At 65.3% G+C, this 50,648-nt stretch carries 50 protein-coding genes; 41 read left to right on the top strand and 9 right to left on the bottom strand.

What is annotated here, in order from left to right; genetic code table 11:
• A partial coding sequence (locus ACTIIH_RS07550) for an oxidoreductase (RefSeq protein ID WP_441451313.1) occupies positions 1-1,492 on the top strand: 1,492 nt, incomplete at its 5' end.
• A complete protein-coding gene (locus tag ACTIIH_RS07545) occupies positions 1,489-2,181 on the top strand; it encodes a TetR/AcrR family transcriptional regulator (RefSeq protein WP_441451312.1) in 693 nt (230 codons plus the stop codon). The genes ACTIIH_RS07550 and ACTIIH_RS07545, both read left to right, overlap by 4 nt.
• Positions 2,182-2,192: 11 nt before the next feature.
• Here ACTIIH_RS07545 and ACTIIH_RS07540 read toward each other — a convergent pair whose 3' ends face one another.
• Complete coding sequence (locus ACTIIH_RS07540) at positions 2,193-3,506, bottom strand: ATP-binding protein (protein ID WP_441451316.1); 1,314 nt, start codon at positions 3,504-3,506, stop codon at positions 2,193-2,195.
• A 175-nt stretch (positions 3,507-3,681) separates the two neighbouring features.
• On the opposite strand from ACTIIH_RS07540, the gene dapA reads away from it, so the two are divergent.
• On the top strand, positions 3,682-4,605 hold the full coding sequence (dapA, locus tag ACTIIH_RS07535; protein WP_441451311.1) for a 4-hydroxy-tetrahydrodipicolinate synthase: 924 nt from the start codon (positions 3,682-3,684) through the stop codon (positions 4,603-4,605).
• Positions 4,606-4,639: 34 nt separating this feature from the next.
• Positions 4,640-6,286, top strand: a complete 1,647-nt coding sequence (locus ACTIIH_RS07530; RefSeq protein ID WP_441451315.1) for a ribonuclease J — start codon at positions 4,640-4,642, stop codon at positions 6,284-6,286.
• Between the two features lie 290 nt (positions 6,287-6,576).
• Here the strand turns inward: ACTIIH_RS07530 and ACTIIH_RS07525 are convergent, their stop codons facing one another.
• Complete coding sequence (locus tag ACTIIH_RS07525; protein WP_441451310.1) at positions 6,577-8,445, bottom strand: L-lactate permease; 1,869 nt, start codon at positions 8,443-8,445, stop codon at positions 6,577-6,579.
• A gap of 281 nt (positions 8,446-8,726) precedes the next feature.
• On the opposite strand from ACTIIH_RS07525, the gene aceB reads away from it, so the two are divergent.
• Positions 8,727-10,331: a malate synthase A gene (aceB, locus tag ACTIIH_RS07520; protein WP_441451309.1), complete on the top strand. Its 1,605-nt coding sequence runs from the start codon at positions 8,727-8,729 to the stop codon at positions 10,329-10,331.
• A gap of 216 nt (positions 10,332-10,547) precedes the next feature.
• Positions 10,548-11,702: an FAD-binding oxidoreductase gene (locus ACTIIH_RS07515; RefSeq protein WP_441451308.1), complete on the top strand. Its 1,155-nt coding sequence runs from the start codon at positions 10,548-10,550 to the stop codon at positions 11,700-11,702.
• Between the two features lie 62 nt (positions 11,703-11,764).
• Here the strand turns inward: ACTIIH_RS07515 and ACTIIH_RS07510 are convergent, their stop codons facing one another.
• Both ACTIIH_RS07510 and ACTIIH_RS07505 read right to left on the bottom strand, forming a co-directional pair.
• Positions 11,765-12,226, bottom strand: a complete 462-nt coding sequence (locus ACTIIH_RS07510) for a universal stress protein (RefSeq protein WP_441451307.1) — start codon at positions 12,224-12,226, stop codon at positions 11,765-11,767.
• Between the two features lie 13 nt (positions 12,227-12,239).
• Positions 12,240-13,745, bottom strand: coding sequence for a CitMHS family transporter (locus ACTIIH_RS07505; RefSeq protein ID WP_441451306.1), 1,506 nt, complete (start codon positions 13,743-13,745; stop codon positions 12,240-12,242).
• A gap of 143 nt (positions 13,746-13,888) precedes the next feature.
• On the opposite strand from ACTIIH_RS07505, the gene ACTIIH_RS07500 reads away from it, so the two are divergent.
• The 14 genes from ACTIIH_RS07500 to dapF all read left to right on the top strand — a co-directional run bounded on the left by ACTIIH_RS07500 (position 13,889) and on the right by dapF (position 28,808).
• A complete protein-coding gene (locus tag ACTIIH_RS07500) occupies positions 13,889-15,889 on the top strand; it encodes an ATP-binding protein (protein ID WP_441451305.1) in 2,001 nt (666 codons plus the stop codon).
• The gene (locus tag ACTIIH_RS07495; protein WP_441451304.1) at positions 15,886-16,545 is read left to right on the top strand and encodes a response regulator; all 660 of its coding nucleotides are present in this window, start codon (positions 15,886-15,888) and stop codon (positions 16,543-16,545) included. Before ACTIIH_RS07500 ends, ACTIIH_RS07495 begins: the two co-directional genes overlap by 4 nt.
• Before the next feature lie 460 nt (positions 16,546-17,005).
• Positions 17,006-19,795 carry a DNA translocase FtsK gene (locus ACTIIH_RS07490; protein WP_441451303.1) on the top strand — a complete coding sequence of 930 codons (2,790 nt, stop codon included), beginning with the start codon at positions 17,006-17,008 and terminating at the stop codon, positions 19,793-19,795.
• Between the two features lie 125 nt (positions 19,796-19,920).
• The gene (gene pgsA / locus ACTIIH_RS07485; protein WP_441451302.1) at positions 19,921-20,613 is read left to right on the top strand and encodes a CDP-diacylglycerol--glycerol-3-phosphate 3-phosphatidyltransferase; all 693 of its coding nucleotides are present in this window, start codon (positions 19,921-19,923) and stop codon (positions 20,611-20,613) included.
• Positions 20,606-21,148 (top strand): CinA family protein, encoded by a 543-nt coding sequence (locus ACTIIH_RS07480; RefSeq protein ID WP_441091599.1) that lies wholly within the window; start codon positions 20,606-20,608, stop codon positions 21,146-21,148. The genes pgsA and ACTIIH_RS07480 overlap by 8 nt, the downstream gene beginning before the upstream one ends.
• A gap of 177 nt (positions 21,149-21,325) precedes the next feature.
• Complete coding sequence (locus ACTIIH_RS07475; protein WP_441091598.1) at positions 21,326-21,655, top strand: helix-turn-helix domain-containing protein; 330 nt, start codon at positions 21,326-21,328, stop codon at positions 21,653-21,655.
• On the top strand, positions 21,655-21,882 hold the full coding sequence (locus ACTIIH_RS07470) for a DUF3046 domain-containing protein (RefSeq protein ID WP_025779743.1): 228 nt from the start codon (positions 21,655-21,657) through the stop codon (positions 21,880-21,882). Before ACTIIH_RS07475 ends, ACTIIH_RS07470 begins: the two co-directional genes overlap by 1 nt.
• Positions 21,883-21,945: 63 nt before the next feature.
• Positions 21,946-22,353 (top strand): VOC family protein, encoded by a 408-nt coding sequence (locus tag ACTIIH_RS07465; protein WP_441451301.1) that lies wholly within the window; start codon positions 21,946-21,948, stop codon positions 22,351-22,353.
• A 191-nt stretch (positions 22,354-22,544) separates the two neighbouring features.
• Positions 22,545-23,636 carry a recombinase RecA gene (recA, locus tag ACTIIH_RS07460; RefSeq protein ID WP_101546901.1) on the top strand — a complete coding sequence of 364 codons (1,092 nt, stop codon included), beginning with the start codon at positions 22,545-22,547 and terminating at the stop codon, positions 23,634-23,636.
• Positions 23,617-24,576, top strand: coding sequence for a regulatory protein RecX (locus tag ACTIIH_RS07455; RefSeq protein ID WP_441451300.1), 960 nt, complete (start codon positions 23,617-23,619; stop codon positions 24,574-24,576). The genes recA and ACTIIH_RS07455 overlap by 20 nt, the downstream gene beginning before the upstream one ends.
• 35 nt (positions 24,577-24,611) lie before the next feature.
• Entirely contained in the window at positions 24,612-26,108 is a 1,497-nt protein-coding gene (gene miaB, locus ACTIIH_RS07450; RefSeq protein ID WP_441451299.1) for a tRNA (N6-isopentenyl adenosine(37)-C2)-methylthiotransferase MiaB, read from the top strand.
• A 1-nt stretch (position 26,109) separates the two neighbouring features.
• Entirely contained in the window at positions 26,110-26,793 is a 684-nt protein-coding gene (locus tag ACTIIH_RS07445) for a hypothetical protein (protein WP_441451298.1), read from the top strand.
• Positions 26,790-27,725, top strand: coding sequence for a tRNA (adenosine(37)-N6)-dimethylallyltransferase MiaA (gene miaA, locus ACTIIH_RS07440; RefSeq protein ID WP_441451297.1), 936 nt, complete (start codon positions 26,790-26,792; stop codon positions 27,723-27,725). The genes ACTIIH_RS07445 and miaA overlap by 4 nt, the downstream gene beginning before the upstream one ends.
• A gap of 93 nt (positions 27,726-27,818) precedes the next feature.
• A complete protein-coding gene (gene dapF, locus ACTIIH_RS07435) occupies positions 27,819-28,808 on the top strand; it encodes a diaminopimelate epimerase (RefSeq protein WP_441451296.1) in 990 nt (329 codons plus the stop codon).
• A gap of 2 nt (positions 28,809-28,810) precedes the next feature.
• Here the strand turns inward: dapF and ACTIIH_RS07430 are convergent, their stop codons facing one another.
• A complete protein-coding gene (locus ACTIIH_RS07430) occupies positions 28,811-29,425 on the bottom strand; it encodes a class I SAM-dependent methyltransferase (RefSeq protein WP_441451295.1) in 615 nt (204 codons plus the stop codon).
• A gap of 129 nt (positions 29,426-29,554) precedes the next feature.
• Here ACTIIH_RS07430 and hflX point away from each other — a divergent pair, with 129 nt between their 5' ends.
• Positions 29,555-31,027, top strand: coding sequence for a GTPase HflX (hflX, locus tag ACTIIH_RS07425; protein WP_441451294.1), 1,473 nt, complete (start codon positions 29,555-29,557; stop codon positions 31,025-31,027).
• Positions 31,024-32,994, top strand: coding sequence for an ATP-dependent DNA helicase (locus ACTIIH_RS07420; RefSeq protein WP_441451293.1), 1,971 nt, complete (start codon positions 31,024-31,026; stop codon positions 32,992-32,994). The genes hflX and ACTIIH_RS07420 overlap by 4 nt, the downstream gene beginning before the upstream one ends.
• Positions 32,995-33,088: 94 nt before the next feature.
• Here ACTIIH_RS07420 and lexA read toward each other — a convergent pair whose 3' ends face one another.
• Positions 33,089-33,844: a transcriptional repressor LexA gene (gene lexA / locus ACTIIH_RS07415; RefSeq protein ID WP_025779759.1), complete on the bottom strand. Its 756-nt coding sequence runs from the start codon at positions 33,842-33,844 to the stop codon at positions 33,089-33,091.
• A 234-nt stretch (positions 33,845-34,078) separates the two neighbouring features.
• Between lexA and ACTIIH_RS07410 the strand changes: the two genes are divergently transcribed.
• From ACTIIH_RS07410 to ACTIIH_RS07365, 10 genes are all read left to right on the top strand, one after another.
• Entirely contained in the window at positions 34,079-34,417 is a 339-nt protein-coding gene (locus ACTIIH_RS07410) for a LysM peptidoglycan-binding domain-containing protein (RefSeq protein ID WP_025779760.1), read from the top strand.
• 138 nt (positions 34,418-34,555) lie between these two features.
• Complete coding sequence (locus ACTIIH_RS07405) at positions 34,556-35,734, top strand: histidinol-phosphate transaminase (protein WP_441451292.1); 1,179 nt, start codon at positions 34,556-34,558, stop codon at positions 35,732-35,734.
• Positions 35,731-36,327, top strand: a complete 597-nt coding sequence (gene hisB / locus ACTIIH_RS07400) for an imidazoleglycerol-phosphate dehydratase HisB (protein ID WP_101553729.1) — start codon at positions 35,731-35,733, stop codon at positions 36,325-36,327. The genes ACTIIH_RS07405 and hisB overlap by 4 nt, the downstream gene beginning before the upstream one ends.
• A complete protein-coding gene (locus ACTIIH_RS07395) occupies positions 36,324-36,926 on the top strand; it encodes a hypothetical protein (protein ID WP_441451291.1) in 603 nt (200 codons plus the stop codon). Before hisB ends, ACTIIH_RS07395 begins: the two co-directional genes overlap by 4 nt.
• Entirely contained in the window at positions 36,923-37,597 is a 675-nt protein-coding gene (gene hisH / locus ACTIIH_RS07390; protein WP_441451290.1) for an imidazole glycerol phosphate synthase subunit HisH, read from the top strand. Before ACTIIH_RS07395 ends, hisH begins: the two co-directional genes overlap by 4 nt.
• Positions 37,598-37,655: 58 nt before the next feature.
• Positions 37,656-38,393 carry a bifunctional 1-(5-phosphoribosyl)-5-((5-phosphoribosylamino)methylideneamino)imidazole-4-carboxamide isomerase/phosphoribosylanthranilate isomerase PriA gene (priA, locus tag ACTIIH_RS07385; protein ID WP_441451289.1) on the top strand — a complete coding sequence of 246 codons (738 nt, stop codon included), beginning with the start codon at positions 37,656-37,658 and terminating at the stop codon, positions 38,391-38,393.
• 4 nt (positions 38,394-38,397) lie between these two features.
• A complete protein-coding gene (locus ACTIIH_RS07380; protein WP_441451288.1) occupies positions 38,398-39,234 on the top strand; it encodes an SseB family protein in 837 nt (278 codons plus the stop codon).
• Positions 39,235-39,301: 67 nt separating this feature from the next.
• Positions 39,302-40,648 carry a M20 family metallopeptidase gene (locus ACTIIH_RS07375; RefSeq protein ID WP_441451287.1) on the top strand — a complete coding sequence of 449 codons (1,347 nt, stop codon included), beginning with the start codon at positions 39,302-39,304 and terminating at the stop codon, positions 40,646-40,648.
• A gap of 63 nt (positions 40,649-40,711) precedes the next feature.
• Positions 40,712-42,364: an AbgT family transporter gene (locus ACTIIH_RS07370; protein ID WP_441451286.1), complete on the top strand. Its 1,653-nt coding sequence runs from the start codon at positions 40,712-40,714 to the stop codon at positions 42,362-42,364.
• A 13-nt stretch (positions 42,365-42,377) separates the two neighbouring features.
• Positions 42,378-42,752, top strand: a complete 375-nt coding sequence (locus ACTIIH_RS07365) for a VOC family protein (RefSeq protein ID WP_441451314.1) — start codon at positions 42,378-42,380, stop codon at positions 42,750-42,752.
• 90 nt (positions 42,753-42,842) lie between these two features.
• Here ACTIIH_RS07365 and ACTIIH_RS07360 read toward each other — a convergent pair whose 3' ends face one another.
• On the bottom strand, positions 42,843-43,751 hold the full coding sequence (locus ACTIIH_RS07360; RefSeq protein WP_441451285.1) for an NAD-dependent epimerase/dehydratase family protein: 909 nt from the start codon (positions 43,749-43,751) through the stop codon (positions 42,843-42,845).
• Between the two features lie 136 nt (positions 43,752-43,887).
• Between ACTIIH_RS07360 and ACTIIH_RS07355 the strand changes: the two genes are divergently transcribed.
• The 3 genes from ACTIIH_RS07355 (at position 43,888) to ACTIIH_RS07345 (ending at position 45,542) form a co-directional block, all read left to right on the top strand.
• Positions 43,888-44,574: a TetR/AcrR family transcriptional regulator gene (locus ACTIIH_RS07355; protein ID WP_441451284.1), complete on the top strand. Its 687-nt coding sequence runs from the start codon at positions 43,888-43,890 to the stop codon at positions 44,572-44,574.
• Between the two features lie 135 nt (positions 44,575-44,709).
• Entirely contained in the window at positions 44,710-45,183 is a 474-nt protein-coding gene (locus tag ACTIIH_RS07350) for an SRPBCC domain-containing protein (RefSeq protein ID WP_441451283.1), read from the top strand.
• The gene (locus ACTIIH_RS07345) at positions 45,180-45,542 is read left to right on the top strand and encodes an ArsR/SmtB family transcription factor (protein WP_441451282.1); all 363 of its coding nucleotides are present in this window, start codon (positions 45,180-45,182) and stop codon (positions 45,540-45,542) included. The genes ACTIIH_RS07350 and ACTIIH_RS07345 overlap by 4 nt, the downstream gene beginning before the upstream one ends.
• 158 nt (positions 45,543-45,700) lie before the next feature.
• Here the strand turns inward: ACTIIH_RS07345 and ACTIIH_RS07340 are convergent, their stop codons facing one another.
• Positions 45,701-46,072, bottom strand: coding sequence for a DUF1844 domain-containing protein (locus tag ACTIIH_RS07340; protein WP_441451281.1), 372 nt, complete (start codon positions 46,070-46,072; stop codon positions 45,701-45,703).
• A gap of 278 nt (positions 46,073-46,350) precedes the next feature.
• Here ACTIIH_RS07340 and infC point away from each other — a divergent pair, with 278 nt between their 5' ends.
• The 4 genes from infC (at position 46,351) to ACTIIH_RS07320 (ending at position 48,839) form a co-directional block, all read left to right on the top strand.
• Positions 46,351-47,001, top strand: a complete 651-nt coding sequence (gene infC / locus ACTIIH_RS07335) for a translation initiation factor IF-3 (protein ID WP_228281253.1) — start codon at positions 46,351-46,353, stop codon at positions 46,999-47,001.
• Between the two features lie 100 nt (positions 47,002-47,101).
• Complete coding sequence (gene rpmI, locus ACTIIH_RS07330; protein WP_025779785.1) at positions 47,102-47,308, top strand: 50S ribosomal protein L35; 207 nt, start codon at positions 47,102-47,104, stop codon at positions 47,306-47,308.
• Positions 47,309-47,436: 128 nt separating this feature from the next.
• Entirely contained in the window at positions 47,437-47,826 is a 390-nt protein-coding gene (rplT, locus tag ACTIIH_RS07325; RefSeq protein ID WP_025779787.1) for a 50S ribosomal protein L20, read from the top strand.
• Positions 47,827-48,017: 191 nt separating this feature from the next.
• Positions 48,018-48,839 carry a TrmH family RNA methyltransferase gene (locus tag ACTIIH_RS07320; protein WP_441451280.1) on the top strand — a complete coding sequence of 274 codons (822 nt, stop codon included), beginning with the start codon at positions 48,018-48,020 and terminating at the stop codon, positions 48,837-48,839.
• 4 nt (positions 48,840-48,843) lie between these two features.
• On the opposite strand, the gene ACTIIH_RS07315 is transcribed toward ACTIIH_RS07320, so the two are convergent.
• Complete coding sequence (locus ACTIIH_RS07315) at positions 48,844-49,260, bottom strand: VOC family protein (RefSeq protein ID WP_025779791.1); 417 nt, start codon at positions 49,258-49,260, stop codon at positions 48,844-48,846.
• 74 nt (positions 49,261-49,334) lie between these two features.
• On the opposite strand from ACTIIH_RS07315, the gene ACTIIH_RS07310 reads away from it, so the two are divergent.
• Complete coding sequence (locus tag ACTIIH_RS07310) at positions 49,335-49,541, top strand: pentapeptide repeat-containing protein (protein WP_441451279.1); 207 nt, start codon at positions 49,335-49,337, stop codon at positions 49,539-49,541.
• Positions 49,519-50,403 (top strand): DUF1015 family protein, encoded by an 885-nt coding sequence (locus ACTIIH_RS07305; RefSeq protein ID WP_441451278.1) that lies wholly within the window; start codon positions 49,519-49,521, stop codon positions 50,401-50,403. Before ACTIIH_RS07310 ends, ACTIIH_RS07305 begins: the two co-directional genes overlap by 23 nt.
• The last annotated feature ends 245 nt before the right edge of the window (positions 50,404-50,648 follow it).

Genomic DNA, 50,648 nt, shown 5'->3' with positions numbered 1-50,648 from the left:
CGCCAGCCACGGCTACCTGCCCATCCAGTTCTTCAACCCCGCCGTCAACACCCGCGCCGACGAGTACGGCGGCAGCCTGGAGAATCGTCGCCGGTTCCTCGCCGAGGTGGCCCAGACCGTCCGAGCCGCCGTCGGGCCCGATGTCGTGGTGGGCGTGCGGATCTCCGGTGAAGAGAAGACCGAGGACGGCCTCGTCGCCACCGAGATCCTCGACCTCATCGAACACCTCGACTCCCTGACGGCCGAGGGCGTCGACTGCCTCGACTACTTCTCGATCACCGCCGGCGATTCCTCCACTCTGCAAGGTGCCGTCCACATCGTGCCCTCGATGCAGATCGACCCCGGCTACGCCGCGAACCTGTCCGAGCAGGTCAAAAAGATCACCGCCAAGACCGTCATGGTCGCCGGCCGCATCAACCAACCCCACGAAGCCGAAGTCGCGATCGCCGAGGGCCGCACCGATATGGCGATCATGACCCGCGCGATGATCTGCGACCCCGAGATCGCGAACAAATCCCAGACTGACAGGGTCGACGAGATCCGCGCCTGCATCGGCTGCAACCAGGCCTGCATCGGCCACTTCCAGCAGGGCGTGCCGATCTCGTGCATCCAATACCCCGAATCCGGCCGGGAGCTGACCTTCCTTCCCCGACCGACGGTGCGCACCCGACGCAAGATCCTCGTCATCGGCGGGGGACCGGCCGGACTCAAGGCCGCCGCCGTCGCCGCCGAACAGGGCGATGAGGTGGTGCTCCTTGAAAAGGAGTCCCACCTCGGCGGGGCGGTGCTGTTGGCTCAGGAGCTGCCGTACCGGTCCGAATTCGGGGGAGCGGCGACGAATCTGTCCGCCGAGGCGGCCCGCGCCGGCGTCGACATCCGCACCTCCGTACCGGCCACCCAGAACTTCATCACCGAGGTGGCCCCCGACCACGTCATCATCGCCACGGGAGCCGAACAGCGAATGCCCGCCCTCGAGATCGCCGACGGCGCATTCGTCATCGGGGCTCGCGACTATCTGCGGGAGTCCCCGGACCTGCCGCCAGGCCGCGTGCTCGTCACAGACTGGAAGGGCGACTGGATTGGTCTCGGCATCGCCCTCCGACTGGCCGAGGCCGGGCGACACGTGAGCGTGGCGACGGCGGCGAACTACGCCGGTGCCGGGATCCAGCAGTACACGCGCACCCTGCTCGTGTCCCAAGCGCTGCGGACCGGTCGGATGCAGTTCGTCAACGACGCTCGCCTCGTCGGCATCGATGCCGATACCGGTTACCTGCAGTCCACTCTCTGCGAGGTCGTTCATGAGGTCGACGGCGTCGCCGCGACGATCGTCTCCGAAGCACCGCGATCGGTGCCGGTCGACCTCGACTTCGGAGCCGCCTCGGTGACGGTGATCGGCGACGCCCTGGCCCCGCGCACGGTCGAAGAGGCCGTGTACGAAGGGCTGACAGCGGCCACCTCTCTGGCCGAACGAGACGAACCGGTCGCGTCGTGAGCCCGCGACCGGCCCAACCTGCCGCCGAAACCGAGACGAAGATGGCGGCGATCATCGCGGCCACCCTCGATCAGATCGTTGACCGCGGACCGACTGCTGTGCGCATGGCCGATGTAGCGAAGGCCGTCGGCATGTCGGTCGGGACGGTGCAGTACTACTTCGGGTCACGCGATGCCCTGCTCGCCGCAGCGTTCTCGGCCCACAGCGATGCGGTGCTCAAGGACATCGCGGACATGGCGAATCCTGATGGCAAGAACACGGTCGAAGGGACAGAAGCCGGGTCGCCTCGGTACCGTCTGCACGCGGCCTTCACCGCCGTCCACGAGGTCGGCAATCACGGCCAGAGGTCGCGGATCTGGATCGAACTCGTCACCGCGGCACGCACCCACTCGAGCTTGCAGGATTGCGTCGATTCCGTCTTCGAAGGGTGGCGCAGCCTGTTCTCACGCATCATCGGTGACGGCATCACGACCGGAGATTTCACACTTTACGGGCTCACCGTCACCGAGGTGGTCGACACGTTCATCGCCATCATCGACGGCTTCGACCTCGCGAACGTCGCCGGACAGGGACCCGAGCCGACGACGATGACGCGCATCCTCGGCGCGACTGCGGACGGCCAGTTGAGCGGTGGGAGTCCGGGCGCCGCTGCGACGCATTCGGGTCCGCACAATCCGGTCCGGTCATAGCCCGGCCCGCCTCAAAGCCTGGCGATCGTCTCCACGTCTTCGCCGAACTCCCGAGCTGTCTCCTCGGACACCGTCGCGCGTGTCGCCCGCAGCGCCTCGAGGTAGTCATCGGTCGACAGCACGTCAGACCGCGAAGCGATGTCGAGGTGCTGCCGCCGCAGCGACGACGCCAGAGCTTCCTGCGAAGCACGCCGGGCCGCATACTCGATATCGGCCGGGGTCAGACCGTCACTGGCATTGACGAGCACGTCGAGATCGACACCGCCGATCGTGTGCTCGGGAATGTAGCGCGACCAGATCGCTTCCCTGGCGGTGGCATCGGGCAGCCCGATCGGGATGACGTAGTCGAAGCGCCCGTGCCGCAGGAACGCCGCATCGAGGGCGCGGACGAAGTTCGTCGCACAGATGAGCAGCCGGCCCTCCCGATCTCGAAACTGACCGACCTGCTTGAGCAGCTCATTCGTCACACCCTGCGTCGGCGACGGCGGCTCACCCCCGCGCTTCGACGCGATCTCCTCGACCTCATCGATGAACACGACAGCATGCTCGAGCTCATTGATCTGCTCGAACGTTGTCCGCAGACCCGCGGCCACACCACCGGGCTCACCGGACAGACGCGACGGGAACACCTCGACGAACGGCCAGTCCAACCGCGACGCCACCGCCTTCGCAAATGTCGTCTTCCCCGTCCCCGGCGGACCGAAGAGCATCACCGCCCGAGGCGGGACCACCCCGAAATGATCGGCGAGATCCGGTTCGGCCAAGGGAACGACGAGGCGGTCCTCGAGCATGTCCTTCTCCTCCTGCATCCCGCTGACCCCGTCCCAGAGGTGGCGCGGCAGGATGCGTCCGCCCACCGTTTTGAGACGGTCGAGCTCACGACGTTGGACGGGCAGGTGCCGTTCGACGTACTTCAGCCCGGAACGGGTCTCGAAACCGTTGGCCACCAGACCATCGCAGGCCGACGTCCCCGCGGGAATGAGCATCGACAGCTTCCCCAAGCCCAGCGGCATGAGGCGTCGTTCGAGCGCGTCGAGCAGCCCCGCCTCGGCGCGGGTGCCCTGCTCCGGATCCGCACGGACCGCCTCGAGGACATGGAAGAACACGAGAACCCCCTGCCCGTGGGCGGCGCGGCCGACGGCGGCACCGACGATCTCCTCATCACGGACGGCCACGACGGCCTGATTGCGCTGGCAGGCGGCCAGCACCTCGGAGAGCGGATAGAGCGGGGGAGCGGCCGCAGATTCCGGGACGGCGGCTTCGAAGAGACGGATGATTCCGTCGAGGTCATCATCATGGAAATCGCGGATGCGGGTGCGGGTCATCGAAAACTCCTGAGTTTCGGTGGCAGGCAGGGCACAAGCGTAGACGATCAGACGGACGCGGGTGTGATCCATCTCTCACCGTGATCGCATGAGCGCCGCAGACGAGGCGAACGACACCCGCAACGCGGGTGGACCACTGCACTGATGAGACGACGTGGGCGGTATCCTTGGGTCTATGGCGATTCTCGGTGATCAGGCAGCAGCGACTGCCATGGACGCGTTCGGTTCCGTCGGCACGGCAATGGTGACTCCATTCAAGCGCGACGGCAGCATCGACTATGCGTCCGTGGAGAAGGTGGCGAACCACCTCGTCGAGCTCGGCAACGACATGCTCGTCGTCTCCGGCACCACCGGCGAATCTCCGACGACGACCGACGATGAGAAGGTCGAACTCATCCGCGTCGTCCGCGGAGTCATCGGCAAGCGGGCGAAGATCGTCGCCGGCACCGGCAACAACGTCACCGCACACACCATCGACCTCTCCCGCCGCTCGGCCGATGCCGGAGCCGACGGGATCCTGCTCGTCACGCCGTATTACTCGAAGCCGACCCAGCCGGCGATCGAAGCCCATATGCGCGCGGCCGCCGACTCCACCGACCTGCCGGTCATGCTCTATGACATTCCCGGCCGCGCCGGTGCCCCGATCATCACGGACACCCTGCTGCGACTCTCGGACCACCCGAACATCCTCGCGGTCAAGGACGCCAAGGGCGACCTCTTCGCCTCCTCGTTCGTCATGAACAACTCCTCGCTCGTGTACTACTCCGGCGAAGACGCGCTCAACCTTCCGCTGCTGTCCCTCGGCGCACTCGGACTCGTGTCCGTGGCCGGGCACGTCTGCTCGGACCGGTTCGCCGCCATGGTCTCCGCAGTGGCGAACAACGACCTGGGCACCGCACGCACCCTCTCCCGCGACACCGCGGACGTGGTGGATGCGCTCATGAACCACATGCCGGGAGTGATCTCGGCGAAGGCCGCTCTGCAGGCCCAAGGAATACTCGACAACCGCGACGTGCGTATGCCGCTGCTCCCAGCTGATGAGGATCAGATGGCGTTCGTCGCCGCCCAATTGACCAGGAGTGGTTACCTCAGTGAATAATGCATTGACCCAAGAACTGTCCCTCCCGCCGAAGATGGACAGAGAAGCCGTCCGCATCGTCGCGCTCGGCGGACTAGGCGAAGTCGGCCGCAACATGACCGTCTTCGAATACCACGGCAAACTTCTCATCGTCGACTGCGGTGTGCTCTTCCCTGAAGAGGACCAGCCCGGCGTCGACCTCATCCTCCCCGATTTCTCCTACCTCGATGACCGCCTCGATGACATCATCGGTCTCGTCCTGACCCACGGCCACGAAGACCACATCGGCGCCGTTCCCTACCTGCTGCGACGCAAGGGCGACATCCCGATCCTCGGCTCGCGGCTGACGATCGCGCTCATCGAAGCCAAACTCAAAGAGCACCGGATCAAGCCCATCACCCGTGTGGTGGCCGAAGACGACGTCGACCAGCTCGGTCCCTTCGACCTCGAATTCGTCGCCGTCAACCACTCGATCCCCGACGCCCTGGCCGTATTCATCCGCACCGGCGCCGGCAACATCCTGCACACCGGTGACTTCAAGATGGACCAGCTGCCGCTTGACGGCCGCATCACCGACCTCCGCGCCTTCGCCCGCCTCGGCGAAGAGGGAGTCGACCTGTTCATGACGGACTCGACGAACGCCGAGGTCCCCGGCTTCACTGCGCTGGAGAAGGACATCGGGCCCGTGCTCGAGAACCTCTTCGGCACCGCCGAGCGCCGCATCATCGTCGCCTCGTTCTCCTCCCACGTCCACCGCGTGCAGCAGGTGCTCAACGCCGCCACTGCTCACGGTCGCAAGGTGGCCCTCGTCGGCCGCTCCATGGTGCGCAACATGAAGATCGCCGAAGACCTCGGCTACCTCAACGTGCCGGCCGGAACGCTCATCGACATCAAGAAGGTCGACGACTACCCCGAGGACCAGATCGTCCTCATGTGCACCGGCTCCCAGGGTGAGCCGATGGCCGCCCTGTCGCGCATGGCCAACCGCAACCACCGCGTCGACGTCGGCGACGGCGACACCGTCATCCTCGCCTCCTCGCTCATCCCCGGCAACGAGAACTCCGTGTTCAAGGTCATCAACGGCCTGATGAAGCTCGGCGCTCGTGTCATCTCGAAGGCCGACGCGAAGATCCACGTGTCCGGCCACGCCTCCGGAGGCGAGCTGCTCTACTGCTACAACATCGTCAAACCCCGCGGCGTCATGCCCGTCCACGGCGAATGGCGTCACCTGCTGGCCAACGCCCGCCACGCCGAGGCGACCGGAGTCGACCCGAACAATATCGTCCTGGCCGATGACGGCTGGGTCGTCGACCTCAAGGACGGTCACGCCGAGGTCGTCGGCGCCGTCGACTGCAACTACGTCTTCGTCGACGGTTCGTCGGTCGGTGAGATCACCGAGGCGGACCTCAAGGATCGTCTCGTCCTGTCCGGTGAGGGCTTCGTGACGATCTTCATGGCCGTGAACTCGCAGACGAAGTCGCTCATCGCCGGACCCGAGATCCACGCCCGCGGTGTGGCCGAGTCCGATGACGTCTTCGACTCGATCGTCCCGAAGGTGCAGAAGGCCGTCGAGGATGCCCTGCGTGACGGCACCACTGATCAGTACCAGCTGCAGCAGGTGGTGCGCCGCACCGTCGGCCGCTGGGTGTCCTCGAAGCTGCGCCGCAAGCCGATGATCGTCCCCATGGTCGTCATCGTCTGAGACCCAGTCTTCGAGCGGCTGCGTCGGCGGTCGGCTCGACTGTCGGTCTGCTGCACAGACGAAACCGCGAACGCCCGCAGGTGCCTGAAGGTCCTGCGGGCGTTGTCGCGTTCTGGGCGAATCGCCTTCTGATCGGCACATCGCGTTTGAACCCGATGCCTGGATCAGAAGGCGATGACACCTGTGCCAAAAGGCGATGAGGCTCGCTGCGGGAATGATTCGCGCGGGCGGCTGCGTTCAGGTGCGGGAACGATCCGCGCGGACGGCACAGCCAAGCGCGAGCGGCTGCGTCAGGCGCGAGCGGTGGGCTCCGGATCGTCGTCGGCCGTGCCTTCGCTGCCACCGGCCGCCCTGACGCCGACCCCAGGCAGCGGCTTGCCCGGGGAGCGGCGGATCATCACCACGACCACGGCGAGGCCGATGATGATCGCGGTGAGGACGACGGTGCCCGCATTGAAGCCCAGACCGTTGAGGCCGATGAACGCCAGAGCGCCCGCGGTCAGCGAATAGACGAGCATCGGGATCGAGGTGCGACGAATGAGCTCACCCTCCCGACCGATGAGGCCCACCGTCGCCGAGGCGGCCACGACGTTGTGGACGGCCACCATATTTCCAGCGGCGCCACCGACCGCCTGAGCCGCGACCACGGTCTCAGGGCTGGCCGCGCCGATCGCGGTGCCGGTGGAGAACTGGAACTGCGAGAACATGACGTTCGAAACCGTGTTCGACCCTGCCACGAATGCACCCAGCGCACCGGCGAACGGGGCGAACAGCGGCCAGGCGTCGCCGACCGAGCTGGCGGCCGCCTCGGCGAGGGTGACCGGCATCGAATCCAGGCCGGCCCCGTTGTAGTCGGCACCGGAGTTGATGAACACGCGCACCAGCGGCAGGGAACACAGCAGAGCAACGGCCGCGCCGGCGATCTGCGAACCGGCGATCTGCCACGAGCCTGCCACCTGCTTCCTCGTCATCCGGTGGATGAAGTACGTCAGCCCGCAGGCGAGGACGAAGATCGCTCCCGGCGACCACAGCAGATCCATGTTCTGACTGATCGGGGTGCCGAAGATGTTATCGATCTTGATCACGGCCGGACCGGTGAGGAACTCCTTGATCGCGGGCACATTGCGCGTGATGAGCAGCAGAGCGACGACGATGAGATAGGGCGACCAGGCGCGGGCCAGCGACATCTTCTTCGTCAGCTGCGCCTTCTCCTTGTTCGGGTCGACCGTGCCCATCCAGAACGACGGCCACGTCTCACGCGGAGCGAAGTCCCAGGTCTTCTTCGGCATGAGGAAGCCCATCCGGGAGGTCGTCACGACGATGGCCAGACCGATGAGTCCGCCGAGCAGCGACGGGAACTCGGGCCCGAGCACATTGGCCACGATGAGGTAGGGCACGATCATCGCCACCGCCGCATAGATCGCGAACGGGGCGATGGCCAGACCGTCGGCGAATCGCCGATTGGCACCGAAGAACCCGGTCATCATGCACGAAAGCAGCAGCGGGATGAGAATGCCGCAGCAGGCGTGGATGAGCGCGACCTGGGCGGCGGTGTGAGCGACGAACTCGGCCTGGCCGAGGCCGAGCTGACCGGCGCGTTCGGCGACATCGGCCGACATCGAGCCGTCCTCCTGAGACAGTCCGGTGCCGATGCCCACGACCATCGGGGTGCCCACGGCGCCGAAGCTCACCGGAGTCGACTGAATGATGAGACCGGCGAGGACCGCGGCGATCGCGGGGAAGCCGAGGGCCAGCAAGAGCGGGGCGACCACGGCCGCCGGAGTGCCGAAGCCGGCGGCACCCTCGATGAAGGAGCCGAAGAGCCAGGCGATGATGATGACCTGCACGCGCCGGTCCGGGGAGATCGCGATGAACCCCGAGCGGATCGTCTCGATCGCTCCGGACCGGGTGACCGTGGCCAGCAGCAGAAGCGCGCCGAAGACGATCCACAGCAGTCCGATCGCGACGAGGAGGCCCTGGACGACCGATGCGCCGATCGTCACCCACTCGATCTGCCAGGCGAAGTTCGCCACGAGCGCGGCAGCGATCAGTCCGATCGGCATGGCGTATTTCGCAGGCCACCGGAATCCGATGAGAAGGATTCCGGCCAAGAGGATGGGGGAGAGGGCCAAGAGAGCTGCAACAGCGAGGTTGTCCACTTTTCAGTCCGATCCGCGGCGTCGTTGCCGCATCGGCGAATCCATGAGCGATGTCCCTCTCATCTTCTCCAGCAGCCTGGGCAGAGTCAATGACCACGCGGTCTCGAATGCAGGATAGGGTTTGACGAGACGTGCATCACCTCATATTCTTTCGTTGTGTGAACAAACATTTTCACAATGTGAAAGTTTCGCAGTCAAAACCCCGTTGACCAGCGAACAAATCGCATCACCAGATGTGGATAAGGACGCAGCACCGATGTGCTGACTAAGGAGAACCATCGATGACCGCTCATATCGAAAACCTGGACATCCCCGCCGGGATGGAGATCACCGGTGAGCTGCCGGACGGGGCTGAGAAGGTCCTCACGCCCAAGGCGCTTGAGCTCATCGTCGACCTGCACCGGAAGTTCAACGGCGGCCGCCTCGAGCGCCTCGAGGCTCGCAGGGAACGCCAGGCCGAGATCGCCGCAGGCAAGGACCTCGACTTCCTCGAAGAGACCGCTGAGATCCGCAACGATCCCTCCTGGCAGGTCGCACCCCCGGCACCCGGTCTCGAAGACCGCCGCGTCGAGGTCACCGGCCCCACCTACAAGAAGATGACGATCAACGCGCTCAACTCCGGCGCGAAGGTGTGGCTGGCCGACCAGGAAGACGCGAACACCCCGCAGTGGGACTCGGTCATCCAGGGCCAGATCAACCTGCTCGACTCGCTCAACCGCGAAATCGACTTCACCTCGCCTGAGGGCAAAGAATATAAGCTTGCCCCCGACGAGGAGCTGCCGACCATCGTCGTGCGCCCCCGCGGCTGGCACATGCCCGAGAAGCACATCCTCATCGACGGCGAGGAGACCTCCGGTTCGCTCGTCGACTTCGCGCTCTACTTCGCCACCGCCGGTCAGATCCAGATCGAGAAGGGCCGCGGCCCCTACTTCTACCTCGCGAAGATGGAGTCCCACCTCGAGGCCCGCCTGTGGAACCAGGTCTTCGAGCACGCTGAGGATGCCTTCGGCCTGTCCCGCGGCACCATCCGCGCCACCGTGCTCATCGAGACCTACCCCGCAGCCTTCGAGATGGAAGAGATCCTCTACGAACTGCGTGAGCACTCGGCCGGCCTCAACGCCGGACGCTGGGACTACATCTTCTCGGTCATCAAGTACTACCGCTCCCGCGGCTCCGACTACCTGCTGCCGGACCGTTCGGACGTGACGATGACGGTGCCGTTCATGCGCGCCTACACCGAACTGCTCGTGCGGACCTGCCACAAGCGCGGGGCACACGCCATCGGCGGAATGTCCGCGTTCGTCCCCTCGAAGGACGAAGCCGCGAACAGAGCCGCCTTCGACAAGGTGCGTGAAGACAAGTCGCGTGAGGCCTCCAAGGGCTTCGACGGCTCCTGGGTCGCTCACCCCGGAATGGTCGCACTCTGCAAGGAGGTCTTCACCGAGACCCTCGGCGACAAGCCCAACCAGATCGACAACAAGCGCGAAGACGTCAATGTCACCGCTGCCGATCTGCTCGACGTGAAGTCGACCCCGGGTGCGATGACCGAGGCGGGCTTGCGCACCAACGTGTCCGTCGGCATCCAGTACCTGCGTGCCTGGCTCGAAGGCAACGGCGCTGTCGCCATCAACGGACTCATGGAAGACGCCGCGACCGCCGAGATCTCCCGCTCCCAGGTGTGGCAGTGGTGTGATGCTGGTATCACCCTCGACTCCGGTGAGACGGTGACGAAGGAACTCGTCGAGCGCATCGTCGCCGAGGAGGTCGCCAAGCTGCCCGGTGACGACTCAGGTTGGAAGGACGCCACCGACACCTTCGTCTCGGTCGCCCTCGACCCCGAGTACGTCGACTTCCTCACTCTGCCGGCCTACGCCCGCATGCCGTGATCCGCAGGTCGTGATCGACTCCGGCCCTGCTGCGTGCCCCGACTCGGGCAAGCAGGTCCACGGCCGGTGACGACACCGAACGCCCCCGAAATCTGTGCAATGCGCACCGATTTCGGGGGCGTTCTTCGCTAAGCTCGACATACACACGCAAGCGACGGTTGCGGACCGACCCGCAGGCGGGAGGCGCCGATAACGGATGGATTGACGGAGGTGGGGATGAGCCTGAGCACAGACGCACTGCCCCGACTGGCCGGTCCCAGGGGCATCGCCGAACTCTCCGAACTCATGGCCCGCGCCCACGCCGAGAACCGTACCGTCGCCGTGTTCGGCGGCGGCACTGCCTTCGACGATCATCCGCCCGCGTCCACTCCGGGCCTGCTCATCGACCTGACCTCCATCGCCGAGGTGGCCGACCAGTCCGGCGACACCATCCGGGCCGGAGCCGGAACCCGGATCAGCGCCCTGACCGGGTTCGCCGCCCAATCAGGACAGGAGATCCTCGCTGATCTTCCCCGCGACCGCATCGACGCCGGCGCCACGCTGGGCGGAATGATCGCCACCGCGGCCACCGGGCCCCGCTGCCTGCGCCGTCCCCGCCTGGCCGAGACCGTGGAATCCGTGACGGTTATCGCCGCCGACGGGACCATCGCCCGCACCGCTGACGGCCTTCATCCGGATCTGGGCCGTCGCGCTCTGCCGCGCCTCATCACCGGATCCTGGGGGACCCGGGCGATCATCGCCGAAGCCGAGATCCGTCTGACCGAGCGACCCGAAACGCAGAGATTCGTGTGGATTCCCGGCACCGAGGCGGCCTGCGACCTTCTGACCGCCCGTCGCGTTCCCGACGCGGTCGTCATCGAACGCCCAGCCGGTTCGCCGGCGGCGACAGTTGTTCTCATCGAAGGGGAGACCGACGATGTCGAGGAGGAGGCGGGCCACCTCGTCGATCGTGTTCCCGGCGCGACTCCGTGCGCCGAGCCGGAATGGTGGGGTCGCAGAGCGCGGCTGGCCGCGACCATCGAGCTGTCGGTGGCACCGAGCTTCATTCCGACCCTCATCGATGCCGTCGACCGGCTGGAGACGACGATCGGCTATCCGCTGCAGCTGCGCGGCAGCGCGACAGGGTCCTTCGAACTGGGCGTCGGCGCCCCGGATTCCGAGCCCGGAGTGGCCACGCGCGTGGTCCTCGAACATCTGCGCAGCTTCGGACTGCACTTCATCGCCGCCCGGCTCATCCATGCGCCCGCATCGGTCTGGGATGAGGTCGACGCGTGGGGCCCGCAGCCGGGCCGGCAGGGTCTGGTAGAGCTCAAGTCGCTCGTCGATCCGCGCGGAATCCTCGCCCCGGGCCGCGGAATCGCCGGGGTCTAGCGCCGCGCGACTGACGCGGCACGACTGGTGCCGCGTACCGGGCCGCGACCTGTCCCGGACTGCTACTTCACCAACAGCACCGGGCACTCGGCTTCGAGGATGACCTGCTGCGCACTCGACCCGAGCAGCAGCTTCACGACGGGTGAGCGGCGCTTCGTGCTCATGACGATCACCGCGGCGTCGTGCTCCTCGGCCAGGCCGAGGATCTGCTCGGCCGGATCGGGACCGGCACGGTGGACGGCATACTCGAGTCCCGCCTCGGCGAGGGCCGTGCCCAACTTCGTGCATTCGGCCAGGGAGGACGTCGACGGGGCTGTCGTCGTATCCGTGCCGAACATGACCGCCTGCACCGCCGCGTTCTCACGGCGGGCCGCGGCGATTGCCTGCTCGAGCACATCGTCCGAAGCATCCGGACGCAGTGCCAAAACCACGGTCGCGGCAGCCGAACCGACGCCCGGTGAGGCGGTGACCTGCCGGGACGGGGCAGGGAAGCGGCGCTGTGGAGCCGAATAGAGATCAGTCATCGTAGGTCCCCGTTCAGCCGATTCCGATGACGCCGAGGGCGACACCCACGGCGAGCATGACGAGGGCGACGATGAGTGCGCGCCACAGCACCTTCTTGTGGTGATCGCCGAGTTCGACACCGGACAGGGACACGAGCAGCAGGATAGCGGGTACGAGCGGCGACTGCATGTGCACGGGCTGCCCGGTGATCGAGGCGCGGGCCATATCTGCCGCGGAGATGCCGAAGTGGGAAGCGGTCTCGGCGAGCACGGGGAGGATGCCGAAGTAGAAGGCGTCGTTGCTCATGAAGAACGTCATCGGAATCGACAGCAAGCCGGTGATGACGGCCATGTAGGGCCCCATCGAGTTCGGGATGACCGCGACGAGCCATTCGGCCATCGCATCGACCATTCCGGTGCCGGACATGATGCCGGTGAGCACGCCTGCGGCCATGACCATGGCCACGACGGAGATGATCGCGGTCGCGTGGGAGGCGAGCTCCTCCTGCTGGTCCTTCATCTTCGGGAAGTTGACCATGAGTGCGATGACGGTGCCGATCATGAACAGGTACGGCAGCGGGAGGATGTCGACGATGAGCAGGACCATCACGGCCACGGTCAGGGCCAGGTTGAACCAGAACAGCTTCGGACGCAGGGTCGCGCGGTTGGGATCGAGCGCGGTGTTCGACAGGCCCGAACCAGTTCCGGCGGATCCGTCTGTGTCGTTCGCGGAGGTGGGTCCGGCCTCGGGGGTGGTGTCATCATTCGCCGAGGCGGCCGACCCGAATCCGTGTCCGTGTCCAACCGTGGTCGCACCGTTCCCGCCGCCCGCGGACGAACCCGCGGTCGTGCTGGCTCCGGCCACGGCGCCGACGAGGTCCCTGCGACGGTTCGATCCGCGGTCGGAGACCCAGGCGACGCCGTTCTTGGCCAGGCGGCGGCGTTCGGAGATGCCGAGCACATAGGCGAAGATGAGGCACACGAGCAGGCCGGCCACCAGGGACGGGACCATGGGGACGAAGATCTCGTTCGCGTCGATCTGCAGCGCCGAGGAGGCTCGGGCCGTCGGTCCGCCCCACGGGACGATGTTGAGGGTGCCGTTGATGAGACCGGCCACGCAGGTGAGCACCACGGGAGACATCTCGAGGCGCTGGTAGATCGGCAGCATGGCCGCAGTGACGACGATGAACGTCGTCGATCCGTCGCCGTCGAGCGACACGGCACCGGTGAGCAGCGCAGTGCCGAGGACGACCTTGACGGGGTCGTTGCCGGCGACCTTGAGGATGAACTCGACGAGCTTGTCGAAGAGGCCGACGTCGATCATGATGCCGAAGTAGATGATGGCGAAGAGCAGCAGCGCTGCCGTCGACGACATCGAGGCGATCGCGTCCATGACCATCTCTCCGATGCCCAGACCGGCCCCGGCGAAGAGGCCGAAAATCGTGGGCACGAGAATGAGTGCGAGGATCGGCGAGAGTCGTTTGGTCATGATCAGCGTCATGAAGACTGCGATCATGGCGAAACCGAGGATGACAAGCACGAGCTTCTCCTTCGAAGGCGAATGTGAGGCTCGAAACACCGTAGGGCCCAGATCGCGGGCCGCGCTCGCTTGTGTGCACTGATGGCGTTTAGATCGTTGACCGCCTTTTGCGCATTTCGCTCACACGCGGCTACGCTGAACGCGTGTCCCGGCCCCACCGTTCGTTCTCCCGACGTGTGCTGATCTCTCAGCTCGCGCTTGTCATCGTGATCCTCGCCCTGGTCACCGGAGTGTTCGCGTGGATGGGGGCGCGCACCGTCACGGAGGTGACCGAGACGAAGGCGCTGGCCACTGCCCGCACCTTGGCGATCGATCCGGCCGTCCGTGCCGCCGCCACGCAGGCTTCGGCCGAACACGCCGATGAGCCCGATGAGCAGATCGTGGAATCGATGTTGGCGATCACCGATGATCTGCGCGACCGCTCGGGCATCACCTTCGCCGTCATCACTGACGACCGCGGCATCCGACTCACCCACCCCGACCGGTCGAAGATCGGGCACAAGGTCTCGACCTCGCCGGATGAGGCACTGGCCGGACGCGAGAACGTCTCCCACGAATCCGGAACCCTGGGCGAGACGGTGCGGGCGAAGGTGCCGATCTATTCGACCGAGGACGGCAAGACCGTCGTCGGTGAGGTCTCGGTCGGCATCTTCGCCTCCGTGCTCGATGCCGACGTCCGCCGGGAGATGCTGCTGCTCGGAACTGTGGCAGTGCTTGCGCTGGCCCTTGGGGTCGGTGTCTCGTATTGGCTCGGCCGCCGGCTGCGGCGGGAGACGCTCGGAGTCGGACCCGAAGAGCTCGCCGAGATGGCTCGCGACCAAGGTGCCGTGCTCCACGGCCTCGACGACGGAGTGCTCGGTTTTGACACGAACGGCAAGCTGACTCTGAGCAATTCGAACGCAAAGAAGCTGCTCGGGGCGAACCGCCACGACGCTGGTTCGACCGTCTCCGGCGGGGACGACGGAGCCGCCCCGGCAAAGAACGTCGATCGCGCGCACGGCGCGGACCGTGTGAACGGAACGGCGGGCGCATATGGGGGAGCCGCCTCGGCGGGGGATTCCGACCGCGAACTGGCCGCCGTCTCTGACGACGAGCTCGTCACTGTGCCGGACGAGATCACCGCGCTCATGGCCGAAGCCCCGGCGGACGCAGCCTTGCGGCGGCGGATCACGATCGGCGACCGGATCCTGCTGGCCACAGCCGTGCGGGTCCAGCGCGACGGGGTGTCGGTCGGCGGGGTCGTGACCCTCCGCGACGAGACCCAGATGCTCACGATGGCTCGCCAGCTCGAATCCGTCACCGCGATGGCGCGGGCCCTGCGCACCCAGCGCCACGAGTTCGCCAACCGGCTGCACACCGTGCTCGGCCTCGTCGACACGGGCGCCACCGATGAGGCCCACACCTATCTGTCCTCCCTTTTGGGCACCGGGCCGATCACGACCCCCGTCGGGGACATCGACCTCATCTCCGACCCGTACCTGCGCGCCGTTCTGGAAGCGAAGGGCACGACCGCCGCGGAGGCGGGAGTGGCCCTGGCAGTCACCCCCGACTCCTTGGCCGTAGGTGCGGTCCGCGACCCGGAAGCGGTCACGCTCATCCTCGGCAACCTCATCGACAATGCCGTGCGTGCGGCCGTCGCTGGTCAGCGGTATGCCGAGGACGGAGGCCGAGTCGAAGTGCAGGTGCTCAGCTCCGGGACGGAACTCCACGCGGTCGTCACGGACACCGGCGACGGGATCGACGACGAGGTGGCGGGGAAGATCTTCGACGAGGGATTCTCGACTTCGACGGCCGCCTCGGCGCCGGATTTCGGGATCGGACTCACTTCAGGGACCGGCACCGGGGACGGCCACGGACTCGGCATCGGACTTGCGCTCAGCCGCCGGGTCGCTCAGAAGGGCGGGGGAGCGGTGTGGCTCATCGATGGCCACGATCCGGACCTTGGCGGGGCGAGCTTCGGCGTACGCCTGCCCGATGCGCTCGACGATCCTGACGGCGCGGGCGACGACGGCGACGACGGCGATGCGGTCGCTGACGGTGCGGGCGACGTGACAGCGGCAGGCTGCGCGGGCGGCGCGGGCGCTGACGGCGCGGGCGATGTGACGGTCGCCGACGACGATTTCCCAACTGATGAGGAGAGATGATGGTCAACGTTCTCGTGCTCGATGACGACTTCTTCGTCGGGCAGATCCATGCCCGCTATGTCGACGAGGTGCCCGGCTTCACGGCGCTCGAACCCGTCCGCGACCTGAAGACAGCGGGCGAGATCATCGTCGAGCACGACGTCGACCTGCTTCTCGTCGACTATGTGCTGCCCGAGGGCACCGGTGTCGACCTCATCCGCGAGACCGATATCGATGCCATCGTGCTCTCGGCGGTCACGGATCCGCAGGTGGTCCGCTCGGCGCTGCGCGCGGGGGCGATGACGTACATCGTCAAGCCCTTCGCCGCCGAGGTGCTGCAGAACTTCCTGCGCCGCTACGCTCGATTCCTCCGCTATTGGGAGCGGGAGAAGGTCGGACAGGCCGACCTCGAGCGGCAGCTGCGCAACCTCCACGATGCCGCGGCCGTCGGCGGAACCGGGGCGAGCCCGGCGGGTTCGTCGACGACGACGCGGATCCTTGCCGCACTCGAGGAGGCGAGCGGTCCGATGACGGCTCTCGAGGTCGCCGAGGCGGTCGGTGCTTCCCGTGCGACCGCGCAGCGGCATCTGGCGAAGCTCGCCGAGGCCCGCACGATCACCGTTTCCTTGCAGTACGGGTCGACCGGCCGCCCCGAGCACCTCTACGCCACCCGCTGAGGTGGGGCGGGCTCGTCCCGGTCACTCTCGATCTCTTTCGATCGACGGCTTCGGCGCTGCCTGGCCGCAGTGATTCTGCCGCCAACCGCAAGTCCGGCCGCCCAGATTCTGCCGCCAACGGCCAGTTAAGTGTGCGCAGATTGCCAAAATCGGGAAGAAAATGTGCAATCTGAGCACACTTAACTCGCCTGCGGCCGCGAAATCGCATGTTCCGGGCTAACGCAGCCGCGGTGACACGCGGGGCCGAACATCGCCCCTGGTGGCACGCCGAAACCTGCGGATTTGCTGGGCAGGAGCCAGGTATCGTCCTAAGATGAGAGACATGGCGACCAGAACGACTTCCCCCGCTTCTGGTTCCGGGAAACGCACAGCGCGCAAGAACGCTGGTCGGTCCGGTCAAGCGGGGACCGAAGAACCCGGGACAAACGTTGTCACCGGTGCATGGAGGGGAGTGGCCCACATGGCCGGAAACCGTGCGCGTAAGACTCTCAGCGACGAACCGACCGATCAATCACCGACGAAGCGGGACGGCACAGCCTTCTTCCTCATCGGACTCTCGATCATCATCGCCGCCTTCGAATGGTGGAACATCCCCGGCGCGATCAGCGACGCCGTCCGCGGAATCGTCGAAGGCACCTTCGGTCGGGTGGCACTCGCCCTGCCGGTGGTCTTCACCTGCTATGCGATCCGCCTGTTCCTGCGCGGCGACGACAACCGCGGCAACAACCGCATCCTCATCGGGACGATCTTCGGTCTGCTCGCCGCCTCGGGGCTGGCACATATCGCCGCGGGCAACCCGACCTTCACGAACTCCCGCGAAGCCATGGCCAACGGGGGAGGCGCGCTCGGATTCGTCGTGTCCTCACCGCTGGTCGTTGCGACCACCGTGTACGTGGCGGTGCCGCTGCTCGTCCTCCTCGGACTGTTCTCCCTGCTGGTGGTCACCGCGACACCGGTGCGCGCGATTCCCCGCCGCCTCACCGACCTGTACTACCGACTCACCGGCGGTGCCCGACCCGAAACCGACGCCGAGGCGGCCGAGACCAAACAGTCCGACCTCGTTGCCGAGAACGGCCGCACCTCCGACCTCAAACCCGTGATGGGCGCCAAGCGCCGCAGTCGGAAGAAGAAGACCGAGATCCCCGAGGCCGACTCGGATGCCGCCGACGACGACACCGCGACGAAGGCCTACGACAAGGCCTACATCCACGAGGATGACGTCAGCGACGAAGACGCCGACACCACGCGCATCGAAACCAGCCCGGAGCCCAAGCTCAAGCCCGGCCAGCGCCGGCCCACCAAGGCCGAACGAGAGATGGCCGAGCTGAAGAAGACCATCGGGATGGACGACGACGCCGCGAACCAGGCGAAGAAGTCCGAGCCCGCTGCCGCCTCGGCGCCGGTGCCGATCACGAACGCACCGGCACCTCCGCCCACGGAGCAGCTGCCCGAACGCGTCGAGCAGCTCACCCTGGCCGGCGATGTCACCTACACCCTGCCCGCCTCCGACAACCTCCAGCCCGGACCTCCGGCCAAGGAACGCTCCGAGGCCAACGACCGTGTCGTCGAAGCCCTGCGCGATGTGCTCGAGCAGTTCAAGATCGACGCCGAGGTCACCGGGTTCTCCCGCGGACCGACGGTCACCCGCTACGAGGTGGAGCTCGGCGCCGGCACGAAGGTCGAGAAGGTCACGGCGCTGTCGAAGAACATCGCCTACGCCGTGGCCAGCGCCGATGTGCGCATCCTCTCGCCGATCCCCGGCAAGAAGGCCATCGGCATCGAGATCCCGAACACCGACCGTGAGAACGTGGCCCTCGGCGACGTGCTGCGATCGAAGGCCGCCCGCAAGACCGACCACCCCATGGTCATGGGCGTGGGCAAGGACGTCGAAGGCGGATTCGTCGTCGCCGATCTGTCGAAGATGCCCCACCTGCTCGTCGCCGGTGCCACCGGTGCCGGTAAGTCGAGCTTCGTCAACTCCATGATCACCTCGATCATGATGCGCGCGACCCCCGACGAGGTCCGCATGATCCTCGTCGACCCCAAGCGCGTCGAGCTGACGATCTACGAAGGCATCCCGCACCTGATCACCCCGATCATCACGAACCCGAAGAAGGCCGCCGAGGCGCTCGAATGGGTCGTGCGCGAAATGGACGCCCGCTACGACGACCTCGCGAACTACGGCTTCAAGCACGTCAACGAGTTCAACAAGGCCGTCCGCGAAGGTCGCATCCAGCCGCCCGCCGGATCCGAACGCGTCCTCCAGCCCTACCCGTACCTGCTGGTCGTCGTCGACGAGCTCGCCGACCTCATGATGGTCGCCCCGCGCGACGTCGAAGCCTCGATCCAGCGCATCACGCAGCTGGCCCGTGCCGCCGGCATCCACCTGATCCTCGCCACGCAGCGCCCCAGCGTCGACGTCGTCACCGGTCTCATCAAGGCCAATGTGCCCTCGCGTCTGGCGTTTGCGACCTCATCGCTGGCCGACTCGCGAGTCGTGCTCGACCAGCCCGGCGCGGAGAAGCTCATCGGTCAGGGTGACGCCCTGTTCCTGCCGATGGGTGCGGCCAAACCGATGCGTGTCCAGGGCGCCTGGGTCAACGAGTCCGAGATCGAGAAGGTCGTCGAACACGTCAAGAGCCAGCTGACCCCGAATTACCGCGAAGACGTGGCCGTCGAAGCGCCGAAGAAGCAGATCGACGAGGACATCGGAGACGACCTCGAACTGCTGCTCCAGGCGATCGAGCAGGTCGTCACCACGCAGTTCGGCTCGACCTCGATGCTCCAGCGCAAGCTCCGCGTCGGCTTCGCCAAAGCCGGTCGCCTCATGGACCTCATGGAGTCCCGGGGCATCGTCGGGCCCTCCGAGGGATCGAAGGCCCGCGATGTGCTCGTGCGCCCCGACGATCTGCCCGGCACCCTGGCCATCATCAAGGGCGAGACCCCGCCCGACGGTGATTCGTCCGGCGCGGCGGCTGACGCCCCGACCGACGGGGGCCAGGGCCACGGCCACACCGGGCAGTCCGGATCCGGGCACGCGTCGGCGGCCGGGGACTACGACGAGGAGTTCGACGACGACTACGGGAACACCTCCCACGGCTCGGCGTCGTCCAGCTCAGCATCGTCCGACCGATACGCGAACGGAGTCGGCCATGCTGGCGACCTCACCGTCGGCGACGTCGACCCGGAGACCGGGCTCGAGGTCGTCGAAGCCGCAGGAGAGGACGCCTGGCAGCTCACCGGCCGCTGAACCGATCCGAACCCCACCCCTCGCCGAGGCGGCTCACCGTTGCGACGGTGCGCCGCCTCGGCGATGATCGTCGTCATTCCTATTGTTGGAATGATCTGCACAGCTCATTCCGATAGGCTGGAAGCGTGAACGATCGAGTCGAGGCCGGAGCCTCCCAGCAGCCCGCAGCAGAACCGAGTCCGTGGAACATTCCGAACGCACTCACGGTGCTGCGCATCCTCATGGTGCCCCTGTTCCTCGTGCTCCTGCTGACCGACGGCGGCAACGATGTGACCCTGCGCTGGTGGGCGCTCGTCGTGTTCCTGCTGGCCATGTTCACCGACTTCGTCGACGGCTACCTGGCCAGGCGGAACAACCTCATCACGAACTTCGGCAAGATCGCCGATCCCATCGCTGACAAATCACTCATGGCAGCCGCACTCATCGGTCTGGCGATCATCGCCGAACTGCCCTGGTGGGTGCCCGTGATCATCCTCGTCCGCGAATTCGGCATCACCGTGCTGCGGTTCTTCATGATCCGCATTGCGGTCATGCCCGCCTCGCGCGGCGGCAAGATCAAGACCGTGCTGCAGACGGCGGCAATCGGGCTGTTCCTGATGGTCTTCCCGCTCTCGGACGTGCTGCCCTCGGTCGTCTCCGTCATCCTCCTCGTCGTCGCCTGGATCATCATGGCCGCGGCCATCGTCGTCACCATCGTCACCGGCGTCGACTACTGCGTGCAGGCGGCCAAGCTGTACAAGGACGCGAAGAACGGCAACGGCGGGGATGCGCCGAGTGCTGGGGACACACAGACCGGCGGGGACCCGCAGCGTGGCTGAGTCCGAGCTCATGGCGACCGCGCGTCGCATCATCTCCACCTGTTCTCAGCTTGGGATCTCGCTGGCGTCGGCGGAATCGCTGACCGGCGGACGCTTCGTCGCCTCTCTCGTCGACGTGCCGGGCGCTTCGGCAGTGGTGCGCGGGGGACTTGTCACCTACGCCACCGACCTCAAGGCGAGCCTGGCCGGAGTGAACGCCGACCACCTCGAGGAGACGGGACCGATCGACCCGGTCGTGGCCGCACAGATGGCTGTCGGCACGGCCGTGCAGTGCGTCGCCGACATCGGGATCTCCTGCACCGGGGTCGCCGGTCCCGATCCGCAGGACGACAAACCCGTCGGACTCGTGTACACCGCGATCGCCTTCGGCGGGAAGGCGAAGGTCTTCGAACACGAGTTCACCGGTGACCGTGATGCCATCCGCAGCCAGACGGTACAGGCGATGGCGGTCAACCTCGACGACTTCGTGCGCGAACTCGCCTTCGGGCCGGAAGCCGGGCAGGGGACAGCCGATCATGAGTCGATCGCGGAATAAGTCCGACCGCTGTGGGGTTGACCGGGTGATGACCATCGGACGAAAATTCTCCAAAGTCTTCGAATGGACTGGCAATACCATCCGCTCGGGGCACCAGGTTGGTGCTGTGTCACGGCCAGGTTGTAAGGTTGTTGGAACTATATTGACGGGACGCGCTGACAAAGGGAGGGCCGCGTTATGTTACTGAGAGTCGAAATCGGCGACGCACTACGTTCCGCCCGCCGTCGTCAAGGACGCACCCTTCGCGATGTCTCGACCGGGGCCAGCGTTTCGCTGGGCTACCTCAGCGAGATCGAGCGCGGACAGAAGGAAGCCTCATCGGAGCTGCTGTCGGCGATCTGTGAAGCACTCGATCTGCCGCTGTCGGCACTGCTGTCGTCCGTGTCCGATCGCTTCGCACTCGAAGAGGGCGTGCAGATCCCCGACACCATTCCGCAGGAGCTCTCGGACAAGATCCTCGGTCACCCCGAGGGATACACTTCTCCGCGGCTGGCTGCCAAGCCCTGATGCGGCACACGCTCTACTGGATCCTCATGAACGAGGAGTTCGGTGAGGCTCGTGCCGCCTCCCTGCATACCGACCTCACTCTGAGCTCATTGGGTTCACGAACCGCGGCGCAGGCATTCGAAGCCGGTGTCGAACCCCGCGATATCTGGATCGCCGTGTGCGACTCCATGGGCGTTCCCGAATCCCGACGGCTCGGCAAGGAGAAGCCGCGCTCGACTCCGTTCTGATTTCTCGAAGCTGCGCGAAACCTTCTCTGTCGGCGCGGTGTCGGCCGAGTGTAGACTGACCGCATGAATCAGGCCGTCCCGTTCATCACCTTCCAGCCCAGCCGCGGCCAGAGCGCCGCCGAAGCCATGGATGCCTATGTCGAGCTCTTCGCGGACGGTCGCGTGATCCTCGACAATCGCTACGGTCCCGAGGGACCGGGTGCCGAGGGCACGGTCATCATGTCCGAGATCGAGATCGCCGGCCAGAGACTGCGGTTGAGCGACAGCTTCGTCGCCCACGAGTGGGACATCACCCCTGGGGTGTCGCTCATGGTCGACTGCGAATCGGCCGAGGAGCTCGAACGCCTCTTCACCGCACTGAGCTCGCAGGGGACTGTGTTCATGCCGCTCGACGACTACGGATTCGGACCGTTCGGCTGGGTGGGCGACCGTTTCGGTCTCACCTGGCAGCTGGGCCTGGCGTCGGCCTAGATTCGACGGAGACACGCGACACACCCGAATATATAGAACACCTGTTCCCATCTGGGTTATCCTGGTGAGGAATCACGGGACCTGTGACCATGAGTGGCTGGTTATCCACGGGGGAATCGCTTCCTCTGTCGTTATGTCAGTGCCATCTTCTAGCCTTGGTCTCAAAGGAAAAGCAACGAAGAGGAGACGTCATGGCACGTACACCCAAGAACCTTCAGGTTCCCACCGGCGGCGACAAGTCGAAGGCACTCGAAGCCGCAATGGGCCAGATCGATCGCAACTACGGCAAGGGCGCGATCATGCGCCTCGGCGACGGTGTGCGTGAGCCCATCGCCTCCATCCCGACCGGTTCGGTCGCACTCGACATCGCTCTGGGCATCGGCGGTCTGCCGCGCGGTCGCGTCGTCGAGATCTACGGTCCGGAATCCTCCGGTAAGACGACCGTGGCTCTCCACGCCGTCGCGAATGCTCAGAAGGCCGGCGGAATCGCCGGGTTCATCGATGCTGAGCACGCACTCGACCCGGAGTATGCGAAGAAGCTCGGCGTCGACACCGATCAGCTCCTCGTCTCCCAGCCGGACACCGGTGAGCAGGCTCTCGAGATCGCCGATATGCTCATCCGCTCCGGGGCCCTCGACGTCATCGTCATCGACTCCGTCGCGGCCCTTGTGCCCAAGGCCGAAATCGAAGGCGAGATGGGCGACAGCCACGTCGGCCTGCAGGCTCGCCTGATGTCACAGGCACTGCGTAAGATCACCGGTGCCCTGGCCCAGTCGAAGACCACCGCGATCTTCATCAACCAGCTGCGTGAGAAGGTCGGCGTCTTCTTCGGTTCGCCGGAGACCACCTCGGGCGGTAAGGCGCTGAAGTTCTACGCCTCCGTGCGCATCGACGTCCGCCGCATCGAGACCCTCAAGGAAGGTCAGGACGCGGTCGGCAACCGGACCCGTGCGAAGATCGTGAAGAACAAGGTCGCTCCGCCGTTCAAGCAGGCCGAGTTCGACATCCTCTACGGCCACGGCATCTCCCGCGAAGGCAGCCTCATCGACATGGGCGTCGACAATGGCATCGTGCGCAAGTCCGGTTCCTGGTTCACCTACGACGGCGATCAGCTGGGCCAGGGCAAGGAGAACGTCCGCAACTTCCTCCGCGACAACCCGGGTCTGGCCGAAGAGATCGAGCTGAAGATCAAGCACAAGCTCGGCCTGATCCAGGTCGACGAACCCGAGGAAGGCACCGAGGCGGCCGGAGAAGCACAGACGGATGACGTCGAAGTCTCCTGACGCCTCGTCGACTGACGACGAGTACAGCGGTCACGAGCCCACCGCAGCGACCGATACGGTCGGTGCGAGGGACTTCGGCCGGAACGACTCGTCTCAGACCGAGACGCTCTCGCAGCTGCGCAGCGCGATCTCGGAGATCGACCAACGTCACGCCGAAGGAGAGGCCGGATTCTTCGCCGGTCTCTCCGGACTCGACGACGGTGATGTCACCGGCGGCAACGGTCGTACCGGCAGCCGAAAGAGTTCCGGGTCGAAGCGCAAGAAGAACTCCAACGGCTGGAAGCGACAGCAGCAGGAACCGGACAACGGGTGGGTCGAGGGCGATACCGACTCGACTCCGGATTTCATCGATGTCCCTGATTTCCTTGCCGCCGAGAATGATGGTCCAGATTTCCTCGCGAGCGATGGCAATGCCGCGCCCGACTTCGCTGCCGGTCCCGGCCTGAGCTTCGATGACGACGAGGACGAGGCGCCCGACTTCGATGCGGACTACGCCCAGGCGAAGAAGACGGCGATGAACATGCTCGCCATGCGCGACCACTCCAGCGACGAACTGCGCAAGAAGCTCCTCAAACGCGACCTCATGCCCGAAGCGATCGATGTCCTCATCGAGAAGCTCAAGGACTCGCGTCTGCTCAACGACGAAGAATTCGCCCACCGCTTCGCACGGGCACAGCGCGAGAACCGGAAGCTCTCCCGATCCGTGCTCAAACGCGAACTCAGCAAGAAGGGCATCAGTGCCGAACTGGCCGCCGACGCAGTGGCCGAGATCGACGGTGAGGAAGAACTCGCCCGCGAAGTCGCCGAGAAGAAAGCCGCCTCCACCCGGCGTCTCGAGTATGCCGTGCGAGAGCGCCGAATCCTCGGCATGCTCGCCCGCCGCGGCTTCCCCTCGGCGATCTGCATCAAGGTCACACGGGAAGTGCTCGCAGAAGACTGAAACGGCACGTGGGGAGCGGCTAGAATGGGTGCGCCATGACTGAACTGATTGACTCCCCGACGACATCCGGAACCACCCCTCGCAGCTACGAGGTCAAGACCTACGGATGTCAGATGAACGTGCACGACTCCGAGCGTCTATCCGGACTGCTCGACGACGCCGGCTACGTTCAGGCGAACACCGACGACCAGGCCGACGTCGTCGTCTTCAACACCTGTGCCGTCCGCGAAAACGCGGACAACCGCCTCTACGGCAACCTCGGCCAGCTCGCGAAGGTCAAAGAAAACCACCCGGGCCTCCAGATCGCCGTCGGCGGATGCATGGCACAGAAAGACCGGGACACGATCGTGAAGAAGGCCCCGTGGGTCGACGTAGTCTTCGGCACCCACAATATGGGATCCTTGCCGGCGCTGCTCGAACGCGCCCGCCACAACGAGGAAGCCCAGGTCGAGATCCTCGAAAGCCTCGACGTTTTCCCCTCCACCCTGCCCAGCCGCCGCGAATCCCAGCACTCCGGATGGGTGTCGATCTCGGTCGGTTGCAACAACACGTGCACCTTCTGCATCGTGCCCAGCCTGCGCGGCAAAGAGAAGGACCGCCGCCCCGGCGACATCCTCGCCGAAGTCGAAGCCCTCGTCGCCGACGGCGTCGTCGAAGTCACCCTGCTCGGCCAGAACGTCAACTCCTACGGCGCCGAATTCCGCGACAAAGGCGCATTCGCAAAACTGCTGCGCGCCGTCGGCAACGTCGACGGGATCGAACGGGTCCGCTTCACCAGCCCGCACCCAGCCGCCTTCTCCGACGACGTCATCGACGCAATGGCAGAGACCCCGACAGTCATGCCGCAGCTGCATATGCCGCTGCAGTCCGGTTCGGACACGATTCTCAAATCAATGCGGCGGTCCTACCGGACCAAGCGGTTCATGAACATCCTCGACTCCGTGCGCGAACGCATCCCGCACGCTGCCATCACCACCGATATCATCGTCGGCTTCCCCGGAGAGACCGAAGAGGACTTCCAGGGCACGATGGACATCGTCCGCCGCGCCCGCTTCTCCCAGGCCTTCACCTTCCAGTACTCCATCCGCCCCGGGACACCGGCGGCCACGATGGACGACCAGGTGCCGAAGGACGTCGTTCAGGAACGTTTCGAACGCCTCACCGCACTCCAGGACGAGATCGCCTGGGACGAGAACAAGGCCCAGATCGGCCGTGAGGTCGAGGTGCTCGTGACCAAACTGCCCCATTCCGATTCCCCACGACTGAGCGGTCGCGCCGAAGACAATCGACTCGTCCACGTCGGAATCCCCGAAGCCGCCCAGATGCCGCGGCCCGGTGATTTCGTCACCGCCACCGTCACCGAGGCGAAGCCCTACTTCCTTCTCGCCGATTCCGGATTCTCCGTGCGCCCGTCCCGCGCCGGTGATGCCTACGACCGGGCACAGGCCGACAGCTGCGGTGCACCGAGCCCCGGCCAGAGTGCTGCCGGTACGACGAATCTCGGCATGCCGACCATCCGCGCCCGCGGCTGAGATGGGCGCCTTCGCCATCATTCCGGCAGCCCCCGTGCTGCTCGAGAACATCGACCGCAGCGAGACAGCGCGAATGGTCGAACTGCGGACCGTCATCCGCGACACAGTGAGGACGCAGACCCATTGGGCCCTGCCCATCGAGACCCTGCCACCCGTGGCCGGGCTCGGTGGGTGGGGAATCGACCGCGGAGTCGATACTCGCACCGGCCGGCTGCTGTCCGGGACCGACTGGGTCGAAGCCGTTGACACACTGACGACAGATGAACGAGGACTCGCCGAGGCGGCCGACTCCGCCGTTATCGTCGCGCTCCTACATGCTCACGCCGCCGGAGTCGAGGTCGGACCGCTCGGGACGAGCGAGAACCTGCTGCTGCCCATCGATCTCTCGGCGGCCGCCACTGAGCGCGCCCCATTGGCTCCGATCGGCGGAGCCGCCGAATTCGATGCCGAGATCGTCGAGTCACTGACGAGCGGTGGTGCTGCCCAGAGTGGGTCCACTATCGACATCAGCCGACTGTCCGACCTCTGTTCCCGGGCCGCGGGCGTCCATGCGAACCTCACGATGTTCCACAACGGCCTGCGCCATATATCCGAGCAAGGAGCGAGCCTGACTTCTCCGAAAATCACTGTGGACGAGCGAGTCCACGACGTACGTTCACTGTGTGGCATCGGAACCTGGGCATGACCGAGATGCCCGAGGAGCAGAACTCAGAAACGATCATCACCGTCGTCGGAGCCACCGCCACAGGAAAATCGGACCTTGCACTGGATCTGGCCGACCACCTCGGCGGGGAGATCATCAACACGGATTCGATGCAGTTCTATCGCGGGATGGACATCGGCACAGCGAAGCTGCCGGTCGATGAGCGGCGGGGGATCGCGCACCATCTCATCGACATCCTCGATGTCACCGAAGAAGCGAACGTTCAAGACTTTCAGGCACGTGCCCGGGCGGCGATCGCGGACATTCGGGGGCGCGGACTGCGCCCGATCCTCGTCGGCGGGTCCGGGCTCTACGTGCGTGCTGCGGTCGACCATATGGAGTTCCCGGGCACCGACCCCCATCTGCGGGCCCGCCTCGAGGCCGAGGTCGCCGTCGACCGGTGGGCGCTGCATCAGAAGCTGCGCGAACTCGACCCGCAAGCAGCCGAGAAGATCACTGTCAACGACCAACGACGCATTGCGCGAGCCCTCGAAGTCATCGAACTCACGGGCCGTGCCTTCAGCGCTCAGCTGCCGGACTACCAGGAGATCGAGCCGACCATCCACCTGGGACTGAGCATGGACCGAGCCGTCCTCCATGCTCGCATCGCTGCCCGCGTCGAACTGATGTGGGACCAGGGCTGGGTCGACGAGGTGCGGCGTCTGCTCGAGGCCGGATTGGCTGAGGGCAAGACCGCCTCTCGTGCCATCGGATACGCACAGATCCAGCGCCACCTGTCCGGAGAGCTCACCGCCGCCGAGGCGCAGGAGGAGACGACGGTGAGGACCCGACAGTTCGCGCGCCGACAAGACACCTGGTTCCGTCGTGATCCGCGCATCCACTGGATCGACGGCAGCGCCGCCGACGCCGAGGCGAACCTGGCGGCCGCGCTCGACGTGCTGGGCGGGCACTGACGACATAGCGGCCGAGCTAGACATGGCGGCCGGGCTCGATGTCCTGAACGGGCACTGAAGACCTGCCTGGACCGTCCCCGATAGGATGGAGTCATGAGCACTCCGGATACTCCGTTCGCCGCCTGGTCCGATGTCACCTTCGTCAAGGGACACGGCACCCAGAACGACTTCGTTCTGCTCTCCGACGACGACAGCAGGCTGGAGATGCATTCCGAAGCCGTCGCCACGCTCGCCGACCGTCGGGCCGGACTCGGCGCCGACGGCATCATCCGCATCGTCCGCTCCGCCGCCAGCGGCATCCCGGGAGCCGCCGAACAGGCCGACGCCGGTGCCGAATGGTTCATGGACTACTACAACAGCGACGGCAGCCTCTCCGAGATGTGCGGCAACGGCGTACGCGTCTTCGCCCACGGGCTCGTGGCCAGCGGCCGCGTCCCCGCCGAGGGCCGCGATATTCTCGTCGGCACGCGCGACGGAATCAAAACCGTGCGCACCACCCTCAACCCGGCCCTCGGCGTCCAGACCGGAGACGACGTCGTCGACACCGGCACGCCCGGACCCGGATCCGCCAGCGACTCCTGGTACACGATCGACATGGGGGAATGGTCACTCGACCCGTCAAGCAGCGTGCTCGTGACCACCGGCGGCATCGAGGTCGCCCGCCCCGGACTGCGCGTGTCCACCGGCAATCCGCACACCGTCGTCGCCCTGGCCGAGAACTCCGAACTCGCCGCCGCCGACCTGCGTGATGCCCCCGTCCTCGACCCCGTGCCCGCACAGGGTTCGAATGTCGAATACATCGTCATGGAGCCCGCCCGAGCCGATGTGGCCGGGGGAGAAGGCGCCCTGCGGATGCGCGTGTTCGAACGCGGCGTCGGTGAGACACGCTCCTGCGGCACCGGTGCCTGCGCGGCCGCGATCGCAGCCCACCACTGGGCCGGCGAGAAGTCACCTCTGCAGTGGAGAGTGGACGTTCCCGGAGGTCAGCTGCGCATCGAAATCGAACCCGATGCCGAAGGAACGAGCGGACGCGTCAGCCTCGCCGGACCCGCGGTCCTCGTCGCCAGCGGCACGATCAGCTGAGCTCACCCGCGCTCGACCGTGAGCACCCGGAAGCCCTTCGACGATCCCGTGCGCACGACCTCGAAGCCGTCACCGAGCATCCCGGCGATCCACTTCTGCAGGGAATCGCCACCGAGGTTCTTCGACACGACTAGATCGGCGCGACCGCCCGGCGCCAGACGCGGCAACCAGGTCTCCAAGAGCTCATGCAGCGCCTCCTTGCCGATGCGGATCGGGGGATTCGACCGGATCGCGGCGAACTGCAGGTCGGCGGGAACATCGGCGGCGGTGACGGTGTTGATCGTATCGAGACCCAGCCTGCGCGCATTCGCCGCGGTGGTCTCCAGGGACCGGGAGTTGACGTCGAGTGCCCACACTCGCACAGCCACCTCGGCGTCCTGGGCGTCCAAGGCCGTGTGCAGGGCGATCGGACCCCACCCGCAGCCGAGGTCGAGGATATCGCCGGCCGGCGGCTGCGGCAGGTGCCGCAGCAGCACAGCCGTGCCGAGGTCGAGGCGGGTGGGCGAGAACGTGCCGGATACGGTTTCGACGGTGACGGCGCGGCCGGCCAGATCGAGGTTGAGTTCCCGCGACTTGGCCTCGCTGCTCGGCGATTCGGTGAAATAGTGCTCGGACACCGTTTCAGTGTAGACGGCTGTGGGAGAATTGATGGACACCACCGTCGGTGCGCACCGCTACGACCGGTGCGAGGCATGACGACGTCGGCACGAGAAGTCCCGTGCCGACGGCAGAGAACAAAGGAATGAATGACGTCTGAAGACAATGAGCGTCGCAACGCGATGCTCGACCGTGTGCTCTCCCGAGGCGCCCAAGCCCTCGACGATCACGACACCACCCACGAGGATGACCAGTTCGACCTCGCCGAGCGCGCCGCGCTCACCCGCGTGGCCGGACTGTCGACCGAACTCGAAGACATCACAGAGGTCGAATACCGTCAGGTCCGCCTCGAACGCGTCGTCCTCGCCGGCATCTGGAACACCACCCAGGCCGAAGCCGAGAACTCGATCCGCGAACTCGCCGCGCTGGCCGAAACCGCCGGTTCCGACGTCCTCGACGCGCTCATCCAGCGCCGCGACAAGCCGGATCCCGGCACCTTCCTCGGCAAGGGCAAGGCCGCCGAGCTCGCCGAAGTCGTCGCCTCCGTCGGCGCCGACACCGTGATCATCGACTCCGAACTCGCTCCCAGCCAGCGGCGCGGACTCGAGGACGTCATCAAGGTCAAGGTCGTCGACCGCGTCGCGCTCATCCTCGACATCTTCGCCCAGCACGCGAAATCCCGCGAAGGCAAGGCCCAGGTCGAACTCGCCCAACTCGAATATCTCCTGCCGCGTCTGCGCGGTTGGGGTGAGTCCCTGTCCCGGCAGGCCGGCGGTCGTGTTGCCGGCGGAGCCGGAATCGGCTCCCGCGGACCCGGTGAGACGAAGATCGAACTCGACCGTCGCCGCATCCGTGCGCGAATGTCGAAGCTGCGCCGCGAGATCAACGCCATGGCGCCCTCCCGGGAGACCAAGCGGAAGAACCGCGCCCGCCACCACGTACCCTCCGTCGCGATCGTCGGCTACACGAACGCGGGCAAGTCCTCCCTGCTCAACCTGCTCACCGACGCCGAGGTGATGGTGCAGAACGCCCTGTTCGCCACCCTCGATCCGACCGTCAGGCAGGCCAAGACCGCCGACGGCATCGTCTTCACCTACACCGACACCGTCGGATTCGTGCGCAATCTGCCCCACCAGCTCGTCGAGGCCTTCCGCTCGACTCTGGAGGAGGCCTCCGGTTCGGATCTGCTCCTCCACGTCGTCGACGCTTCCCACCCGGATCCTCACGGGCAGATCCAGGCCGTGCGCAATGTGCTGGGGGACGTGGAGACCGGGGACATTCCCGAACTCCTCGTGTTCAACAAGGCCGATATCGCCGAGGAGGCCGTGATCACCGGCCTGCGCGCGGAGTACCCCGACGCCCAGTTCGTCTCCGCCGTCTCGAAGGAAGGGATCGACGACCTCATCGAGGCCATCGAGAACCGCCTTCCCGTCCCGGACATCGACATGACCGTGCTCATTCCCTATGAACGCGGTGACCTCGTGTCGAAGATCTACGCCCTCGGCACGGTCGAGCACGAATCGCACGGCACGGAGGGCACCAGCCTGCAGGCGAAGGTGCCGACCGAACTCGTCGACGAACTGCGCGAATTCCAACGTCCGGACCTGGTCATCGACGAGTGAAAGCAGTCGAGAACCTCCTCGAATCCGCTGTCGGCGCCATCGGCGGATCGCCACGCGAGGGTCAGCAGGAGATGGCGCAGGCGGTCGCCTCGTCGCTGGACAAGGGAATCCACCTGCTCGTGCAGGCAGGGACCGGCACCGGCAAATCCCTGGCGTACCTCGTCCCGGCGGCCGAATACGTCACCCGCACCGGCGGGAAGGTCGTCGTGTCCACGGCGACCCTGGCCCTGCAGACGCAGATCATCCACCGCGACCTGCCCCGGCTGTTCAAGGCCGTGAAGAAGGATCTCGACCCGCTGCCCCGAGCGGCACTGCTCAAGGGGCGGCGGAACTATGTGTGCAAGCACAAGCTCGCCGGCGGATACCCGGACGAGGGTGAGGGCATGCTCTTCGACCTCGGGGCCGACGCCGAGGCGGGACGCAAACCCACCGAACGTTCGGGCTTGGGCGAGGAGATCCAGCGGATCCGCACCTGGGAGAAGACCACCGACACCGGCGACCGTGACGACCTCCTAGCCGGTGTCAGCGATCGCGCCTGGTCACAGGTGTCCGTCAACGCCTTCGACTGCCTCGGATCGAACTGCCCGCTGTTCACCGAATGCTTCGCCGAAATCGCCCGGAACAAAGCCGCCGAAGCCGATATCGTCGTGACGAACCATGCCCTGCTGGCCATCGACGCCTTCGGGGAGTCGAACGTGCTGCCCGAACACGATGTCATCATCATCGACGAGGCCCACGAGCTCAAGGATCGGGTGACCAGCGCCCTGTCCGGGCAGATCAACACGAGCATGCTCTCGGCGGCGACGAGCTCCGTGCGCAAACACACCACGGTCCAGGACGGGGTCGTCTCGCTGCTCGATTCCGCCGCGGCGGCCCTCGAACGCGCCCAGACCTCGGTGCCCGAGGGACTCATCCTGCATATGAGCGAGGCGCTCGGATTAGCCCTGGCGCAGATCCGCGACTCCGCCCGCCAGGTCATCAACGACATCGGCGGCAAGACCGACGACGCCGATGCCGGACGGCAGATGGCCAAGGCGCGCTGTCAGGAGGTCTTCGAACTCGCCGAACGCTTCTGCGACCCGGGTAAGAACGACGTCATCTGGCTCTCCCGGTCGACGTTCAGAGAGAAGGAGACGACGAACCTCGTCGTCGCACCCTTGAGCGTGGCCGGCACCATGCGCAATGGGATCTTCGAGGAATCGACGGTCGTGGCCACCTCGGCGACCCTGTCCCTGGGAGGGAACTTCGACGCGGTGGCCGCCTCATTGGGACTCTTCGGACCCGACGCACCGAAGTGGGACTGCCTCGATGTCGGATCACCCTTCGACTACGGCAAGCAGGGCATCCTCTATGTCGCCTCCCATCTGCCCAAACCCGGCCGCAGCGGACTGAGCGAGGAAGCGCTCACCGAACTCGAAGAACTCGTCGAATCCTCGAACGGCGGGGCACTGGGACTGTTCTCCTCGCGGGCGGGGGCCAATGCGGCGGCCGAACACCTGCGGACGAAGTTCGACTTCCCGATTCTGCTTCAAGGCGACGACGGCCTGCCGGCGCTGGTCTCCCAGTTCACCGCCGATGATCAGTCCTGCCTGTTCGGGACCATGTCTCTATGGCAGGGAGTCGATGTGCCGGGACGGACGAACCGACTGGTGATCATCGATCGTCTGCCGTTCCCGCGCCCCGACGACCCGCTCATCCAGGCGCGGGCACGCGATGCCGACCAGCGGGGAGTCAACGGATTCATGGCAGTATCGGCCACGCATGCCGCCCTGCGGCTGGCACAGGGGGCCGGCCGCCTCATCCGGTCGACCAAGGACAGGGGAGTGGTGGCCGTGCTCGACTCGCGGCTGCGCTCGGCCCGGTATGCCGGCTTCCTCGTCAACTCGATGCCGAGGATGTGGCCGACGACGAACTCCGGTCTCGTCCGCACAAGTTTGGCCCGGCTGGCCGAAACCGACGAGACGTGAGGCAGACGGTGCTGAGCTCCGCCGGATGACGCAGAAGCGCCCGCGACCAACCGTGGTCGCGAGCGCTTCTCAGTTCGAAGGCGGGCCCGAGGATCTAGAGGCGGCGGATGACGGCGACGACGAGACCCATGATCTGTGCGTAGGTGCCGTCGATGGGTTCGTAGTTCTCGTTCTGCGGCATCAGCCACTGCTGACCGGCCTTGCGCTTGAGCGTCTTCACCGTGGCCTCGCCGTCGAGGAGGGCGGCGACGATCTGACCGTTGTCGGCGGTGTGCTGCTTGCGCACGACCACCCAGTCGTCGTGGCAGATGGCGGCTTCGATCATCGAATCGCCGACGACCTTGAGCAGGAACATCTCACCGGAGCCGACGACCTGCGTCGGCAGTGAGAAGACATCGTCGACCTCCTGCTCGGCCAGGATCGGGCCGCCGGCGGCGATGCGTCCGACGACCGGGACCTGCACGGTGTTGTTGGCCAGCTCCTCGTACTTCGCGCGCTCGGCCTCTTCCTCTTCGAACGGATTGACCACTTCGATGGCACGCGGGCGCTTCGGGTCGCGGCGGACATAGCCGAGGCGTTCGAGCTGGGAGAGCTGGTGGGCGACGCTGGAGAGGGACGCCAGTCCGGCGGCTTTGCCGATCTCGCGCATGCTCGGCGGGTAGCCGTTGGCCACGACAGCGCGTTCGATGGTCTCGAGGACGAGACGCTGGCGGGGAGTGAGGCGGAAATCGCCCTCACCGGACGACCCCTCAGGGATCTGGACCACGTCGTCGTCGCTGCGAGCGGCAGCGATCTCGGTGGCAACATCTTCGTTGCGAGGCCTGCCTCTGCCTCGTTTGTTCTGAACCACTGCTCGTTCCCCTTCGTTCTATTCCCTGCCGCTGAACGCCGTCATCTCCGCTTCGAAGATTCTCGTGTCAGTGCCGACTGAGATGGTTCTGACAGATCAATCAACAACCCTGGTTCCCTCTCATTGTCGCATAGATGTTCGAGTCGGACTGGACATTTGTTCGATTGGCATGTTGAATAGAACAGACGTTCTACCGATTACTGGTGGAATCGTACGAATGAAAGAGGTAATGCGATGTCTGCACAGAACACCGAGCTGCGCCTGACCACTCGTGGACGCCAGGCTGTGCGCCTTCTCCGGACCCTGCTCGTCGCTCTCGTCGTCATCGGCGGAGCGGTCCTCCTCGCCACCCAGTCGTTCTCGGCCGCTGCCGTCGCCGAATCGGAGACGGAGAGCATCGGCATCGATGCCGAGGCGGTCGTCGTCGGTGAAGGCGAATCGCTGTGGACCGTGGCGACGAGTCTCGGCATCGACCGCGACACCCGTGATGTCGTGGCCGACATCGTCGAGATCAACCACCTGGACACCCCGACCGTTCACCCCGGCCAGACCCTCGACGTCCCCGTCCGCTGAGGTCGAACCCTGCTCGACCGGCAGGGTGCAGGCCCGACCGTCAGCGCGCTGACCCGTTCGATCGGGTGAGCCGACCGGCGGATCTCGATGCCCGACCCGCCGCCCGGGCGGCGGGGGCCTCTCGGTAGAATGATCGCCGTGGGAAACATCGACTCTCTGCCAGTGCGTTCAGACCTCGTCGGCCTCAAGCCGTACGGGGCTCCGCACCTCAATGTCCCGGTCCAGCTCAACGTCAACGAGAACGCCTATCCGCTTCCGGATGTCGTCGTCGACAGCATGCGCGCCGCCGTCGACGATCACTTCGCCGGACTCAATCGATATCCCGATCGCGAATTCACCGCACTGCGCGAACATCTCGTCACCTATTTGGACGGTGTGAACGAACGTGCGGGGGACTCCGTCGACCTCGACCCCTCCATGGTCTGGGCCGCCAACGGTTCGAACGAAGTGCTCAGCCATATCGTCCAGGCCTTCGGCGGACCGGGCCGCACGGTCCTGGGGTTCACTCCCTCCTATTCGATGCACCCGCTCATCACCACGGGCACGGGTGCCGAATGGCAGCACGTCGAACGCAGGGACGACTTCACTCTCGATGCCGAGACGGTCGCCGCCGAAGTGGCGCGGGCGAATCCGGACATCGTCTTCCTGTGCACCCCGAACAATCCGACCGGCACCTCGATCGGCCTCGACGTCATCGAAGCCGCCTACGACAACTGCGCAGGGATCGTCATCGTCGATGAGGCATATGCGGAATTCTCCCGCCCCGCCAAATCCTCGGCGATGACTCTGCTCGGGGGCCGGCCCCGCCTCGTCGTCTCCCGGACCATGAGCAAGGCCTTCGCCTGTGCCGGACTGCGCTTGGGCTACGCCATCGCCGCCCCCGAGCTCATCGACGTCCTCCGCCTCGTCCGCCTGCCGTACCACCTGTCCGAGGTCACTCAGGTGCTCGCCTGCACGGCGCTCGAACACACGGAGCTGCTGCTGGGCAACGTCGACCGACTCATCGACTCGCGCAATCGCATATCGAGCCACCTCGCCGAGGTGGGCTTCACTGTCCACGACAGCGATTCGAACTTCGTCCTCTTCGGCAACATCGCCTCCCCGGCCGAGCTGTGGCAGAAGCTGCTCGATCGCGGAATCCTCATCCGCGATATCGGCATCACCGGCCACGCCCGTGTCAACGCCGGCACCGAGGCAGAGACCGAAGCGTTTCTGACCGCCATCGACGAGATCCTCGCCGACGACCCTGACACCCTCGCGAACCGTCCGCAGTCTCCGACTCCGTCATCAGCCGCCCCGACGAAAGGCACTTCATGAGGCAGGCCCAGAACTCACGCACGACCTCCGAGTCCACGGTGTCCGTGTCCGTCAACCTCGACGGCACCGGCACCTCGACCATCTCCACGAGCGTGCCGTTCTTCGACCATATGCTCACCGCCCTGTCGAAGCACTCGATGATCGACCTCGACATCACCGCCACCGGCGACACCCACATCGACGTCCACCACACCGTCGAAGACACCTCCATCGTGCTCGGCCAGACCATTCGCGAAGCACTCGGCGACAAGGTCGGCATCCGCCGCTACGGCTTCGCTGCCGTGCCGCTGGACGAGGCATTGGCCCAGTGCGTCGTCGACGTCTCCGGTCGCCCCTACTTCGTCCACGAAGGCGAACCCGAAGGCCAGCAGTACCACCTCATCGGCGGTCACTTCACCGGTTCGATGACCTCCCACTCGCTGGAATCCATCGCCTTCAACGGCGGCCTGACCGTCCACCTCGACCTGGTTCGCGGCCGCGACCCGCACCACATCGTCGAAGCCGAATTCAAGGCCTTCGCCCGCGCGCTGCGGCAGGCTGTTGAGACCGACCCACGGAGCAACTCCGTTCCCAGCACCAAGGGAGTCCTGTGAGCACGACCGTCATCGTGACCCCCTTCGGGGTCGCCCAGCAGCTGGCCGCCGCCTGCGTGCTGTCGAACATCTCCGGCACCATCGTGCCGATCGGCGAGTTCAGCGGCATCGTGCTCGCCGACACCGATGTCAAAGCCGGCAACGAGGCGGCCGCAGCGATCTCGAAGCTCGCGGGCAAACACGAGGTCCTCCTCCTCGTGCGCAGCGAAGAGCAGATCGACGCCGGCCACTTCCGCCACGGCGCCCGCGAATCCGATGTGCCGGCCGGACTGGCACTGAAGAACCTCCCCGATGTCCTCGAGGGTCTGCTGCTCGAAACCGTTGCCGCAGACGACATCGAAGGCAGCATCAGAACCGATTCGATGACGAAGCTGCAGGCCAGTGCGGCCATGATGAGCCCGGGCCGGGCCGCCATGGCACGCACGGCACTGCTGTGGATCATCGCCGCCGTGCTCGCCGGACTCGTCACCGCCTTCGGCATCGCCCTGGCCCTGGGCGGGAACACCATCGCCTGGGTCGTCGCCGCACTCGGCGTCATAGTCCTCGGGTTCTCCCTGTGGAGGATCTGGTCGGTGCTGAGCAAGGGGGCGAAGCGATGACGACGGTCGCCGTCCTCGACTACGGAGCCGGTAATGTCCGCTCCGCCGTGCGTGCGGTCGCCGCGGCCGGTGCCGAGGTCACGCTCACGGCCGATCACGATGTCATCAACGACTCCGACGGACTGCTGGTCCCCGGCGTCGGCGCGTTTTCGGCCGTGATGGCCGGACTGGAGAACGTCGGGGGAGTCGACCTCATCCGGGCACGTCACGAACAGGGGCGACCGTTGCTCGGCATCTGCGTCGGCCTCCAGGTGTTCTTCGCCCGCGGCGTCGAACACGGAGTCAAGACCGAGGGCATCGGTCTGTGGCCCGGAGCCGTCACCGGCCTCGAAGCGCCGGTCATCCCGCATATGGGATGGTCGAAGGTCAACGCTCCAGCAGACTCGGCCATGTTCGAGGGCATCGGGGGCGAACGCTTCTACTTCGTCCACTCCTACGCTGCGACGAAGCCGCCGGCGAACGCAACGGTGACGACTGCCCGCCACGGCAATGACTTCATCGCCGCTGTCGAAGATGGAACCACCTGGGCAGCACAGTTCCATCCCGAGAAATCCGCCGAGGCTGGCGCCAGGCTCCTGCGCAACTGGCTCGCCTCGTTCGCCGCCGACAGCAGCCCGGGCAGCGGTTCCGGCAACTCCGGCACCAACCCCACAGACTCACTCAGCTCCTGACCGAGCACACCGACTATGGTCGCCTCAAACCCCGTGGCACCCTGGCAGAAAGGTCACAATGACAGACAGTTCGAACAAGCTGGTCCTCCTCCCCGCCGTTGACGTCGCCGACGGCAAGGCCGTCCGCCTCGTCCAGGGCGAAGCCGGAACCGAAACCGACTACGGTTCACCCATCGACGCCGCTCAGGACTTCGAGAACCGCGGCGCCGAATGGATCCACCTCGTCGACCTCGATGCCGCCTTCGGGCGCGGATCGAACTCGGATCTGCTCAACCAGGTCGTCAAGGCTGTGGGGATCAAGGTCGAACTGTCCGGTGGCATCCGTGACACTGAAAGCCTCGAACGCGCACTGGACACCGGAGCCGAGCGCGTCAACATCGGTACCGCCGCCCTGGAGAACCCCGAGTGGACGGCCGAGATGATCTCGCGCTTCGGCGATCAGGTCGCCATCGGCCTCGATGTGCGCGGAACCACCTTGGCCGCCCGCGGTTGGACGAAGGACGGCGGCGACCTCTACGAAGTTCTCGCCACCCTGGAAGCCGCAGGCTGCTCCCGCTACGTCGTCACCGATGTGCGCAAGGACGGCACCCTGCAGGGTCCCAATGTCGACCTGCTCAAGAACCTCGCGCAGAAGACGGACTCTCCGATCGTCGCCTCCGGCGGAGTCTCGAGCCTCGACGACCTGCGAGCCCTCCGTGAGCTCGTGCCCTTCGGCGTCGACTCGGCGATCGTGGGCAAGGCACTCTACGCCGGCAAGTTCACTCTGGAAGAAGCCCTCGACGTCGCAGGACGGTGAGTCTGTGAGCACGCACTCGCACGATCCGGGCCAGCCGCATGGGCCGGGCGATCCCCGGTCCGCCGCGTCTGATGCCCGGGTAGGCGACTCCCACGCTCCGGCGGATTCCGCCGGGCAGGCGTGGGAGGGCCGGGATCTCAAACCCAACCCGTTCTCCGGGGACACCGGGCTGGCGGATGCAGCCCTGCTGGAGGCCCTGACCCAGGTCGCTCAGACACCCCTGGATTCGGCCGCACACCAGCAGGTCGTCACGGCCCTGTCCGGGGCCAGGCTCTATGCCCCGATCGTGCCGATGGTCGTCGATCACGAGGTCGGAGACAACGGGCTCATGGCCGACAACTCCTCGGAGATGGCGATGGTCCGCCTCCAAGCCGAGGACGGCCGCGAGTGCACCCCCGGATTCTCGGGAATCCCACCGTTGACGGCGTGGCATTCCGACGCCCGTCCCGTGCCGATCGAGTCCGAACGGCTCGTCCTCGGGGCGATCGAGGCCGAATCCCAGCTCGTCGTCCTCGACCCCGGGGCCGAGTCCTCGTTCCTGCTGCGCCGCCCGGCCATGTTCGCGTTCGTGCAGTCCCAGCCCTGGACTCCGTCCTGGGCCGACGCCGAGGTGGCCCAGCGTCTGCGTGCCATCGCCGAGTCCTTCCCGTGGCTGGCTCGGATCGGTGTGAGCCCCGGCAGCAACAGTGTCCACCTCGGTGGGCCGGAGCTCGGCATCACACTCGGCGTCGAGTCCGAAGTGCCGCCGGAGGAAGTGCGCCGGTTCCAGGAAGCCGTCGCCGGCGACGAGGACCTCGTCGCGAAGATCGACTCTCTGGCCATCCGCCTCGTCGAAGGCTGAGGCTCCGAAGCGGTAACCTGACTGCTCCGGGCGTGTCAGATCGGCAGGGCACCTATGCTTGTGACCCATGAGCGAAATCCGTGACCTCGGCCACTCGACCGCACCGGACGACAGCTACCTCGACGAGATGGCCAGACAGACTCCGGCTCGGGCCGAGCAGGCCGCCGCGTGGGCCTCCGCTTTCACCGGAGCCCCGGAGACGAGCCGGTCCGGAATCGCCGCAGGCCTCGACGCCGCGGAAGGCGACCTTACGGGCCTGCTCCACACCATCCATGATCTCGCAGAGACAGCATTCGAAGAGTTCGATTCGGTCGCTGCGATCGCCTCGGTGCTGGAGAATCATGGAGTCGACGTCGAGACAGGCCTCTACGGTGTGAAGACCACGCTGCGGGCGACGACGGGATCCGGTCACGGTCGCACGATCGCGATCCTCGCCGAATACGATGCCCTGCCCGAGATCGGGCATGCGTGCGGACACAACATCATCGCCACCGCCGGAGTCGGTGCCTTCCTCGCCCTCCACGCCTTGTACGAGAAAGACCCCGACGCCGTGCCGGGCACCGTCGTGCTGCTGGGCACCCCGGCCGAAGAAGGCCATTCGGGCAAAGAGGTCTTGGCCCGGGCCGGCGCCTTCGACGGCATCGACGCGGCCATCATGGTCCACGGCTACGGATACGACTGCGCCGACCAAGTGTGGCTGGGACGCCGCCTGCTCAAGGTCACATACTCAGGAGTCGCCGCCCACGCCTCGGCGCAGCCTTTCATGGGGCGCAACGCCCTCGACGCGGCGAACCTCTTCTACCAGGGGCTCGGCCTGATGCGGCAGCAGATGCCGCCGATCTCCCGCCTGCACGCGGTCATCACTGACGGCGGAACGAGGCCGTCGATCATCACCGAAACCGCCACCGTGCAGTGCTACGTCCGTTCGAAGTTCCCTGAGACGCTCAAAGAGCTCTCCGACCGGGTCGAGGACGCGGCGAAGGGTGCCGCGCTCATGACCGGCACCGGCGTCACCGTCGACTGGGACGAACATCCGCCGTCGCTGCCCGTGCGTACGAATTCGACGCTGACCGCCCGTTGGGCCGAACACGAACAGGCGCGCGGTCGCCAACCGCTTCCCGCCGGAGTGCTCGACGAATCGATCGCTGCATCCACGGACTTCGGCAATGTCTCCTACCGGATTCCCGGCATCCATCCGCTCATCAAGACCGCCGACGCCGAGGTGGCCCTGCACACCCGTGAATTCGCCGCAGCCGCCAGGACCCCTGCCGCCGAAACCGCGGCGCTCGACGGGGCCTACGGCCTTGCATGCACCGCCCTGGATTTCCTCGTCGACGATGCCCTCGCCGCCGAGGTGACCGCAGAGTTCGACCGCGAGGGCGGAGCGATCGATGTCGAACACTTCTTCGACTGAACTCGCCGCGTCACCGCGCGCAGCTCACCATCGAGCCCTTTCGATCGAGAAGAAGGACTGATCATGTCAACGACGACAAACGGCAGAGTCGGCTTCGGCCAGAGAACGCTCGATTGGATCGAACGCATCGGCAACAAGCTGCCCGAACCGTTCACCCTGTTCCTCGGGCTGTTCATCCTCACCGGGCTCGTCTCCACAGCCATGGCCCTGGCCGGTGTCTCCGTGTCCATCCCCGGCACCGAGGACACCGTGGCGATCAAGGGTCTGTTCACCGGTGAAGGTCTGGCATGGCTGACGACGACGATGGGGGAGAACTACATCGGGTTCCCGCCGCTGGCGACCGTGCTGCCGATCCTTCTGGCTGTCGGCGTCGCCGAGAAGTCGGGGATGCTGGCCGCCGCCGTGCGCATCGCGTTCGGCAAGAGCCCGAAGTGGCTGCTGCCCTATGTCGTCGGTTTCGTCGGCGTCGTCGGCTCGATCATGGCCGATTCCGCGTTCGTCATCATCCCGCCCCTGGCCGCTCTCGTGTTCAAAGCCGCGGGACGGCACCCGATGGCCGGCCTCATCGGCGGGTTCGCCGCCACCGGTGCCGGCTATTCGACCTCGATCGTCCCCACGAGCCTCGACGCACTGTTCGCCGGGATCACCACCTCGGTGATGGAGACCCTGCCGAACACCGACTACACCGCGGTCAACCCGGTATCGAACTACTACTTCAACATCGCCTCGTCGATCGTGCTGGCGATCATCGCCGGCTTCATCATCGACCGCCTCATCGAACCGAACATGGTGCGCAAGGGCGTGCCGCGTGAGTATGCGAGCGCCTCGGGCAGCGGCTTGGCGCGGGAATACCGGGCTCCCGACAGCCCCTATGGGGACGCCTCGGCGACATCAGAGGAGCAGTCCTCGGGTGAGTCCCATGATTCCGAGACCACCGGGATCAAAGCGGAACTCGAGCCGGAGGAGAAGAAGGGGCTGATCTGGGCGGTCGTCGCGGCGCTCGTCCTCACCGCGGTGTTCCTCGTCGCATTCCTCCTCCCGGCCTCGCCGTGGCGCAATGAGGACGGCGGATTCCTCCCGAAGTCACCGCTGCTGTCGTCGATCGTCTTCATCGTCTTCGCCTACTTCATGCTCATGGGCGTCGTCTACGGCTTCGTCGTGCGCACCGTGCGTTCGATGAACGATCTGGTGAGGATGATGAGCCAGTCGATCATCGACATGATGTCCTTCCTCATCCTCGCGTTCATCCTCGGCCAGTTCATCGCCCTGTTCAACTGGACGGGGATCGGTTCGTGGATCGCCGTCGCCGGAGCCTCGGGGCTTGAGGCGATCGGCCTGACCGGGCTCGCGGCAGTCATCGGGTTCATGCTCCTGGCCAGTGTGCTCAACCTGTTCATCATCTCCGGCTCGTCGATGTGGACGCTCATGGCCGCGGTGTTCGTTCCGCTCTTCGCCCTGCTCGGCTACGAACCGGCGTTCATCCAGGCCGGGTTCCGCGTCGGGGACTCGGCCACCCAGGTCATCACCCCGCTCAACCCGTACATGATCGTCCTCCTCGGCCTCGTCCGCCGCTACGAGCCCAATGCCGGACTGGGAACGGTGATCTCGCGGATGTTCCCGTTCGTCATCCCGTTCTGGCTGGCCTGGGCCGTGCTGCTGACGATCTGGTTCGTCTTCGACCTGCCTTTGGGTCCGGGCAACGGGATCCGGCTGTGAGTTTCGGTTGACCATGGTGAGTCGAATCAGCGATCTGATCGTCAAAACCCCGGACCCGGCTCGGTTGAGCCGATTCTGGTGCCAAGCACTGGGATACGAGGTGACGGCCGCAGACGAAACCGGAGTCGCGATCTGCGGAGCGTCGAATGCACCGACGATTCTCTTCGAACGATCGAGCGATTCGTTTGGGGACAACAGTCTGCATCTCGACCTTTGTCCGACTGACCGCAGCCAGGCGGACGAGCTCGAAAGACTTGTGGCTTTGGGTGCGACGAAGACTGATGTCGTGCCATCAGGAAGCTGGCATGTTCTCGCGGATCCGGACGGCAACAAGTTCTGTCTCATGGCGAAGCGCATCCCAGCGGAGCCGGACGACTTTCATGACTGAGCCCCAACCCGATCGGTGACAGAAACTGGAAACGACGATGCAGTTCTGCGGACTACTGTTGGAACAGAGGCCATTCGCGACCTTTGAGCCTCAGAGCATCTGCTGCACGCCCTCCCGCCAGTCGGTCGTGCCGACCTTCTCTGCCAACTCGCTGGAGGAGATGACGCAGGGTTCGTACCAGATCGGTGCCAGAGCGTTGAGCTCGTAGAAAGAGCGTTCGAACACTCCTGCAGCACGGGTCGCCCAGCGCGGCACCGTGGTCGGACGCTTGTGCTTCTGCCCGAGGGTATTTGCGGTGAAATCGGCGATCTCGGCCAGGGTCGGGTTCGACGCCGGGGCGATCCGCAGCTGGTGCGTCCCCGCGGGGACGTCTTGCAGATCGTTGGCTGCTTGGATCATGGCGGTCGCGTGGTCGGCGATGACGGTGATGCCATGCGGCACGTCCGTGCGTGCGGGCACATAGACCCGTCGACCCTGACCGATCGGGTCCGTGATGCACATGCGCACTACCGACGACCACTTCTCGGCAGTTCTGCCGAGCAGGTCCCCGGCGATGACGCTTGCACAGGTCGCCGGATGGGTGTCCCGTGCTTCGATCAACCGCTGCCGGATCCGTCCTTTGTTCTCGACCGGGGCGAAAGGGGAGTCTTCGGTGATTGGGGAGTCGAGGCCGGCGAAGGCATAGACCGACTCCGGGAAGACCACAGGAATGTCGAGTTCGGCCGCCGTGTCGAGGACCGCCGCATCGAGGCGGGGGAGGATCTGCTCCCATTTGCGGCTGTCGTACGCGGCATGGGCGCAGGCGAAGATCGCATCGACTCCGGCAACGGCCTCGGCCAGCTGGGCGCGATCACTCGCATCGGCCTTGAGGTGGGTGGGAGTGCTGGATGGACCGCTGCCTGAGCGGGTGGCGATGCGGACATCTGTGCCTGACGCGATGAGCTGCGCCGCGATCTCCGACCCGATTTGACCATTGCCGATGACGAGTGCTGTTTTCATGACGGATCCCTTCTCGATCTCTCCACGCGGTAAACGAGAGCGGTGCTCTCGGAATTCAGCGTAGGCCGCATGCATTGACAATGCAAGAGCAGTGCTCACTATTGTTATCTTTGCTCTCGGATCGTAGGGTGAAGTCATGACAGAGACGACTCCACGACAGCGAGCCCGAATCGAGACGGAAGCCCAGATCACCGCGATCGGCAACCGGATGGTCGACGACGACGGAGTCGACGGGCTGTCGCTGCGGGCGATCGCGCGAGAGCTCGGGGTCGTCTCCAGCGCGGTCTACCGCTATGTGAAGAGCCGTGATGAGCTGCTGACCATTCTCATCCGCGATGCCTTCACGCAGATCGCCGATGCCGTCGATGAAGCGCTGGCGGGGGAGCGGAGCGTGGAGGCCCTCGCGCTGACCATGCTCGAATGGTCGCGCGCGCACCCGAATCGGTGGGCGCTCATCTACGGCACCCCGATCGCTGACTATGAGGCTCCGCGAGAGGAGACCGTGGTCCCGGGAACGCGGATCATGGTCGCGCTCGCGCAGCTGGTGGCAGAGGATGATCGAGCGTCGGAACGGGCATCCGTGCCCCAGTCGGGCAAGACCGGTTCGGTGACTCAGGGTCCTGAGAGAGCACTTGCGCCGCTGCGCGACGGCCTCGAGGAGCTCGGCCTCGACTACTCCGATGCGGTCATCATGAGAACCGTGACCATCTGGGTCGCTGTCATCGGTCTGATCAACGGTCTTCGCTTCGGCCAATTCGGTCCGGGATTCGACGAAATCGAGGGTGAACTCATGCGCGGAGTCATCGGCAGCCTCGGCGAATGAACTGCGAGGCGGGGTGGGAATCGGCGGCCGATCGATGAACGAGGGTGCAACTGAATGGTTGCACTTTGGCGGGGTGCGAGATAGAGTCGTCGCCAACGCGGCCCAGTGCCGATCTCACCGACGAGAGGAACCATCGTGACCGAGGACGACGTACCCACCACTGCGGATGATGTGCCCGACGAGATCGTCCGCAGCATCCACATCGACGCCGACGCACAAACGGTGTGGGACATCATCAGCGAACCCGGCTGGTTCATCAATGACGGCAGCCACACCGAGCATGACATCAGCTCTGAGGACGGTGTCTCTCGGGTGATTGACCCGAACGTCGGCGAATTCACCATCGGCACGGAGGAGCTCGATCCGCCTCGTCGTGCCGTCTTCCGCTGGCTCGGCGGGACGCCCGGATCATTGGACGACTTTCCCAGCAACACGATCGTTTTCACCATCGAACCAGAGGGCCAGGGCGTCCTGCTCACCGTCCGTGAGAGTGGGTTCGCCCGGCTCAGCGACGATGCCGCCGAGCGACGCCGGCGATTTGAGGAGAATGCCGAAGGCTGGGTCGAAGAGCTCGCGGTGGCGAGGGGACTCGCCGTGTCGGCGAGATGAGTTCTGCAGACGACTCCGTTCAGGACAGATTGCTGTCGGACGAGGCGGATCTCGTCTTCAAGGCGCTGGCCGACCACACGAGACGCCGCATCCTGGTTCGGCTGTCCCAGTCGCCCGACGACGCCGGCGCCGTGGCGCGAGATCTCGGGCTGAGCCGACAGGCCGTTGCCAAGCAGCTGCGGATTCTCGAGAGCGGAGGAATCGTGAGTTCGGCGACCCGATCATCCCGCCGCGTACACTCGGTGAGTCCGTCGCAGATCCGCAAAGTATCCGATCTGCTCGGAATCGTCGCCCACGGATGGGATCGTCGCCTCCGCGGAGTCAAAGCGCAGGCGGAGCGATTAGGTGAGGACCCCTGATCCGTCACCAATGCTTCGCCTTAGGAGTCACCTCGTAGCCGAGACGCTGCGCCGGAGATTCGGCGGACCTGGTAGGTCATCTGCCCCGGCGATCGGCTGAACCACAGACGAAGGCGGCCCCCGACAAATAGTCGGGGGCCGCCTCGGTGATGGATGTGTCAGCGGACGGGGCCGGTGAACTTCTCTCCGGGGCCTTCGCCGGGGGAGTCGGGAATCTCCGAGGCCTCGCGGAAGGCCAGCTGCAGGCTGCGGAGTCCATCGCGCAGCGGGCGGGCGTGGTGGTCGCCGATCACGGTGGCGGCACCGGTGACGAAGCCGGCCAGCGCGGTGATGAGCTTGCGGGCCTCATCGAGGTCCTGGAGGTCGGCGCCGTGGCCTTCGGCGGTGTCCTCGGCCAGGCCGCACTTGACGGCGGCGGCGGACATGAGGTGGACGGCGCTGGAGGTGATGACCTCGACAGCGGGGACCTCGGCGATGTCGCGCGTAACGTCGGCGATCGCCTCGGCGGGAACAGATTCTTCAGAACTCATGCCATAAGCTTGACATATAAATCAATGCGGCGATCACACCAGGGCCCCGATGTGCGAAGAGTCATGAAGCGTAGTACACTGGTAGCTGGTGCGAAGCGGAGTCTGTCTCCCACCTTGATCGCGAAGAGTGATCGGGTCCAAAGATCTGTCCGTCAGGCATAATCTGATCGGGTGCAGATCGAGGTGTATTCACCGAACGTACGTCTACCGTATTGCTCGTGTGTGCAGGCTCCCTTGGCATGTGTCAACGGGAGCCTTTTTCGTTGTCACGACCACATTTGAGCAAAAGGAGTGAACACATCAGCGAGACGCGCATCAATGACCGGATTCGGGTTCCCGAGGTCCGGTTGGTCGGACCCAACGGTGAACAGGTCGGTATCGTTGCCATTCGCAAGGCACTCGATCTCGCCGGCGAAGCTGGCCTCGACCTCGTCGAGGTAGCCCCGCAGGCGAAGCCACCCGTAGCCAAGCTCATGGACTACGGAAAATTCAAATACGAATCTGCTCAGAAGGCCAGAGAAGCCCGGAAGAACCAGGCGAACACTGCCCTGAAGGAGATCCGCTTCCGTCTCAAGATCGACGAACACGATTATGAGACGAAGAAGGGCCACGTCACCCGCTTCCTCGAAGGCGGCGACAAGGTCAAGGTCATGATCATGTTCCGCGGACGTGAGCAGTCCCGCCCCGAGATGGGCATCAAGCTGCTCAACCGCTTGGCCGAAGATGTGTCCGACCTTGGCTCCGTCGAATCCTCACCGCGAGTCGACGGACGCAACATGGTGATGGTCATCGCCCCGCATAAGTCAAAGTCTGACGCCAAGGCGGAGGCCCGGAAGGCATCAGCTGGTGCCAAGGGCAAGTCCGCTGAGGTGAAGTCCCGTCGCGATCGGGTTGCTGCTGAGAAGAACTCAGCTCGCCCGGACGCGTGAGAAATTAAGTACGTCGCGTTCCAGGCCCGTCCTGGACTGTGCGTGTGAAGTAGTTGCAGGCGGTCGACGTCGGCAACGAATTGCAAAGGAGAACGGCACTATGCCGAAGCAGAAGACGAACAGCAGCGCCAAGAAGCGCATGCGCGTGACTGGCAGTGGCAAGATCATGCGTGAAGGCGTGAACAACCAGCACAAGTTCGAGGGCAAGACCTCGGCTCGTAAGCGCCGCGTGTCCACCGACCAGGAAATCGTCGGCGGCGACCGCGCCAAGGCCCGCAAGCTTCTGGGCAAGCTCAAGGGCAGGTGAGACCCCTTTCGGGGCTTCGCTTTCCGGGCATCAGCCGGGAACTCCCACGGGCAGCCGACATCGGCTGCCACAGCTTGAACCAGAGTCCGGCACCGCCGGCAGATACGAACTTTTCAAAGGAGTAACACGTGGCACGTGTGAAGAGAGCGGTCAACGCTCACAAGAAGCGCCGGGTCATCCTCGACCGGGCAAGCGGCTACCGGGGACAGCGTTCGCGCCTGTACCGCAAGGCCAAAGAACAGGTCATCCACTCGCTGGTCTACAGCTACCGTGACCGTCGCAAGCGCAAGGGCGACTTCCGTCGTCTCTGGATCCAGCGCATCAATGCCGGCGCCCGCGCCAACGGTATGACCTACAACCGTTTCATCCAGGGCCTCAAGGCCGCTGGAGTCGAGGTCGACCGTCGTATGCTCGCCGAGCTCGCCGTGAATGACTCGGCCACCTTCGCGCACCTGGTCAAGGTTGCCAAGGATGCTCTTCCTGCTGATGTCAACGCAGCGAAGACCGACGCCGCCTGAGCAGCGTCTTCTTAAGACTCCTGTCACCTAAGTGACTGACCGATCGCCTCGGTGATCGACGACGGCCCCGAACTTCAGGTTCGGGGCCGTCGGTCGTTCTGTCGGGGCCCGTCTGGTCCCCGGATCGGCTCCTGTCTCCTCAGCCCCTTCTTCTTGCACTTCAGCACTCAACGGATCGAGAACACGGTTTCATGAAACTCCCTGACGTCATCTCCTCACCTCAGTCGAAGCGGATCAAGAACGCCGCGAAGCTGCTCAAGCGTCGCGACCGCAAGGCCACGGGGCAGTTCCTCGTCGAGGGTCCGCAGGCCGTGCGGGAGGCACTGGCGCGCAAGGGCTCGGTTGCTGAGCTGTTCATCACCGAGGAAGCCGCCGAGGAGCATCCCTCGTTCGTCTCCGAGGCGAAGCACGGCCGCATGCAGTGCAGCATCGTCACCCCCGAGGTGCTCACCGAGCTCGCATCGACCGTGAACTCTCAGGGTGTCGTGGCCGTGTGCAGGGCGCTCGACGTGGAGCTGACCTCCGTGCTCAACAAGGGAGCGCAGCTCGTGGTCGTCCTGTCGCAGGTGCGCGATCCGGGCAATGCCGGCACGATCATCCGGCTGGCTGATGCCGCGGGCGCCGATGCCGTGGTGCTGACGTCATCGTCGGTCGATGTCTACAACGACAAGACCGTGCGCTCGACCGCCGGTTCGCTCTTCCACATTCCCGTCGTCACCGGAGTCGGCCTCTCCGAGGTGACCGAACTCGCCCGTGCCCGCGGCCTGCAGGTGCTCGCAGCCGACGCGAACGACGAAGCCCACGATCTTCACCACCCGTGGGATACAGGCCTTGATCTCACCGCCCGGACCGCGTGGGTTTTTGGAAACGAGGCCTGGGGGATGAGCGCCGAGGATCTGGAGCTGTGTAATGCGTCTGTCGCTGTGCCGATCTATGGTTCGGCCGAAAGCCTCAACCTCGGCACCGCCGCCGGTGTGTGTATCTACGAGAGTGCGCGGAATCAGCGGATGTGAGGGGCTAGTTGGTTCCGGCGGCCTTGGCGGTCTGCTCGTTGGCGACGAGTTCCCAGATGTAGCCGTCGAGGTCAGCGAAGTAGCCCATGTACGACCCATCCACGTCTTGACCCGGATCGGCTGATCCGCCGGCGGCAACCGCACGGTCGAGCACCTCATCGATCTCAGCACGCGTGGTGAACGCACACGAGATGATGCTGGCGCCTGGAACCGGATTCTTCGAGCCCGGCTGCCCCGAGAGCTCAAGGTATTGACCGTATTCGTCTGCGGTGATGAAGAAGATCGAGAGGTTGGGCAGTTCGAAGGCGACGATGCCGTCCTCCACACCGTCGGTTTCGAGTCCGAGCCCTTCGGCGTAGAAGTTCGCGGTGGCCTGTGGGTCGGCAACGGGCAATGACAGGATCGTTGTCAGTGGCTTCATGCCTGCAGTCTAGTGGGGGAGACGACTGTCGGGCAGGGTCCGACTGTGTCACACACAGCGGATAGGGTGGGCGCGTGGTCACTACAGCTCCGCGCCCACCGAAGCTCAACCTCGGCGAACTGGTGGAAGGCCTCCTCGGCGATATAGGTTCAGAGGAATTCCTCGAAGGCATGGAGTTCACGGAGCTCAACCTCGCCGAGGCGGACGCCACCCAAGCGACGTTCCTCGACTGCCGAATGACGAACGTGAACTTCGGCGATGCCGACGCAGGTGATTCCTGAGAAAGTCAATGCAATCGCCGAGCTCATGGAAGGCGCTGGGATGAACCTTGACCCCGTACTTCTCGGGTTCTCTGGTGACGGTTCCACGACTGGCTGCATCAGGTATTCCCTGACAAGGGAACCAGCAATGGAAATCCTGTCAGCCGATGGGCAGTTGCACCGACTATGGCCCATCACTGACTGCCACTGGATTGAAGCGATTACCGAGGAACTTCGCACCAGACCAGCACATATTGCTGATGGCCACCACAGGCACGCAGCCGCACTACAGCTTCAACGCTCAAAAGAAGGAAGAGCCTGGGACTTTTTTCCAGCTCTTCTCGTCGATATTGAAACAAGTCCGATGCAGCTCTCTCCCATTCACCGAGTGTTGCCCTCGGCAGACCCCCGTCAGGCCCTCGATGCGGCACGTACTCGGTTCAAAGTACAGTCGTTATCCGGCGGGGTCGACGACTGGATCACTAGCCTGAACCAGCAGGCGACCATCGGACCTGCATTTGTCCTCGTGACTTCCCACGGGGCATACATCGCCACCGACCCCCACCCTGACTACTTAAAACAAGTGCAACGGGACTCTCCCGCCCCATTACGTCACATGCATCTCGCGGTTTTGCACGATGCGCTAATCGACGACTTGTGGAAGATCCCCGACCATCCGGAGACCATCAACTACGAGCACACCGCTCAATCAGCTGTGCAACGAGTGCTAGAAAACAGTGGGGTGGCCGTGCTGACGACACCGCCGACGCGAGAGGAGCTCGAATCAGCCGCGCTTGCAGGGGTCTGCCTCCCGCGCAAATCCACCTCATTCGGTCCAAAACCGCATCCCGGCCTCACCTTTCGAACAATTGAAGGTAACTGAGTCCTCGGGTCAGTGATTTAACTTGCTGCCACACAACCAAGGGAGACCGTAGGACCGGATCGGAATCAACTTCGAACCATCAATTCACACACTGCGATGGGGGCACGACTGTGCTCTCATTGCAGTGTCTTTTCGCGTCATCGAGAAATTCTTGATATTGACGCCGCAGTGCAATGTAAATTCACAGAGATTGGTCAAGTCCCTTTTCGTGGTGTTCTTCGGTAGTTCCTTTAACTTGGTATTAA

Origin of the sequence: Brevibacterium sp. (assembly GCF_052105255.1) — a bacterium.
Classification (GTDB): domain Bacteria; phylum Actinomycetota; class Actinomycetes; order Actinomycetales; family Brevibacteriaceae; genus Brevibacterium; species Brevibacterium linens_B.
The sequence above is the reverse complement of the archived record's forward strand: the minus strand, read 5'-3'. Positions and strand labels throughout refer to the sequence as shown.

Coding starts and splice junctions, on each gene's coding strand:
- ACTIIH_RS07490 (WP_441451303.1), top strand. CDS start 17,006: ATGGCCGGAAACCGTGCGCGTAAGACTCTCAGCGACGAACCGACCGAT.
- hisB (WP_101553729.1), top strand. CDS start 35,731: ATGAGGCAGGCCCAGAACTCACGCACGACCTCCGAGTCCACGGTGTCC.
- dapF (WP_441451296.1), top strand. CDS start 27,819: ATGAGCACTCCGGATACTCCGTTCGCCGCCTGGTCCGATGTCACCTTC.
- hflX (WP_441451294.1), top strand. CDS start 29,555: ATGACGTCTGAAGACAATGAGCGTCGCAACGCGATGCTCGACCGTGTG.
- ACTIIH_RS07540 (WP_441451316.1), bottom strand. CDS start 3,506: ATGACCCGCACCCGCATCCGCGATTTCCATGATGATGACCTCGACGGA.
- ACTIIH_RS07305 (WP_441451278.1), top strand. CDS start 49,519: ATGCCGACGCAGGTGATTCCTGAGAAAGTCAATGCAATCGCCGAGCTC.
- ACTIIH_RS07455 (WP_441451300.1), top strand. CDS start 23,617: ATGACGTCGAAGTCTCCTGACGCCTCGTCGACTGACGACGAGTACAGC.
- ACTIIH_RS07495 (WP_441451304.1), top strand. CDS start 15,886: ATGATGGTCAACGTTCTCGTGCTCGATGACGACTTCTTCGTCGGGCAG.
- ACTIIH_RS07475 (WP_441091598.1), top strand. CDS start 21,326: ATGTTACTGAGAGTCGAAATCGGCGACGCACTACGTTCCGCCCGCCGT.
- hisH (WP_441451290.1), top strand. CDS start 36,923: ATGACGACGGTCGCCGTCCTCGACTACGGAGCCGGTAATGTCCGCTCC.
- ACTIIH_RS07515 (WP_441451308.1), top strand. CDS start 10,548: ATGAGCCTGAGCACAGACGCACTGCCCCGACTGGCCGGTCCCAGGGGC.
- ACTIIH_RS07465 (WP_441451301.1), top strand. CDS start 21,946: ATGAATCAGGCCGTCCCGTTCATCACCTTCCAGCCCAGCCGCGGCCAG.
- ACTIIH_RS07445 (WP_441451298.1), top strand. CDS start 26,110: ATGGGCGCCTTCGCCATCATTCCGGCAGCCCCCGTGCTGCTCGAGAAC.
- ACTIIH_RS07410 (WP_025779760.1), top strand. CDS start 34,079: ATGTCTGCACAGAACACCGAGCTGCGCCTGACCACTCGTGGACGCCAG.
- aceB (WP_441451309.1), top strand. CDS start 8,727: ATGACCGCTCATATCGAAAACCTGGACATCCCCGCCGGGATGGAGATC.
- ACTIIH_RS07315 (WP_025779791.1), bottom strand. CDS start 49,260: ATGAAGCCACTGACAACGATCCTGTCATTGCCCGTTGCCGACCCACAG.
- priA (WP_441451289.1), top strand. CDS start 37,656: ATGACAGACAGTTCGAACAAGCTGGTCCTCCTCCCCGCCGTTGACGTC.
- ACTIIH_RS07345 (WP_441451282.1), top strand. CDS start 45,180: ATGAGTTCTGCAGACGACTCCGTTCAGGACAGATTGCTGTCGGACGAG.
- ACTIIH_RS07370 (WP_441451286.1), top strand. CDS start 40,712: ATGTCAACGACGACAAACGGCAGAGTCGGCTTCGGCCAGAGAACGCTC.
- ACTIIH_RS07320 (WP_441451280.1), top strand. CDS start 48,018: ATGAAACTCCCTGACGTCATCTCCTCACCTCAGTCGAAGCGGATCAAG.
- ACTIIH_RS07470 (WP_025779743.1), top strand. CDS start 21,655: ATGCGGCACACGCTCTACTGGATCCTCATGAACGAGGAGTTCGGTGAG.
- ACTIIH_RS07365 (WP_441451314.1), top strand. CDS start 42,378: ATGGTGAGTCGAATCAGCGATCTGATCGTCAAAACCCCGGACCCGGCT.
- ACTIIH_RS07355 (WP_441451284.1), top strand. CDS start 43,888: ATGACAGAGACGACTCCACGACAGCGAGCCCGAATCGAGACGGAAGCC.
- rpmI (WP_025779785.1), top strand. CDS start 47,102: ATGCCGAAGCAGAAGACGAACAGCAGCGCCAAGAAGCGCATGCGCGTG.
- dapA (WP_441451311.1), top strand. CDS start 3,682: ATGGCGATTCTCGGTGATCAGGCAGCAGCGACTGCCATGGACGCGTTC.
- ACTIIH_RS07530 (WP_441451315.1), top strand. CDS start 4,640: ATGGACAGAGAAGCCGTCCGCATCGTCGCGCTCGGCGGACTAGGCGAA.
- ACTIIH_RS07340 (WP_441451281.1), bottom strand. CDS start 46,072: ATGAGTTCTGAAGAATCTGTTCCCGCCGAGGCGATCGCCGACGTTACG.
- miaB (WP_441451299.1), top strand. CDS start 24,612: ATGACTGAACTGATTGACTCCCCGACGACATCCGGAACCACCCCTCGC.
- recA (WP_101546901.1), top strand. CDS start 22,545: ATGGCACGTACACCCAAGAACCTTCAGGTTCCCACCGGCGGCGACAAG.
- miaA (WP_441451297.1), top strand. CDS start 26,790: ATGACCGAGATGCCCGAGGAGCAGAACTCAGAAACGATCATCACCGTC.
- ACTIIH_RS07360 (WP_441451285.1), bottom strand. CDS start 43,751: ATGAAAACAGCACTCGTCATCGGCAATGGTCAAATCGGGTCGGAGATC.
- ACTIIH_RS07510 (WP_441451307.1), bottom strand. CDS start 12,226: ATGACTGATCTCTATTCGGCTCCACAGCGCCGCTTCCCTGCCCCGTCC.
- ACTIIH_RS07375 (WP_441451287.1), top strand. CDS start 39,302: ATGAGCGAAATCCGTGACCTCGGCCACTCGACCGCACCGGACGACAGC.